Source organism: Megasphaera hominis (genome assembly GCF_014269395.1).
Classification (GTDB): domain Bacteria; phylum Bacillota; class Negativicutes; order Veillonellales; family Megasphaeraceae; genus Megasphaera; species Megasphaera hominis.
Genome location: NZ_JACOGK010000019.1, coordinates 1 through 56,732 on the forward strand (window position 1 = coordinate 1; position 56,732 = coordinate 56,732).

Consider the following 56,732-nt stretch of genomic DNA (forward strand, 5'->3'; position numbering starts at 1 on the left):
GTTCGATTAGAGATTTTCCTGGTTTCCATCGGACATAACCTCTATAAATATCACAATAAAAAACTACGCTTGCAGAAATCCGCATAAACTGTAAAAATACTGCTTTATGGGGAAAGGGGCTTTGCGCCCATTTTTCAAAGGTCATTCTCTAAAAAAGGAAAAAGAGCATGAAAAAAAGGAAGTGGACAAAATGCTTTCGCATTTTGTCACACTCCCTTTTCTTTATCCTATATATGTATATGGTACAATACAGACAGGAAAAGAAAATGAGGTGATTCCATGCAGATACATGAAGAAGAACAATTAACGATCCATTTGCAGCAGTTTATCCGCTGCAGCACGATTTCCAATGAAGATGTAGAACAATTCGACTGGCCTGAGTTTACGAAACTCCATGGCCTGTTTAAAGAGTTTTATCCTACGCTGTATAAGGAGTTTTCTGTAACCGATGTAGGCCGGGCAGGCCTTCTCTTTCACTATGCTTCAGGCCACAAGGAAAAGACACCCCTCGTCCTCAGTGCCCATCAGGACGTGGTAGAACCGGGTGTCCTGTCGTTATGGCACCAGGAACCCTTCAGCGGAGCCTATGCCGACGGCTGTGTGTGGGGCCGCGGCACGACAGACTGCAAGCATCTCTTCCTGGCCGAAATGGAAGCCGTAGAAACACTCTTTGCCCAGGGCTTCCGGCCTGACTATGACCTCTATATTGCCTTAGGGTACAGTGAAGAAATATACATGACCAGCGGGGAAGATGGCGGCCGCTTATTGAAGGAGGCCTTTGACGCGCAAGGCGTCAAGGAAATCGTTCTTTTTGACGAAGGCGGCAGTATTACGACTGACGCACAGGGCCATCGCGTAGCCCGCGTCGGCCTCGGGGATAAATCGCAAATCGTATATGAATTATACAAGGAAGGGACAGGCGGCCATTCCAGCGTGCCGGGGCTGCACACAGATATGGGCGCCCTGGCCCGCTCTATCGTAGCCTTGGAGGATCATCCCCGTCCGTATAAGCTGACCGACCTGGCACGGGGCCAGCTGCAGGGCCTGGCGAAGCTGGAAACGGGAGAAAGACAGCGCATCTTTGCCGACCCTGACCGCCACTGGGACGAAGTGTGTGCCCTGGCGGCGGAGGATCCGCAGCTCGACGCCCTGTTACATACGACGCTTTGTGTCACCATGGCCCAGGGAGCCCGGCAGGTAAACGTCATTCCTGCCCGGGTCAGTGCCATGATCAGTGCCCGCGTCCTGCCAGGCGAAACGGGAGACGAAATTCTCGCCTATATTCAGCAGTATCTGACCGGTGGCATTCAGGTGCGCCGCGTGTCCGGGATTGATCCGGTTCATGAAGATACGCCGCATAGTGAAGAGTTTGCCTGTGTCGCCAAGACGATTCAGGACGTGTACGGTACGGATGTCATGGTTATGCCGTCCCTCATGCTCTTTGCTACGGATTCCCGCTATTATGCCGACATTGCCAAGCACATCTTTCTCTTTAGCGGCTACGAACAGGATCAGCGCTGGGGACCCATGCATGGTGTAAACGAAAAGATTCCTGCCGATGCCCTGCCGGGCGGCCGTGCTTTCTTCATGCAGCTGTTGCAGAATTACTAAGTATCAAAAAAGATAGTATAGAACAATAAAGTGCGTTCTTCCTAAAAGGTACTATAAATGATAGGATACACTCAGAAGCAAGAAGGAGGCACTTAGCTATGCAAAAAGATGTAGGTTCTGTTATGGCGCTCTATCCGACGCCCGTTACGATTGTCGGTCTGGTCAAAGACGGCCAGGTCAATTTCCTGACTGTAGCCCATGTAGGGGTTGTTGAACATGGCCATTTGCTCATTAGCATCGACAAGGCTCATACCTTTTCTGATGCCGGCATTAAGGAGCACGGTGTCGTTTCCGTAAGCCTTGTCAACCGGGAGCTTTTGACCGCTGCCGATTACTGTGGTATGCATAAAGGCGCGCAGGAAGATAAGTCCGGCGTGTTCCGCTATCATTTTGGCGAGCTGGCCTATGCGCCTATCCTCGACGATGCGCCCGTATCCATGGAATGCCGCATTGTGGACTCTATGGAAGTGGGCAATTTTACCAACTATATCCTAAAACCGGTGCATACCTTCGTCCAGGAAGAATGCCTGAACGAACGGGGCCGCGTAGATTACGAGAAAGTGGCGCCTGTCCTCTTTGAATTCCAGAACGGCCAATACCTGAGTACAGGCAAGGTTATAGGGAAATGCTGGAGCGAAGGCAAAAACTATACACCAAATAAATAAGCAGAAAAAATGCCGGACCGTGAACGGGTCCGGCATTTTTATATCATAGACTGATATAATTTTTCCAGATTTTTCTGCATGGTTTCCAAATAGGTCTCTGTCCCATCCCCCTCTTCAAGGGTTTCAATGACTTCTACGCGGGCACCGATTTCCCGGGCCAGCGTATTGGGAATACGGGGGCTTTCCCCGGCTTCCATAAAGACCGTCGTCAGACCGTCACGGCGGCATTCATCAGCCAGATTCTTCAAATGGTGGATGCTGGGCTCACCGGCAGCGAAGACGTTGCTCAGGCTGAGCTGGGTTAAGTTAAAGTCGCTTGCCATATAAGAAAAGGCAGCGTGTCCTGTGACGAAGGTGTGCCGCTGAGCGGCAGCAAATTTCCGGGTGTATTCGGCTAAGAGACTGTCAGCTTTGCCGGTAAACCGGGCGTAGCGCTCGTTATAATAGGCGGCGTGGGCCGGATCGGCAGCGACGAAGGCATCGCGCATATTGCGGGCTTCCACTTTGGCGTTCTTTAAGCTTAACCAAACGTGAGGGTCGGCGGCCTTTTCTTCCTTTTGGCCGGGCAGTACCTGTTTCATTTCAATGTAGTGGATGTCGGCGCCATCTGAGGCCGTGACGACGCGAAGCTTCGGGTTATGTGCTGTAGCGATGGCTTTGGGTGCCCACTCTTCCAGATCACAGCCGTTGATGATAAACACATCGGCCTGGGAGAGGGCCGAAAGGTCCGACGCTTTTGGCTGGAAATCATGGGGTTCTTCGCCAGACGGGATAACCGTATGGATGGTAATTGCATCACCGCCAATTTCCCGGGCCAGTTCTTCCATGGCATAAAAGGAAACGACGACGGACAGTTTATCCTGTGTGGCCGGCTCCGGTGCTGCCTGGTGCTCACTGGCACAGCCTGAAAGAAAGACGAGAAGAAGAGCGAGAAAACAAAGAAGAAGGCGTTTCATACTAAGTCCTTTCAAAATTCATAATTGCGAATACCTTGCGTTTGCACTTAAAAAGAGGATATAATATAAAATATTACTTGTCAACGCCTGTACCTGTATTTCTTATGAATCTATTAGCCGGCGCGGACAGGGATTTACAGAAAGAGAGGATTTTCCATGATCCAGTTGTCACACGTCTATTATGCGTACGAGATCGGCACGCCGTATTTACTGCGCGACTTGAATCTGACGATCCATAATGGCGATTATATTTCTATTGTCGGTGAGAATGGATCCGGCAAGAGTACCTTTGTCAAATTGCTCCTGGGACTTTTAAAGCCCTCAGAAGGCAGCCTGGTCAATGATTTCAAGCGCACGAGCTACGTCTCCCAGCGCTTTGAAACGCTGAACCAGCAGTTTCCCATTACCGTCCGGGAAGTAATGAATACGTACTGCAAGGTCCTGCACATCAAAGACCGCAGTCTCGTCGACCACTATTTGGAGCTCATGAAAATGGGCGAGTACAGCGACTCCCTCATTGGCAACCTGTCTGGCGGCCAATGCCAAAAGGTCTTTATTGCCAGAGCCCTCTTAGGGCATCCGGATTTGCTGATCCTCGATGAACCGTCGACAGGGATCGACGTCAAATCCCAGGCCGAGCTCTACCCTTTTTTAAAGAAGCTCAACGAAGAGCACGGCCTGACCATCGTTACGGTCGAACATAATCTGCGGGCGGCCATGCGCAATTCGAAGTTCCTTTATCACGTCGCCAATGGCAGCGGTCATTTATGCTCGCCGGAAGAATATATCCGTGAATATGTAAAAGAAAATACAGGAAGTGAATCGTATGTTTGAATATTCCTTTATGCAGAACGCCTGCATTGTGGCCTTGCTCATCTCCCTGGTGTGCCCTATGATCGGCATGTTCCTCGTCCTGCGCCGCTATTCCATGATCGGCGATGCCTTGTCACACGCCTCGTTAGCAGGCGTAGCCGTAGGTCTCCTGATCGATGTAAACCCTATTATCAGCGCCTTTTGTCTGACCAGCTTTTTTGGCGTCCTCATCGAAGCCCTGCGTAATCAGTTCCGCCGCTACGCGGAATTGGTTCTGATCATCGTCTTGTCCTTGTCGGTAGGCATTGCCATTACGATTATCAGTGCCGGCCTGGTTCATACCAATGTAGAATCATTCCTCTTTGGCAGCATTCTGACGGTTTCCTCGACGGATGTCTGGTCCGTCGTTATCCTCAGCATTATTTCTCTGACGACCATCCTTTGGCTCTACCCCCAGCTGGTCATGATTACCTTTGACGAAGACGGGGCCCGCGTAGCCGGTGTACGGGTCAAACTGATCAATTATATTTTTTCTATTCTCGTAGCAGCTACGATTTCTGTATCAATCCGCATCGTGGGCATTCTGGTCATCAGTTCCCTCATTGCCCTGCCGGTGGCAACGGCCTTGCAATTGCAAAAGGGCTTTCGCCGAACTCTGCAATTTTCCGTGCTCTTTAGCTTTATCGATATTTTAACGGGCCTTTTTGTCTCCTATTGGATTGATGCGGCACCAGGCGGTGTTACGGCCATTACGTCCGTCGTTCTCCTGCTCTTCGTGCTGCTAGGCAAGCAGCTGCGCCTTTCCCTGGGCCAGCGCCAGAAACGAAAGGAGCTGAAAGCATGACAGACAGCAAAAATTATGAAGAGTTCCTGCACCAATATGGCCTCAAAAATACACGGCCCCGCAAACGGGTGCTGGAAATTCTCTTCGGCCAGGAAGAACTGTTGACGGCAGAAGAAATCTATCAGGAATTATTAGAAGCCGGTGAGACCGTCAACGTATCGACGGTCTACCGCGTCCTCGAGCTCTTTACGGAAAAGAAGCTCGTCGAAAAGACCTTTCTGCCGGAAACGAGAAAGTATGCGTTCTCCCTGCGTATGCCGGGACACGTCCATTATCTTATTTGCATCCGCTGTCATAAAAAGGTGGATCTGTCCGGCTGTCCCTTGTCGGAGTATGAAAGGAAGGTAGCCGCTAATACGGGCTTTGATATTATCGGTCACCGCCTGGAATTATATGGTCTCTGCAAGGAATGCCGGGACAAGGACGCGGCAGGAGGGACAGAACAGCATGAATAGTACCTGGCTGGCAGAACACGTACCTGCCTTTGTAACGGTGCCGACGCAGCTTTCCCTGTATTGCCGCCGTTTGTCTGATAGTGAACCCTGGTTATACCAGGACCGGATCATGCCGTCGGCCAGCTTGATTAAGTTACCGATTATGAGTGCCCTGTTCCGGCAGGAAAAGGAGGGCGCCCTGACACTCGAAGAACGCTGTACCGTAACGGAGAGTGTCGAAGGCGGTTCTTTTTATGGCCGCGACGGCGCTGTCGTAGCCTTGCAGGAGCTGGTCTTTCATATGATCGTCGAAAGTGACAATACCTGTGCCAACCTGCTTATAGAACGCCTGGGACTGGATACCATTCAGGCTGAAATCGACAGGCTGGGGCTGGTACATACGAAAATCTGCCGCAAAATGATGGATTTTGAAGCAGCTGCCGCTGGCCGGGAAAACCTGACCTGCGCTGCCGATATGGGCCGCTTTTTCAGCCTGCTTGCAAACGGCCAGTGTGTCGATCCCCGGCGTGACAAGGCTATGCGGGATATTCTCAGCCGGCAGGAGGATAACTGTATTCTTCCGGCCCAGCTGCCACATACGGTCCGCGTCGACCATAAGACAGGCGAACTGGATGGAATCTATCATGACTGCGGCCTCATCTATGCGCCAGGCGGAACCTTTATTCTCTGCCTCTTGGCCCGCCATGTGGCAAATGAGCCGAAATTATTTTATGAATTATCTTATTTTACGCGGGCACTGTACGATGAACTGCAAAAAAAGTAAAATTTTAGAATACTTTTCTAGAAACACATACAGAAATACATGCATGTATGTTATAATTAGATATTCAGGAAAGAGGGCAGCGAGGCTATCGGTCGTGATGGGGGATTTGCATGTTGGCTGACGAGGGGAAACAAACAGAAGCGCCAGTGCCGCAAGAGTATATTGTGCCACTGGCCGGTATCTTTAAAGTGTTGGGAGACCCGACACGGTTGCGCATTTTGCAAGTACTGATGCAGGGCGAATGCTGTGTAGGCGACGTAGCAGAACGCTTGTCCATGGAACAGTCTGCTGTATCCCATCAACTGCGTATTTTGCGGGACGCCGGCCTGATCCAGTACCGGCGCCAGGGAAAACTGGTCTGGTATTCGCTGGCTGACGACCATGTCTATACGCTGCTCGCCGTTGGCTTGCAGCACGTAGCCGAATAACGGGTGCCCTTAGGGGAAGAAGGATATAATTATATGTATATAGGTTTAATGCGTCATGGAAAAGCAGAACCCTTTGTCACCAGTCAGGATGACGCCTTGCGGCAGCTGACAGAGCGGGGACGGCGGGACGTGACGGCTATGGCAGCCTTAGTACGTCGCTGGTGGCCTGCCGGTACTACGCAGATCTGGACCAGTCCGGTACTGCGGGCACGGCAGACGGCAGAAATCATGGGACGGCAGGTCCGCCCCGAGGCGGTACAGCAGCAGGATGCCCTGGCGACAGGCAATCTGGATGGGTTATACAAGAGCCTGGCCAGGTACGACGACAAGGCTTCGTTGCTGCTCATTGGCCATTCACCGTATCTCGAAAGCTGGACAGAGATGCTGACGGGAATGAAATTAGACTATAAGACAGGCAGCCTGGCCTTTTTTTCGTACGATGCCTATGATGGGGCTTACGGCAAAGCCAAGCTACTGCTTTATATACACCCTGCAGCAGCCCAGATGCTGCTGCGTCAATAAGATGCATTACTATACCGGGAGGTTTTATATATGAAACATGTATTATCTATTGCAGGTACGGACCCGTCAGGTGGTGCCGGTGCAGCGGCGGACTGCAAGACCTTTTGTGCTCATGGCTGTTTTGCCCTTAATGTCATTACAGCCGTCGTATCCCAAAATACGCAGGGCGTGCGTGGGTACATGGATGTCACACCGGATTTAATTGCCGATCAGATCGATGCCGTCTTTGAAGATATCGACGTAGATGCCGTAAAAATCGGCATGGTCAGTGTACCGGAAACGATTCGCGTCATTGCCGATAAGCTCAAACAGTATACACCGCGCGTTGTCGTCATCGATCCCGTCATGGTAGCGACGAGCGGCCACCGCCTGCTCGTACCGGAAGCGGAACAAACTTTGCGGGATATTCTTTTGCCTTTGGCAGATGTATTGACGCCGAATATTCCTGAAGCAGAAGTGCTTACGGGCAAAGAAATTCACAGCCTGGCTGATATGGAAGCGGTGGGCCGGGAAATTGCAGCCATGGGAGCCAAGGCAGTACTCGTCAAGGGCGGTCACCGTGTAGAAGATGCGACGGATTTGCTCTTTGACGGTACGGACGTTCATTATTTTAAAGGCCAGCGCGTAGAAAGCACGAGTACCCACGGTACGGGCTGTTCCTTGTCGAGTGCCATTGCCTCTAACCTGGCTAACGGCATGAAGCTGAGCGACGCTGTAGCAGCGGCCAAGCACTATGTATTTACCGGCATTGCCCATGCCGAACCGATTGGCAAAGGGCACGGTCCGATCCATCATTTCTATGAATTATATAAAAAAGCAGGTCTCATATAAACGTGAAGTTGAGGTGATACTATGTTCAAGACGAAGATGAAAAACGCAATTTTGGCAGCCGCAGCGATCTGTATGGTCGGCGGCTCGGCTCTGGCTTATACACCGGCAGAACAGACGTATCAGGAGGCTCTGGCCTACGCGGCTGCCCATCCGGAAGGCAGCTATACCTTACAGGCCGATGCTGAGTTACCCTTCTTGGGCAACGCTGCTGCGACCAGCGTAAGCTATGTAAAACTGACGCCCTTCCAGGTCCGCTCTGACAGTCAGGTGACACTGGCAGGTAAAAGCAGTGAGTGGACGTCGTGTTACGTCGAACAGAATGGGGCCGATTTGATTGCCTATTATCCCGTCCAGTCTGCAGAAGGACAAAAGCCTGTGTGGCACAAAATGAGTGTACCCCTGCCGAGCGCCCAGCCCTTAGGGCAGACGTTAGCCAAGCAGAATGAAAAGCATAACGTCCTGAGCGGTGTCAAATCCGTTACGGCAGTGGGGAATAATACGTACCAGGTCGTTTATGACATGTCCCGTGTCTATAAAGAAGGGGACGAAGCCGAATGGAAAAAGGAAGGCCTGACGAAGAAAGAGGATATTGCCGCTGTGAAACAGTTCCTCGTGGCCTTACGTGATTCCGGTGACCTGACGGTAACCTTTACGGTCGATCCGGCAACGAAACGGATCTTGAGTGCGACGGCGCCGGTTACACCGCAACTGCAGGCCGTACTGGGCAGTGCCCTCGATGCAGCAGCACAAAAAGCTCCGGACAAAAAGGCGGAATTGTCCCTCATGAAGAGCTACCTGCAAAACAGCAAGGTGAATCTGCAATACCGCTGGGCCCAGCTGCCGCAGAATATAGAACTGCAGGTACCGCAGACCGTTAAAAAGGATGCTATAGCAGATAAGAATGTTCATTAAAGAAGTCATCTTATCATATAAAAACTTTTCGCGTTAATAAATACTTTTTATTGACATATAGCTCAAAATAAAAGACAATAGAAGCAGGGAGTATTAGCGGAAAAAATATGATAAGTGAAATCAGGAGGTAAGAAATTGGCTAAGAAGGAAAAGCTGCTCGTAATTCCTTTGGGAGGTCTGGGTGAAATCGGCAAAAACATGACGGTCATCCAATATGGTGATGACATTATCGTTGTCGATGCCGGTTTGGCATTTCCGGACGACGACATGTTCGGCATTGACCTGGTCATTCCCGATATGAGTTACCTGATAGAAAACAAAGATAAAGTACGCGGTGTTGTCATTACCCATGGTCACGAAGACCATATTGGCAGCCTTTCGTACTTGCTCAATGAAGTGAACGTCCCCGTATATGCCACTAAGCTCGTCTGTGGCCTGATTGAAGGGAAACTGAAAGAAAATCACATTACAAATTATTCGTTAAATGAAGTACATCATGGCGACGAAGTGCAGATCGGCTGTATTAAGGTAGGGTTCATTCATACGAACCATTCCATTCCCGATGCCAGCGCCTTGTATTTCCGTACACCTGTAGGAACGATTGTCCATACAGGCGACTTCAAGATGGATTTGACACCAGTAGACGGCATGCCCATGGATCTGCATAAGTTTGCCGATCTCGGACGGCGCGGCGTACTGTTGCTCATGTCCGATAGTACCAACGCCGAACGGCCGGGCTACACGGAATCGGAAACGACCGTCAGCTCTGCCTTCCGCAAGGCCTTTGCTGACGCCAAGGGCCGCATTATTCTGGCAACCTTTGCGTCTAATATCTCCCGTATTCAGCAGGCCATCAATACGGCCGTCCTGTTTAAGCGCAAAGTCACTGTCTTGGGCCGCAGTATGGTCAACAATGTCCAGATCGCCATTGAACTGGGCTATTTGGAAGTGCCTGAAGGCGTCCTCATTGAACCGGATGAATTGAACCGCTATCCGGCCGATCAGGTACTGATCCTGACGACGGGCAGCCAGGGTGAACCGATGGCCGGCCTGTCCCGCATGGCTTCGAACAATCACCGCAGCGTGAGCATTATGCCGGGCGATACGGTCATCATTTCCGCAACACCGATTCCGGGTAATGAAACAGGCGTAGGCCGGACTATCGACAATCTCATGAAGCTCGGCGCTAACGTCATTGCCGGCAGGGATAAAAAAATGCATGTATCCGGTCATGCCAGCCAGGAAGAGCTGAAAATAATGCTCAGCCTGATCAAACCGAAGTATTTCATTCCTGTCCACGGGGAATACCGGATGCTGCGCCGTCACGGCGAACTGGCCGTACAGATGGGTGTAGAAAAGGATCATATACTCATTGGCGACAATGGACAGATTTTCGAATTTTCCAATCGTGCCGGTCATAAGACGGGTCACGTCAATGCCGGCCGGGTCTTTGTCGACGGTCTCGGCGTCGGTGACGTCGGTAATATCGTCATCCGTGACCGCCAGCAGCTGGCCATGGAAGGCATGGTCATCGTCGTCATGACCTTGGCCAAGGGCACGAGCCACATCCTGGCCGGCCCGGATATCGTCTCCCGCGGCTTTGTCTACGTCCGCGATTCGGAAGAACTGATGCGGGAAGCCCACGAAAAGGTGGCTGCCGTTCTGGAACGCTGTGAAGCAGGCAATATCCGTGAATGGGCCGTAATCAAATCGCAGGTACGGGATACGCTTAGCCGTTACTTGTACGAAAAGACGCGGCGCCGTCCTATGATTTTACCGATTATTATGGAAGTGTAAGTACACAAAAAAATTGACAGCGGAGGTAGACACCTCCGCTGTCATGTTTCGTTTTTGCTGTTTCTATTACGGAAAGGAGTGAAGTTGCATGGATCAGAAGCATGCTACTTCTTTGACAGCAGCAGGCTTCTTTGTTGCATTGATGCTGGTGCTGGCGTTTTTTAGCTGGTCTGTGCCGATCTTTCCCTCTATCGGGGCTATGGCACTGGCCTTTGTATTGCCTGTCTTTGCCGTTCGTTACGGCTGGCAGCAGGCACTGGCAGCCGGTGTCTTACCTGTCCTTTTTTTGGCCACCCTGTTTGATCCGTACCTGGCCGTCATGCATTGGGGGCTGGCAGCCCTGCTGGGCTTTGCCGTCGGCGTAGGAATGCAGCGGAAATATGATCCGGTCTATATCCTGCTGGCCGTGGCGGGCACCTTGATCGCCTTGACCGTTCTCACGTGCGTGGCAGCGTATCTTTTCTGGCAGATCAATATCTTTACGGTACTGCAGCAGTGGTTTGGAGAAATCGTAGATATGGCCTTTGCCAGTTATCAGCAAAGTAACCCCGGGTCTGTGCAGCTCATGAGCCTCCACCAGCAGATGGAAATGCTGAAGGAAACCGTTCCGGCCCTGATCCCACTGGAATACTGCCTGGGCCTCGTGGTCATGGTCTATCTGAGCCTGCGCGTGGCTCAATACCTGCTCACGCGCCAGGGCATTTCCGTACGGCCGTTCATGCCTGTACGCCTTTGGGAAATTCCCCGCTGTATGGTATACTTATATGTACTGGCATTGGTTATGAAATACTGGGGTGTATCGCGTAGTATTGACTGGCTCAGTATGATTGCTGTCAATGTCGATCATTTTTCAGCCTTTTTTATTACCCTTCAAGGGGTAGCTTTTATTTTATATCTCTTGCATCGCCGTACGCCCTTGCGTTCAGCGACGCAGGCGATGCTGATTGTCATCACTCTTGTTATCCCCATATTCCAAATGGTGGCCTTCATTCTTGGCCTGGTTGATATGCTCTTCAACTACCGGAAGAAACGGGAGGCTGCATAACTGCAGGAGGCGGGAATATGTTTAAAAAATTACTGTACAATCGCAATGAGGAGACTTTCCTATGCGTGATTTTCCTCTTATTGCTGATCATCGCCGTGTACAACTGGATCATCGCCCTCTTGGTGGGCATTGTCATTGGCGGCGTATATGTACTGACACATAAAACCAACAACGAACGAAATAAGGAAATCAGTCAGCTTTTTGATGCCATTTCCCAGAGCGTCGATCAGGCTTCGACCTATGCCGTACAAAACCTGCCCATTGGCATTGCCATCGTCGATATGGAATCGAGCCTTTGCTGGGCCAACAGCGTCTTCCGCGATTGGGTAGGCGATATTGACGAAGATCAACGCTTGGATTATATTATGCCGAATCTCAATATTGATAAGTTTTGGGGCAAATTCGGTTATTTTTTCGAGCACATCGGTCAGCGGTATTACCGTGTCGTATATAAGTATTTACAAACAGAAGCATCGGATGACGAAAACTACTTGATCCTGTACTTTGAAGATATTACGGAAACCGAACGGCAGAAATTAAACTGCCTGGCAGCTATGCCCGTCTTTTGTGATATTGCCATCGATAATATGGAAGAAGTCGGCAAGGGCATGACCGCCGTCCAGCAGGCTACCCTCTGGACAAACGTCAACAACTGCCTCATCGACGAGCTGACAGCCCACAAGGCCTTCGTTCGCTCGTATGACAACGATAATTACATTGCCTGCCTGAGCCGGGAAGCCTTGAATGAACTGAAGGAAGATAATTTTTCCTTCCTCGAACGGATTCGTTCCATTCATACGGTAAACCGTATTCCCGTTACGGTCAGCATGGGGATCGCCGCTTTTCCAGAGGACGTAGTCCTGCAAGGGACGGCTAATTTCAATGAATTGGCTGATAAAGCCCGGGCCGGCTTAGACTTGGCCTTAGGCCGCGGTGGTGACCAGGTCGTGGTCTACGAAGAAGACGGCTCAGCTCATTTCTACGGCGGCAAAACCCGGTCTGTAGAAAAGAATACCCGTGTTCGTGCCCGCGTCGTTGCCCAGGCTATCCGCGAATTGATTGAAACGAGTGATTTCGTCCTCGTCATGGGGCACGAACGGGAAGACTATGACAGCATCGGTTCAGCTATTGGTGTAGCCCACATGGCACGGCTTCTGGGCAAGCCCGTACACGTCGTCATCAGCCATCAGACAGAAGCCATTGAACGCATCGAATCGGCTATCCGCGACGTGCCGGAATTTAAGGATCTCCTGATTACGGCAGAAATGGCAGAAGCGGCTTGCAACGAGCAGACCCTGCTGTTTATCGTCGATACACACCGGCCGGATATGACCGTGGCGCCAAAACTGCTGGAAAAGACAGAACGCCGCGTCGTCATCGATCATCATCGCCGCAGCAGTGATTTTATTCAAAAGCCGCTCCTTACGTATATGGAACCGTCCAGCTCCTCGACGAGTGAATTGGTGACGGAGCTCCTGCAGTATTTTGATGATGATATTGAATTACAAAAGATTGAAGCAACAGCCTTATATTCAGGTATTATTGTCGATACAAAGAATTTCTCTGTCCAGACTGGCGTGCGGACCTTTGACGCGGCTTCGTACCTGCGCCGCAGTGGCGCAGACCCGGACATCGTACGGTCCCTCTTTAGCTCTGACTTTGATTCTGTTAAACTAAAGGCACGGCTCCTTTCGGAAGCACGCATAAAAAACGGTATTGCCATGGCGAGCTGCCCGAAGGATGTGCCCAATGCCTCTATTATTGCTGCCCAGGTGGCAGATATGCTGGTCAACATTACAGACGTAGAAGCCAGCTTTACCTTTTTTGAATTACCCGATGCCGTTATTGGCGTCAGTGCCCGTTCTAAAGGCGATATAAACGTACAGCTGATCATGGAAGCCATCGGTGGCGGCGGTCATCGTACCGTTGCCGGCGTCCAGCTCAAAGGCCGTACGCTTGCCGAAGCACAGCGGGACGTCATGGATGCTATTCATGAAGTATTAGATAAAGGGAGAGATAAAGGATGAAAGTAATTTTATTACAGGATGTCAAAAAATTAGGCAAAAAAGGCGATATTGTAGAAGTTTCCGAAGGCTACGGCCGTAATTTCCTCCTGCCCCGTAAACTGGCAGCACCGGGAACGTCGGAAAATATTAATGATGCCAAACAGAAAAAGGCAGCTGCTGCCCATAAGGCTCAGGTAGCTTCTGACGAAGCCGTAATCCTGGCGAGCCAGCTTAAAAAGGTGGAACTTACTATCCCCGTTAAAGTAGGCGAAGGCGGTAAAATCTTTGGTACGGTTACCGGTAAAGATGTGAGCGAAGCAGCGCAGAGACAGTACCAGCTGGATCTGGACAAGAAGAAAGTAGAAATCAAGAACCCTATTAAAGCGCTGGGCACGTACGAAGTCATTATCCACGTACACCCGACGATTACGAGTAAAATTACCATTCACGTTGTGGAAGGCTAAGTTACATTTTTTGAGGATACGCGTATGAAAGAATTATTAGATAAACTGCTGCAGCGTCATAAGTACTTGGAACCGACGGCAGAAGAAGAACTGCGCCGTCAGGTCAATGTCTTATACGGTGCGTTTACGGGACTAATTGGCCCGGAAAAAATGGTTCTCCGGGCGAGCAAGTTTTCCGCCCTGGCTTATGTTCATTCTGAAGATCCACGCCATCGTTTGGTGGGCTTGCAGCGACTGATCTATGAAGATGCTTCTTACGATAAAATCCCAACGGACGATGAAGTAGTTGATGTCCTGAATGAAATGGAAGCGGTACTGGCTGAAATGTTGGCCCGTCAGGCTGTAGAAGAACGGCTGGAAAAGAAAATCACCCAGCGTATGGAAGAAAAGCAACAGGAGTACGTTCAGGAAATCAAAATGCAGCTCATTAAGGAAGAACTGCATGATGTAGAAACACCACAAACGAAAGAAAAACTGGAAGAACTGGAAAAACTCGATACGGTCCACTTGACCGAATCGGTTATGCAGCGCGTACGGCCGCAAACGCTGCGCGCTATTGTCGGCCAGGACCGGGCTGTGGAAGCTATGGAAAGCAAACTCGCTTCCGTCTATCCCCAGCATTTGCTCCTCTACGGCCCGCCGGGTGTAGGCAAGACGACGGCAGCCCGTATTGTGCTCAATGAAGCAAAAAAGCTGCCCTTTACGCCCTTTGGTCCCGATGCGCCCTTTGTAGAAACCGACGGGACTACGCTGCGCTGGGATTCCCGGGACATGACGAACCCTCTCATCGGCTCCGTGCACGACCCGATTTATCAGGGCGCCCGGCACGACCTGGCGGATACGGGGATTCCTGAACCCAAGCCGGGCCTGGTGACGGAAGCACATGGGGGCATTCTCTTTATCGATGAAATCGGCGAAATGGACCCGATGCTCCTCAACAAGCTCTTGAAAGTTTTGGAAGATAAGCGTGTAAAGTTTGAATCTGCCTATTACGACGAATCGGACCCCAATATTCCGGCGTATATCCGCAAGCTCTTTGCCGAAGGGGCGCCGGCTGACTTTGTCCTCATCGGGGCGACTACACGGGATCCGTCGGAAATTAATCCGGCTATCCGTTCGCGTTGTGCAGAAATTTATTTTGAACCTCTCGTACCGGCAGATATTCAGGAAATCGTCCGCAATGCGGCGAAAGAGCTGGGGGCTGTCATGGAAGACGGCGTAGCTGAGCTGATCAGTACCTTTACCATTGAAGGCCGAAAGGCCATCAACATCTTGGCCGATACGTATGGCCTGGCCGTTTTCCGCGCCGGAAGCAAGGATAATCTGGTTCTGACGAAGGATCTGGTAAACCGCGTTGCCCAAATCAGCCGTCTCGTGCCGTACGTAACGGAAAAGGCTTCGTCTGAACCGGCTGTAGGCAAGGTATTCGGCCTGGGCGTTGCCGGCTTTTTGGGCTCGGCCTTAGAAATAGAAGCCGTTGCATTTCCGGCCCGTACACAGGGAAAGGGCTATTTTCGTTTTAACGATACGGCCGGCTCCATGGCCAAGGACTCCATGTTTAATGCGGCCGCTGTGGTGCGCCGTGTAACCGGGCAGGAGCTTTCTGATTATGATATTAATATCAATTTCGTCGGTGGCGGCAATATAGACGGCCCTTCAGCGGGCTGCGCCATTACGACGGCATTGATTTCCGCCGTCACCGGCCAGGCCGTGCGGCAGGATATTGCCCTGACGGGAGAAATTTCCGTACAGGGCCTGGTAAAGCCTGTAGGCGGCGTTTTTGAAAAAGCCTATGGTGCCCGGCAGGCCGGTATGAAAGGGATTATTATACCGGAAGAAAACCGGCGGGATATTCCGGACAATCATTTGAATCTGACCATTCACTGTGCCCGGACCATTGAAGATGTCCTCGCCGTCATGTTAGTGAAGTAGGAGCGAAGTTATGGAACAACGTATTCCACCGCAAAACGTAGAAGCGGAACAGGCCGTTTTAGGCGCTATGATGCTGGAACATAATGCCGTCATTTCGGCTATGGAAATATTAGAGGCCCATGATTTTTACCGGGATGTGCACCGCATCATTTTTGAGGCCATGGAGCATTTGCACCGGGAAAACAAGGAAATTGATCTGATCACCCTTCCGGAAGAGTTGCGGCGTATGAAAAAACTCGATGCAGCCGGTGGCCTGGAATACGTCCTCAGCCTGCCCAATTTAGTGGCAACAGCAGCGAATGTAGAATACCATGCCAATATTGTCAAAGAAAAGGCCATGGTACGGGAACTCATCACGGCCTGTTCCGATTTGAGCGCTGAAGCGTATAACGGCAGCAAGGATGCAGAAGACCTCATTGATGAGGCCGAACGGAAGATATTCCATTTGGCAGAAAATAAGAAAAACAGTGATTTTGCTCCTGTAGCGTCCATCGTCGAAAAGACCATGGATAAGATAACCCTCCTTTCCCAGACGAAGATAGGCTTTACGGGTTTAAGATCGGGATTTACGGATCTGGACAAGCTTACGTCGGGCTTTCAACCGTCTGACTTGATTTTGGTCGCCGCCCGGCCTAGTATGGGCAAGACGGCGTTTACCTTGAATATTGCGAATAACGTAGGCGTTAAACAGCATAAGACAGTAGCCTTCTTCTCTCTCGAAATGAGCAAGGAACAGCTGGTTCAGCGTATGCTTTGCCAGCTATCCAAACTGGATTCCCAGAAGCTCCGTACAGGCCAGCTGCAGCAAGGACCGGAATGGAATGCCTTGACGGATGCCTGCAGCCTCCTTTACGAAGCGCCTATTTATATCGACGATACACCGGGCATTTCCGTTCAGGAAATGCGCTCTAAGGCCCGGCGCCTGAAATCGGAGCACGGCCTGGATTTGATCATCGTCGACTATCTGCAGCTCATGCAGGGGCGTAATCCGGAAAGCCGGCAACAGGAAATTTCAGAGATTTCCCGTTCCCTCAAGGCCTTAGCCCGGGAACTGAACGTGCCTCTCATCGCCTTGTCCCAGCTGAGCCGTAGTGTAGAAAGCCGTCAGGATAAGCGGCCTATGCTCAGTGACTTGCGTGAATCAGGGGCTCTCGAACAGGATGCGGATATCGTATCCTTCCTCTACCGGGAAGCCTATTACAACAAAGAAACAGAAAATCCGAATATTACAGAAGTCATTATTGCCAAGCACCGTAATGGTCCGACCGATACGGTCAAGCTCTTCTTCAAGAGTGAATGTACCCTCTTTGAAGATCTGACTCCTGTAGAAGGTCCATAAACGAATCCCCCTCCGGCCACTGCAGGAGGGGGATTGTTATTTGCCCTGTGTAATATCCAGGTTGCGTAAGAGAATTTTTTTGCCGCGCCAGGCAAAGGGATAGGTCCCATAGGCGCTGCGGAATTGCTTGTTTGTCAGGCCCTCTAGGTCTGCTTCTGTCAAAAAGGGCAGACGGCTTTGGTGAAACTCCGCGATAGGCGTCTCCGGAACCGCTGCATTATGGGGACACACGCGCTGGCATTCGTCGCAGCCGAAAATCAAGGGCGTCTGGCGGATAATGGCACATTCCTCCGGCGAGAGATCGCCTTTTTTTTGGGTCACATAGGATTTGCAGCGCTCGTATACATAGCCGTCTTTAGAAAGGCAGGCGCCGGGACAATGGCGGTAGCAGGCACCGCAATGGAGACATTCGCCCTGATTGGGTGCATCCGGGTCTAAGGGCAGGGTAGTCAGGACGGCGCCGATAAAGCAGTACGAGCCGTAGACCGGATGAATGAGGCACTGGTTGTCACCGACAAAGCCCAGGCCGGCCTGGACGGCTAACAGCCGTTCTGTCAGGGGCGATGTGTCAGCAATCGCACGCTGTGTACCGCCCAGGCCGGCCAGGCGGGCAGCAATCTTTTCTAAGTACGCCGGTACGATGAGGTGGTAATCGGGCAGCTGGCAGTAGAGAGATAAATTGGCCGGCTTTACTTCAGGCAGAGAATAGGGGAAGAGAACGACGACGGCAGCCTGGCAGCCAGGCAAAAGGCCTGTCAGATCGTAGCGTTCAGGGCCGTAGCCACTGGCCAGGGGGCAAACGGGCGCCGCTATGGCCGGTTCTGGCAAATGGGCCGGAGCAATACCCGTACAGGTAAGCCCCAGCTGGGCGGCATATTCTTTAATAAAGGTACTATTCATACGTATCTCCCCGGATTTCTTCCTGTTGCTGCAAGGCTGCGGCAGCGTCCTGGCGGCGAATGTAATCATAGGCTGTGATATAACAAATATCCAGATGTTTTTCCATAGCCTGGCCGGCGGCCTGGGCGTCGTGCCGTTCTAAGGCGGCGAGTATGTGGGCATGCTCTTCTGCCGCTTCTGCACAGCGGCTGCGCCGGCTGTACAGGGAGTTAATGCCGGTACGCTTGATTTTGTCACGCATTTCTTCAATGAGCGTGCGCAGCATGAGATTGCCACTCGATTCGATAATCGTGTTGTGAAATTCTGTATCGTAGCGGATAAATTCCTGATAATCCGGCGCTGCGTGACTGCGCTTGTATTTATACAGCTGTTGCTGTACTGTCTGGCGGAGCACGTCCAACTGGTCGGCTGTAATATGCTCACACGCCAGCTGGACGGCCAGCTTTTCCAAGGCTGTGCGGATTTGGAAGATGTTTTTCAGGTCCTTCATTCCCAGATCTTTGATCAGGATGCCGCGATGGGGCAGGTACTGGACCCAGCCTTCTTTTTGCAGCTCCAGAATGGCCCGCCGGACCGGTGTCCGGCTGATCTGCAACTCCGCAGCCAGCTTCCGTTCGCTCAGTACTTGGCCGCTGGCATATACCTGATCGAGGAGCCGCTTTTTAATCGTTTTGTATACTTGTATCTGCAAGGACTGATGTTTATACTCCATGGACATAAGGCCTCCTTCCGCGCCGCGTGTTTCTCTCTGTATTATACCATATGCCGTACCGGCCAGGGCAGGCTCCGTCAGGAGCACGCGAATATGGTATAATAGAACTGCACAGGTATGCGAAAAACGGATAAGGAGGCGTAAAGCATGAAAAAAGAAGAAATACGCCAGCGGTTTGGCTGTGGCAGCGTAGAAAAAACGTATGAAAATTCAAAGTGGTTTTCTGTCTTTATGCAACTCGTATTTACCGTTGTCGGCGCCTGGTTTTTCTGGCTCATGCTGGCAGAACCTACATTGATGGCCCGGTTGGATAATATTGCTGTCCTTATCTTTTGCCTTTGGCGCATTGACCGGCAGCGTGATATCATTTGCTATGTCACGGAAAAGGGGCTGATCGTCCGGCGTCAGTTCATGTCGTTACAGGAATTTACAGATGAACAAATACACAGTGACCGCAATCTGGTTTTTGTGCGCTATGGCGATATCTTTGAAATTGCCGATAACTGGAAAGAAATACAGCTTGGCGCTGCTGAAGATGGCGGCCTGGCCATTTTGCCCGTGCACTTACAATTCTTATCCCGTCAGAGCAAGCAGGAAATCATGGACCGCATTAAGGAAGAACAGGCTAAGGCTGATGACGGGGAGTAAACGTACAAAGGCAGATGTACTAAGATGAATAAGACGGCTTTTTCCTATGAGAATTCTGTATACCTTTAACACTTTATTATTTTAACGAAATAAAGTAAAATATAGGCATTGATTGATATATCCATAGCGTCGCAGACGCAGATAGAGGGGCGATCAAATGACAAATTGGAAGAAATATATAACGGCCGGTCTCGTAACCGTAGCAGCAGGTCTGCTGGCCGGTTGCGGCAGCACAGATAAAAAGGCAGATACATCTGCTACAGGGGATAGCCATAAGATTGTCATTGGCTTGGATGATAATTTTCCGCCTTTTGGCTTTCATGACGAAAACGGGGATCTCGTAGGCTTTGATATCGATATGGCTAAAGAAGCGGCAAAACGGCTCAATATGGACGTTGAATTTAAGCCCATCGACTGGGACAGCAAGGAAACAGAGCTGAACAGCAAGAAGATCGATGCCATTTGGAACGGCCTTTCCATTACACCGGAACGGGAAAAGAAAATCCTCTTCTCCCGGCCTTATGAAAACGGGCCGCAGATCCTTTTGGTCCGGGCCGATTCTCCTATTCAGGGCAAAGCCGATCTGGCTGGTAAAATCGTGGGTACCCAGCAGGGCAGCACAGGCCTGGAAGCTATCAATCAGGAACCGGAACTGCGTGATTCCTTCAAAGAACTCAAGCAGTATTCCGATAACGTGACGAGCTTTATGGATCTTGAAGTAGGCCGTATTGATGCCGTCGTCGTAGCGAAGACGACAGCTGCCTATTTCATGAATAAGAACAAAGCGAATTTCCGGATTATCGATGTGGGCTATCCGGATATTCCCAGCGGCGTAGGTATGCGTAAGGAAGATACGGCGCTGAAAGCGAAATTAGATAAGGTGTTGGAAGATATGCATAATGACGGAACCAGTAAGAAAATCTCTGAAAAATGGTTCGGTATGGATATTTCCATGTAACGTACAGGAGGAATACGCGCATGAATTGGAAAAAAGCAATACTCGCAGGTACTTTGGCAGTAACGACAGTGGCCTTGATCAGCGGCTGCGGCAGTGACGACAAATCAGCAGCACAAAAGATGCCTGATAAAATCGTCATCGGCTTGGACGATAATTTCCCGCCTATGGGGTTCCGGAATGAAGCAGGCGAGCTGGTAGGGTTTGATATTGACCTGGCCAAGGAAGCATCGAAGCGCCTGGGTGTACCTGTAGAATTCAAACCGATTGATTGGGACAGCAAGGAAGCAGCCCTGCAAAGCAAGCAGGTAGATATGCTTTGGAACGGCCTCACCATTACGGAAGACCGGGCCAAGAAAATTGCCTATTCCAAACCGTATATGAATAATGCACAGCTTCTCGTCGTGCGCGCTGATTCCCCCATCACGGACCGGGCAGGTCTGGCCGGGAAGGTCGTAGGCACGCAGGATGGCAGCAGCTCTATCGATGCCCTCGATAAAAATACAGAATTTAAAAATTCCCTTCAAGAAGTGAAGAAATACGGTGACTTCGTAGCAGCCTTCATGGATTTGGAATTGGGCCGTATTGATGGTGTCCTCGTCGATAGCGTTGTCGGCCGTTACTATATGGCCAAGAAACCGGGCCAGTTCAAGGTCATCGATGACAAGATGGGTGATGAACAGTTCGGCGTCGGTCTGCGCAAGGAAGATACGCTGCTTTTGGATAAACTCAATGGCGTACTGAAGGATATGAGTGATGATGGTACGCTGACCAAATTATCCCAGAAGTGGTTTAATGAAGACATTACAGTCAAAGTGAACTAATACAATGAGGGACTGCGGTCCCTCATTTTTTAGGGAAGAAAAGGAAGTGCACTATGGATTATCTGTTGAATATTATACCTGCCGTAGCCGTTGGCCTGCAGGTTACGTTAAAGATTTTTGTCATTACCATCGTCCTGAGCCTGCCCTTGGGTATTCTCATGTCGATCGCCCGTATTTCCAGTATTAAACCGTTGAGCCGTTTTATGTATATGTATATCTACATCATGCGTGGTACGCCGCTCATGCTGCAGATCCTCTTTATCTATTACGGCCTGCCGTTCATTATTGAAGGCCTGCGCCTGTCTGATTTCCCGGCTGCCATCATCGCCTTCGTCCTCAACTATGCGGCCTACTTTGCCGAAATTTTCCGCGGTGGCATTCAGTCTATCGATAAGGGGCAGTATGAAGGGGCCAAGGTTTTGGGTATGAATTATATCCAGACAATGCGCCGCATCGTCCTGCCGCAGGTCATCAAGCGCGTCTTGCCGCCAGTAGCCAACGAAACGATCAACCTCTTGAAGGATACGTCCTTGGTATACATCCTGGCCATGAACGACATTCTGCGTCTGACGCGGTCCATCGTACAGCGCGACTTCGATACGACAGCCTTTATCGTCGCTGCGGCGTTCTACCTCTTCTTCACGTTTATCCTGACCCGTTTCTTTGGCTATCTGGAAAAACGCTACGCTGTATACGATGAATAAGGAGGCATAGTCATGAGCTTTGTTGAAATGAACCATATACGTAAACAATTTGGCAGCTTAGAAGTCCTGAAGGACGTGACGCTGCACATGGATGCCGGCGAAGTGGTTTCCATCATCGGCCCGTCGGGCAGCGGTAAAAGTACCTTCCTGCGCTGCCTCTGTCAGCTGGAAACGATCAATAAAGGCGAAATCATCGTCGATGGACAGACCATGGTCAGCACCCCGGCGGGCAGCTCAAAGGCCGTCTATGCGCCGGCCTCTCAGGTACGGGCCATTTGCCGCCGCATGGGCATGGTGTTCCAGCACTTTAATCTCTTTCCGCACATGACGGTGCTGGAAAATATTTTGGAAGCGCCGCGTGTGGTAAAGGGTATGAAGACGGACGAAATTATGCCCATAGCCGAATCCCTCTTAAAACGCGTAGGCCTTTGGTCAAAGAAGGATGCCTATCCATCCCAGCTTTCGGGCGGGCAGAAACAGCGTGTAGCCATTGCCCGGGCCCTGGCCATGAATCCGGATATCATGCTCTTTGACGAACCGACATCGGCCTTGGATCCGGAACTGACCGGTGAAGTATTGCGGACTATTAAACAGCTGGCCGATGAAAATATGACCATGATCATCGTTACCCACGAAATGGCCTTTGCCAAAGAGGTCTCTGACCGGGTTCTCTTTATGGCTGAAGGCATCGTGCAGGAAGACGGCACGCCTGATCAGATTTTTGAACATCCCGAAAACGAACGGACCAAGAGCTTTCTCCAGTCGATGCTTCGTTTCTAAGAAAAAAAAAACGATTCCGTACAGGATTTTCCTGTACGGATTTTTTGATGTATACAGATCTTTTACAAGTAAGCATATCCCTATCTTATTCTATTTATGTTATAATAGGAAAGTAAGCAATAACCTCGAAAGGCAGTGAATAGTATGGCAGAGATTACGTTAAAATCCGGGCTGATTTTAGATTTCAGCAATTTATATGGTCCGGATCAATTAATAACGGAACAAGAAGTAGCAGAATTTGCGCCTGTATATGAAAAAGCACACGCTTCTATGCAGACCATGCGTAAGACCGGGACTGTTGCTGGCCATCTGTCTAAGGACGGCGAACCGGAAATGGTGCTTTTTCCACAGCTTCCGTATATTGTGGAAGGCAATATTAATAATCCGGAACGGATTATGGCCTTGGAAGAATTAGGCAGACAGGTTCGCAATCATGTCGATGCTGTCGTTTTCTTTGGCATTGGCGGCTCCTATTTGGGTGGTAAAGTCCTTTTTGATGTGCAGTGCGGCGAATTTTGGAATTTGAAGAGCCAGGCAGAACGGAACGGATACCCGCAGGTATTTTTTGCCGGCAATAACGTAGATTCCCATAAGCTGACGGGCCTGATCCAGACCCTGCGTGCTGCCGGCAGTGTGAAGCCCGGCTATACCGTCATGGCGGTCATCATCTCTAAGTCCGGTTCTACCATTGAACCGATGTCTAACTACATGGTCTTAAAACAGGCTCTCAGTGACGCCGGCATCAGCGTAGACACGGTAGCCGTTACGGATCCGCACGAAGGCGACAAGGAAACACTCCTGCACGGCATGGCCCGCAAAGCCGGCTGGCCCATTTTCTACGTACCCGATGGCGTCGGTGGCCGCTTCAGCGTCTTTTCTGAAGTAGGTCTCATTGTAGGCGCCCTCGTGGGCTTTGATATCCGGGCCTTCCTCGACGGAGCAAAGGAAGCCGACCAGGCCTGCAAGAGCGATAATATCCGTGAAAACCCGGCGCTCCTCAACAGTGTGCTGAAATATTTAGCCGGTGCCCGTCATGGCCGGGACCTGGAAGTCCTCATGCCTTATGCGGACAACCTGAAATCCCTGTCGGAATGGTATATCCAGCTTCTGGCAGAATCCCTGGGCAAACGGCTCGACAAACAAGGTCATATCGTCAATTACGGCCGTACGCCCATCGTGGCTGTCGGTACGACGGACATGCACGCCCAGACACAGGAACATCAGGAAGGGCCTAAGGACAAGATTGTCCAGTTCGTTTCTATCCGGAAATGGGCCGATGATCTCATCGTGCCCCATATGTACGATGATTATGAAAAACTGGCTTCCTTTAGCGGCCTGCCATTGAGCAGTATTTTGGAAGCAGCCCGTAGTGCTAATGCCGAAGCACTCCTCGGCGATGGCCGTCCCAGTGCAAATTACATCTTGCCCGAATTAAATGCGTTTTATCTGGGCGAGCTCATGTTTATGCTGTGCTGGTCTATTGCCTATGAAGGCGAATTCGCCAATGTCGATGCCTTTAATCAGCCCGGTGTTGAAGTATATAAGCGTTTCCTCAGTGGCCGGCTGAAGAAATTACAAGAAAGGTAGGATCTGATTTGAAGATACTGGTTACAGGTGGTGCCGGGTATATTGGCAGTCATACCGTACGGGCACTGCGAGAAAAAGGACACACGGTGATCGTTCTCGATAACCTTTCCCGCGGTCACAGGGGAGCTGTTCCCGGTGATGTCCGCCTGATTACAGAAGACATTCATCATGTGGACGCTGTACGCCAGCTCCTCATAGAAGAACACATCGAAGCAGTCATGCATTTTGCTGCCCATAGCCAGGTTGGCGAATCGATGGAAAATCCGACCATCTATTACGATAACAATGTGGTCGGTACGTATTACCTGTTAGAAGCAATCCGTCAGGCCCATGTGCCGTACGTCGTCTTTTCTTCGACGGCCGCCGTCTATGGGGAGCCGGAACAAACGCCGATTACAGAAGACATGCCTTATGCACCGACTAACGTCTACGGACAGACGAAGCTCATGATCGAGCACATGCTGGCCCAGTTTAGCCGGGCGTATGGCCTGCGCTATGTAGCCTTGCGCTACTTCAATGCTGCCGGAGCGGCTGCCGATGGGACCATCGGTGAAGATCATACGCCGGAAACCCATTTGATTCCGCTCATTTTACAAACGGCTCTGGGGCAGCGTAAGAGCATTAAAATTTTTGGTACGGACTATCCTACGCCGGATGGCACGTGTATCCGCGACTATATCCACGTTACGGATTTGGCAGCAGCCCACGTGCGGGTACTCGAGTACCTGGCCGGCGGCGGCGAGTCCCAATACTTCAACCTCGGTACGCAGCAGGGCATGAGCGTACGGCAAATGATCGACGCGGCAAAGAAGGTAACGGGCCGCGAGTTTGCTGTCGAAGAAGCGCCGCGGCGTGCCGGCGATCCGGCCATACTGATTGCCAGTTCGGCCAAAATCCAGGCCGTTACGGGCTGGAAACCAACGCACAGTAGTGTAGAGACGATTATGGCTGATGCCTGGCGCTGGCATCATACCCATGAGCACGGCTATGGGGATACGAAATAAAAGCGCTGCTTGTTTGGAATGGATACGGAACTATACAGTTCATCACACGAAAACGTGGCTCCCGTACGGGGCAATCCTGCTCTTTTTGGCAGGCGTCTGGTTTTTGTGGGATGGACCTACAGACCGGCAGGAAACCATACGGGAGAAAGAGATCGCAACGCGTTCTCTTTCTCCCGCTTTTTCGTCTTCTGACCAAACGAGCAGCGCTATAGAAAAGACCACCGCCGGCCGGCCGGTATACAGCCTGGCCGGGACGCTCCGCAGAAAACCCCTGGGAGACCTGTTTTCTGGCGCCACAGAAACAGGCACAAAGGCGGCCGCTCCGGAGCAGAAAGAAACCTCTCCCGGAGTAAAACCGCCGTGGAAAGACGGGCGTACAGACCCTGCCCGCCAGGCCAAAGCAGAACCGCTGCCCGAGGTGTGCGGTTTCATCCGCCAGGGCAGCCTGGGCCTGGTCATTTTAAAAAGCTCTGCGACGACCAAGGCCTGCGGCCCGGGCGATACGATCGGCGGCTATTACGTGACCTACGTGCGCCACGATGCCGTAGGTCTCACGCGGCAGGGGGAAACATATGAAATCTATCTATAGGAGTGGCAAGCGTATGTACAAGTATGTGACAACAGGCATTTTGGCGGGCTTTTTGGCCCTGTCTGCAGGGCCGGCAGAGGCGCTGGATGTACGCGTTCATGATGTACCCGTGCGTACCGTATTGGCCGGCCTGGCACGCAGTGAAAATATGAATCTGATCATCAATGACACCGTAGAAGGGCTGCTGACCATGGAACTGGCCGACGTAACGGCTGAAGAAGCCATTGAGGTCATTGCGTCCAGTCAGAATTTGCTCTACAGCCGGCAGGGCAATATGGCGGTCATTACGGCAGGCCGGGAAAACACGCATGCCCACAGGAGTTATACGTGGCAGCTCCAGTATGCAGACCCGGAAACGGTGCGCAAGGCAGCGGCAGCTCTCGTAGCAGAAGATGCAATCCGCAGCCATGGCGATACGAATTCCCTGGTTTTTGGCGGCACTACGCAGGAAGCGGCGGCCCTTGACAAGCTCGTAAAAGAATTGGATGTGCCCATCCGGCAGGTCGATGTAGAAGTGGAAATCCTCTCTTTAAACAAGGACGCTATGAAGGAGCTAGGTGTGGCCTGGAACTGGTCTGCCTTATCGGCCGGCCCCGGCCATACGGAGCATTTCGTCTATGAAGCGCAGCTGCATGCTTTAGAGAGCCAGGGCAAGGCCAAAATCCTGGCACGGCCCCACTTGCTGACCGGCAATGGCAAAGAAGCACAAATTCTGATTGGTGACCGCATTCCTGTCCTTACAGAACATATTTCTGATGGGGAAGTAGCACTGAAGACGGAATACGAGGATGCCGGTATCAAGCTGAGCTATACGCCCCGTATCCATGCTGATGGCAGCGTGACGGCGCGGCTTAAAGCTGAAGTCAGCACGCCCGTGCTGGTGCCGGACCTAAAAGCTTACAGGATTACGACGCGGCGGGCCGATACAGAAGTGCGCATGCGTCCCGGCCAGGACCTGCTCATTGGCGGCCTCATCAACAGGGAACAGATCGAGAACCTGCGCAAGGTACCGCTGTTAGGCGATCTGCCTCTTTTGGGAGGCCTGTTCCGGCACCGGTACAAGTCGGAAAAAGAGACGGAGGTCGTCATCCTCGTACGGGCGAAGGTGGCAGGAAGCAGCCCCCTTCCGGGAGAGGCAAAAGCCGGGCGTTTGTCGTATTGACAGAAGAGAAACAATTTGCTACTATGGGCTTTAGCATAGAAAGGAGATAACCCTTTAGTATGGAAAAAGTATTGTTTGTGGCTTTGGGCGGCGGTATCGGCGCTGCCTGCCGTTATTTGCTGACCCAGTTCAGCAACGCCCATGGCGGGACGATTTTCCCTTACGGTACCGTACTGGCAAACGTCATCGGATCGTTTCTCATCGGCCTGCTATTCGTGTTTTTTGAAGCCCATAGTAATCTGTCACCAGTTTGCAAATTATTGCTTGTAACCGGTGTGCTAGGCGGTTTTACAACCTTTTCAACGTATAACATGGAACTTTTAACCTTTGCACGCAGTGGGGAATTTACATCGGCCCTCCTCTATCTGACCTTAAATGTCGTCGGCGGCTTTATCGCCTGCTGGCTGGGCGTCACTGTCGGCAACTCTGCTATGTAAGGAGTTTTCTTGATGAACCAATACCAATGCATTCTCGTGCCGGTCGACGCGTCGCCGGCGTCTATCCGGGCCGTCCGGCAAGGGGCTATGCTGGCCCAGGTCTTTCAGAGCAAGCTGATTATCCTGCAGGTAGCACCTCTCGTCTCTGTCGTGGCCCGTTTGGAACGGCAAGATCCGGAACAGGTTTCTCCAGCGGGAGAAAAACGGGAAAGCCAGCTGGCCAGTTACTATTCGTGCTACATTCCGTCCGGCGTGGAACCGGAGTATTTGTCCCTGGATGGGACGCCCGGGCCGGAAATCCTGCGTGTCGCAACGGACAGGGGCTGTGATTTGATCGTCATGGGCAACCATGGACTGAGCCGCTTAAAGGAAATTCTCATCGGCTCGGTCTGCCTGCATGTCGTACAGCATTCCCACTGTCCGGTCCTGGTCGTTAAATAAATACAGCGCGTTTTTGCCTGTACCTTACAGGTTTGAATGACGCACAAAAGCCTGCCTTGATAATATCAAGACAGGCTTTTGTGTGAAATACTGTAGCTCAGGCCTGGGCCGTAGCGTCAGAACGCTTGCCGGCAACGGCACCGATAAGGGCACCTGTGATGTAGCCGGCGATGAATGGGACTACCCAGCCGAAGCCATAGGCAGAAAGCGGTGTAGCCGCGACGATTGCCTTGGCAATGGCCAGATCAGAGAGGAACGGCAAGGCTTCTATGAGCGCATAGAGCGTAACCAGGTAGACCGCCCCTTTGCAGGCACCGTTGTTGGGTGTAACCTTGGCAAGGACACCCAGCACGAGGAGCGCCAGACAAGGCGGATAGGAAATACTGTACACCCAGCCGACGTAGGTTACGATACCATCGACGCCTAAGAGAGCTGTAAGAGCCGACAGGCACGAGCAAAGTATAGCCATTTTCTTGTAGCTCGCTTTGCGGGAAAACCCGCTCGTAAACTGGGCTACAGCAGCGACCTGGCCAATGGCCGTCGTGAGGCAGGCCAGGACGACGGCCACGCCCATGGGAATCATGACGGCGCTGCCGAAGCGGCTGATAATGGCGACTAGGAGCTCTGCCCGGCCGATGGTCTGGGGATAGTCGCCGCTGACGCAGGCCCCCATGTAGAGGAGAGAACCGTAAATGACGAAGAGCAGGACGAAGGCGACGATGCCGCAGTAGATGAGGCAGGTATTGCGCTGTTTAATCGTCTGGTAGCCTTTGCTACGGATAGACTGGATGAAGACGGCGGCCATGATGAAGCTGACCAGGACATCGCCTGTATTATAGCCGCCTAAGAAGGCATTGACGAAGGGATTGGGTACGGCCGGGTCTACAGGCGTACCTAACGGCGAGACGACGCCGGCAATGGCGATGACGACGAGAATGAGCGCTAAAAGCGGCGTCAGGTACTTGCCCATGCGATCCATGACGTTATTGGGGTCGGCAACGAAGAAATAGGAAATGACAAAATATAAAATGACCAAGGGAATAAAAGGCGCTGCCGGAATGTTTCCCTGTATACCTAATTGGATGGCTGTGGCAGCCGTACGGGGAATAGAAACGAAGGTACAGACGATCATGAGGGCGGCCAAGAGGACGTTGTACGTATATTTGCCGACCCGGTCCGTAATGGCATGAACATCACCGTTCAGGCCGATGACGATGAGCGTAAAGATAGGCAGGAAAATGCCGGAAAGGGTCAGGCCCGATAAGCCGGCGATGAATTCCGTGCCACTATTCAGGCCCAGCTGCGGCGGAAAGATAAGGTTGCCGGCACCAAAATACGTGGCAAAGAAGGCAAAGCCCAAAATAAAGATGTCCTGCAGGCGCGGCCTGTTTGTATGGGTAGTCGTGTTTTGCGTCATAGTGAAGCCTCCTAAAAGAAAACCGGCGATCTGCGTCAGTGCAAATCGCCGGTGGTAGAACTGGGTCTTATGCTTTTTCCAGAGCCTGTTCGATATCAGCGAGAAGATCATCGACATTTTCCAGACCAATGGAGATGCGGATGGTACCGGATGTGATGCCAGCTGCGACGAGAGCTTCCGGCGTCAGCTGCTGATGTGTTGTCGATGCCGGATGTACGAGCAGGGATTTGGAATCGCCTACGTTAGCCAGGTCAGAGAAGATTTCTGCCGAATCGATGAACTTACGGGCAGCTGCATAGCCATCTTTCAGTTCGAAGGAGAAGATGGAGCCTGTGCCCTTCGGGAAATACTTCTGAGCCAGTTTATAGTACGGCGAGCTCGGCAGGGACGGATAGTTTACTTTTGCGACCTTCGGATGGTTTTCCAGGAAAGCGGCAACCTTCTGGGCGTTGGCGACGTGACGTTCGACGCGCAGGGACAAGGTTTCCAGGCCCTGGATGAGGAGCCAGGCGTTGAACGGGCTCAGGGATGCGCCGAGGTCACGCAGGTATTTGGCGCGAACGCGGGTTACGAAGCCGGCACCCGGTACGTCTTTGGCAAAGCTGATGCCGCCGTAGGATTCGTCCGGATTGACGAAATCGGGGAAACGGCCCGAGCCTTCCCAGTCGAAGTCGCCTTTTTCTACGATGACACCGCCTAAGGTCGTGCCATGGCCGCCGATGAATTTCGTTGCCGAATGGAGGACGATATCGCAGCCGTGTTCAAAGGGACGGAAGAGATACGGTGTAGCGAAGGTATTATCTACGAGAACGGGGATACCGTTTTTATGAGCGATTTCGGCAATGGCTTCAAAATCCGGAATGTTGATGGCCGGGTTGCCCAGGCTTTCGAGGTACACGGCTTTCGTCTTGTCCGTAATGGCGGCAGCAAAGGACTGCGGGTCATCGGGATTGGCGAATTTTACGGAAATGCCCAGGTGTTTGAACGTATCGCTGAACAATTCAATCGTGCCACCGTAGAGCGTCGGAGCGGCAACGATTTCATCACCGGCACCAGCCAGGTTGATCAACGAAAGGGAAATAGCAGCGGCGCCTGTAGCTGTGGCCAACGCAGCTGTACCGCCTTCGAGAGCGGCAACGCGTTTTTCCAGGACATCCCACGTCGGGTTAGCCAGACGGGAATAGATGAAGCCCGGTTTTTTCAAGGCGAACTGGTCTTCGCCATCCTGCGTGTTGTCAAATACATAGCTCGTCGTCTGGTAAATAGGTACGGCACGTGCGCCTGTCGTAGGATCGGGTACCTGGCCTGCATGCTGCTGTAATGTTTCGAATTTGTAGTTTTTGCTCATAATATGATTCCCCCTGTGAATGATAAAATGTAGAAAGATAAAATTCACTTGAAAAGGTGTGTTGTAATAAAAAAAGCCTCCATCCCCTCTGTAAGGGACGGAAGCACCGTGATACCACCCAATTTCATCTGGCTTTCACAAGCCAGACCTCTTCAGGTACGCAGACCGAAGTCCTGAATACCGTAGCACTGTAACGGGTGCGCCCGGACGGTCTAAATTATTCGACCAATCTGCTCTGAGGCCATCTTCCATGAGTTGTTGCGGTCTCCCTTTCACCATTCAGGAGCTCTCTGTGCCGTTCCTCGTCATGTACTCTTCTCTTCATTGCAACACTATCAAGTTGTTGACGTAAGTCTACCATGTACGCTGTCATTTGTCAAATGGTTTTTTGTAAAAAACTTGAAAATACGTAGAATTTCGTTCTGCAACATATACTTGCTGGCAGGCCCATAGATGTATATATAATATAGAGAGGAACGTTGGTCAGAAAAAATAAAAAAATTTCATTCTAGAAAAAAGAAAAACTCCCCTGGTTAAGCAGGGGAGTAAAAAGAAAATGGATATTTATTCAAGTTCGTCGTCGTAATCATTGACGTAGAATTCAAGGATGTCCGGACGGGAATAATGGCCTGTTGCATCGAATTCCATACGGCTCATGGGTACCATATCGAGATCAAGGTCGGCATAGATAATGGCTTCCTTGTTCCATACGGGCTCCGTGACATAGTGGCCATAGGGATCGATGAGGCACGTACCACCCGAGCAGGTTTCTTCTTTCAGGCGGCTGATTTCGTCCTGTTCCAGGAGATCCTGCGGGTACTGGTCACGCGTGAAGTACTGATCGACGTTGAAGACGAAGCAATGGCCTTCAATGGCAATGTGTTTGATCGTGTCCTGCCATTCCGGGTTGTCGTTGGTATTGGGGGCCAAATAGAGGGAAACACCTTTTTCATAGAGCGCTACGCGGGCTAAGGGCATGTAGTTTTCCCAGCAAATGAGGCTGCCCATAGCGCCCCACGGCGTATCGACGACGGGGAAATACGTTTCCGGTACGTGGGAATCTGCCCAAATATAGCGTTCCGAACCGGTCGGCTTAATTTTCCGGTGTACCGATACGAGTTCGCCTTCCGGTGAGAAGATCAGATTGGTGCAATAGAGAGAGCACGTTTGATGATCCCGTTCTGTGACGCCAATGCTCACATAGGCCTGGGCCTTTTTGGCGGCAGCGGCAATGCCTGCCGTATCGTCAGGTACGAGGACGGCGTTGTCATAATATTTTTTCCAATCCTGCCGGCCCGTATTATTGCGGCTGCCTACAGTGAAGCCGAAGGTCAGTCCGTAGGGATAGCAAGGGATAATCGATTCCGGAAAGACAATCAGCTCAGCGCCGTTTTGTCCGGCTTCGTGAATTTGCCTGATGACCTTTTCTGTCGTCGCCCGTTTATCAAACATAATAGGCGACGCCTGTACGAGTGCAGCCCGTAAATTTTTCTTTAAATTTTTCATGCTCTATCCCCTCCTAAGCTAAGTGTAGGTTACAGGAGTATTATAACATAGGTATACGCCTGGGTAGCAAGGGAAATCTATGTTATACTATACGTTGAGGTGAATCTTAATCATGAAAAATCCGTTTTCAGATTTATTTATATTAGACTTTACGCATGTATATTCTGGCCCGTATTGTACGATGCTGCTGGCCGACCTGGGGGCCAGGGTAGTAAAAATAGAACGGCCCGGCAGTGGTGACGATACGCGTCATTATCTGCCCTTTAAAAACGGCGAAAGCGGTTACTTTGCCTATCTCAACCGCAATAAGGAAAGCCTGACCCTCGACCTTAAGAGTCCTGAAGGAAAACGTATCGCCCTGGAGCTCATGAAAAAAAGTGACGTAGTCATTGAAAATTTTTCTGCCGGCACGATGGACCGTCTCGGCCTGGGCTATGAAGCGGCTAAGGCCGTCAAGGACGATATTATTTATGCCTCCATTTCCGGCTTTGGCCAAAGCGGTCCCCTTTGCCACAAGGCAGCGTATGATATTATTGCCCAGGCCATGGGCGGCCTGCTCAGACTGACCGGCTTTCCAGACCAGCCGCCGGTCAAGGTAGGCGTTTCCATTGCCGATGCCAACGCAGGCATCCACATGGCCTTTTGTCTCATGGCAGCCCTGTACCAGCGTGATCATACCGGTGCAGGCCAGTACATCGACGTGTCCATGATGGATACGACCATGTCTGTATTGGAAAATTTTGTCATGCAATATACCTTAAACGGTGTCGTACCGGAACGGTCCGGCAATGAACACTCGGCATCGGCGCCCTTTGATATGTATGAAACCAAGGATGATTACGTGGCCGTAGCGACCGGTAATAATACACAGTTTTCACGAATGCAGGCGGCTATGGGCATGGACATCATGTCGGACCCGCGCTTTGCCGAAAATACGCTGCGCCGCAAAAACTATAAGGAACTGCGGCCTATCCTGGCGGCTTGGATGAAGGAGCACACGACGGCAGACATCGTGGCTCTCTTTGACCGGGCTGCAGTCCCGGTGGCACCGGTGCTGGGCATCGATGAATTAGTGAATCATCCGCAGATCCGGGCGCGGGGGATGATCGAAACACAGCATCATCCGGTCTTAGGGGATTTGGAAATGCCCGGTTTTCCGGCAAAATTTTCGACGATGCAAACACCGGTCCGCAAAGCGGCACCGCTCCTAGGCGAAGATACGGATGCCATTTTGTCCGGTGTCCTCGGGCTCGATGAAAAGACCATTGCAGCCCTGAAAGAAAAGCATATTGTAGAACAACACGAGAAAGGATAAAAAAACAATTGGGTAGCATAAAAGTACAAAAACTTTCAAAAGCATTTGGCGTTCACGTCGTCTTTCATGACGTGTCCTTTGAACTCAGGCGCGGTGAACGCTTAGGCCTTATCGGTGCCAACGGCGCCGGCAAATCGACGCTGCTCAAGTGTCTCATGGGGGAAGAAGAGTATGACAGTGGTGCCTTTGTCCTTTCTGAAGGAGAAAGCGTGGGCTACCTGCAGCAGGATATTACCTACGCCGATACTATTACCTTAGGGGACGTGATTACGGAAGCGTGGCAGGATGTGCGTCATTTGGAGCAGAATCTGAAGGCCGCAGAAAAGCAGATGCAGGCAGAACCGGATAACGAAGCCCTCATGGACCGCTACGCCCGCCTGCAGGAGCGTTTCGAATGGCTGGGCGGCTTTTCTTACGAATCGATGAGCCATAAGATCGTGCAGGGCCTGGGCTTTTCCGAAGCCGACTGGTCGCGGCCTGTCCAGAGCTTTTCCGGCGGCCAGAAAACGCGTATTAATCTGGCCCGGGCCCTCGTACGGCGGCCGGATTACCTCTTTTTGGACGAACCGACGAACCATCTGGACATGGATATGCTGGAGTGGCTTGAAGGCTATCTCCTTTCTTATGGCGGCGGTATCCTTATCGTGTCCCACGACCGGTATTTCCTAGACCGCGTAGCTACAGGGATTTTGGAAATGAGCCATGGTACGATTACCAAGTATAAAGGCAATTACACGCGCTATATCAAACAGAGCCGGGAACGGCGGGAAGCCTTAGAACGTGCCTACAATAAACAGCAGGAACACATTAAAGAAACGGAAGAATATATCCGCAAGTATAAGGCCGGTATCAAGTCCAAGCAGGCCCGGGGCCGCCAGTCCCAGCTGAACCGCCTGGAACGGATTGAACTGGCACCGGAAGATGCGACGCTCCACTTCCATTTTGCCCCGGCCGAAGGCTGTGGCGAAAAGGTTCTGGTCCTCGACGATATTTGTGGCGGCTATGGCGATAAAGAACTCTTTTCCCATTTGTCCCTGCTCCTGCGGCGCGGTGAAGCAGCATCCCTTATCGGGCCGAACGGTACGGGCAAGACGACGCTGCTGCGCATGATTATGGGCGAAAAAGAGCCGGACCACGGCCACATTACCCTGGGCAGCCGCGTCCACATCGGTTATTTCTCACAGGAGCATACGGAGCTTAAGGGAAACTGGACCCTCGTCGAAGAAATGATGAACGAATTCAGCTATAGCGAAGACGAAGCGCGCAACGTCCTCGGCCGTTTTCTCTTTCAAGGTGACGATGTCTTTAAGACCGTGAGCAACCTGAGCGGTGGTGAACAGGCCCGTCTGGCTCTCTTGAAGTTATTCCTGCAGGGGCCGAATTTTCTCATCCTGGACGAACCGACGAATCATCTCGATATTCCGACGCGGGAAATTCTGGAACAGGCGCTCCTCGATTTTGGCGGCACCTATCTCGTCGTATCCCATGACCGCTATTTCCTCGATAAGATTACGAGCCGGACGCTGGTCCTTGAAGCTAAGCAGCTGCACGAATATTTGGGCAACTACACGTATTACCGGGAAAAAGAACGGGAAGCAGAAGAACTGGCTGCCCAAAAAGCAGCAGAACAGGGAGAGACTGTGACGGCAGCTTCTAAGGCAGAGGCAGCGAAGAAAGAAGCGGAACCGCAGCGGCACACGCCGCCGGCGAAAAAGGCCCAGTCCTACGGCACGACGCGGCAATTGGAAAAGATAGAAATGAAGATTTCCGAGCTCGAAGCGACGGCCAAGATGTACGAATTCCAGCTTAATCAGCCGGAAAACCAGACCGACCCGGAAAGGGCCATGGAACTGACAGCACTTTACGAACGTACCCAGGCTGAACTGGAGGCTGCGTACGAAAAGTGGGAAGAACTTTCTGAAGCAGAGTAAAGTGATACAAAAAGAGCAGGCAGCATTGAGCTGCCTGCTCTTTTTGTATCTGTATTTATGGCGTATTTGCCCTTTTTAGACGTTAAAACGGAAGTAGGTGACATCGCCATCCTGCATGATGTAATCCTTGCCTTCCAGGCGTACGAGACCTTTTTCCTTAGCAGCCTGTTCACTGCCGCAGGCAATGAGGTCGTCATAGGATACGATTTCGGCGCGGATGAAGCCCCGTTCGATATCCGTATGAATCTTGCCGGCTGCTTTCTGCGCTTTCGTGCCGTTGACGATGGTCCAGGCGCGGACTTCATCGGCACCGGCCGTGAAGAAGTTGATCAGGCCCAGCATGGCGTAGCTGGCTTTGATCAATTTGGCCAGGCCGGCTTCGGGCAGGCCCAGTTCCTGCAGGAAAACCGTTGCTTCGTCAGCCGGCAGTTCGGCGATTTCCGCTTCGATCTTGGCCGAAACGGCAACGACCTGGGAGCCTTCCGCGACGGCGAATTCCTTCAGGGCCTGTACGTGCGGATTCGCGTCCGGTTCGGATGCTTCGTCTTCGGCTACGTTGGCAATGTAGAGGATGGGTTTTAAGGTCAACAGATTGAGATCGTGTACCCACGGCAGCTCGTCCTTGGTCAGGCCAACCTTGCGGGCCGGTTCGCCGTCTTCCAGCGCCTTGAGGATTTTCAGGAGAATGTCGAGCTCGGTCTTGGCTTCCTTGTTGCCGCACTGGGCCACCTTGCGGATGCGGTCTGCCCGTTTCTGTACCGTGTCCATATCGGCCAGGCACAGTTCCGTATTGATGACGTCTACGTCACGGACCGGGTCGATGGAGCCCGATACGTGCGTAATGTTGCCGTCTTCAAAGCAGCGGACGACTTCGGCAATGGCGTCGGTTTCACGGATGTGGCTGAGGAATTTATTGCCCAGGCCTTCGCCCTTGGAGGCACCGGCTACGAGGCCGGCAATATCGACGAAACGCGTTACCGCAGGAATGGTACGTTTCGGATGATACATATCTGTCAGGACCTGAATGCGTGCGTCCGGTACTTCGACGACGCCTACATTCGGTTCAATCGTGCAGAACGGATAGTTAGCCGCTTCTGCTCCGGCCTTGGTAATTGCATTAAAGAGCGTGCTCTTACCGACATTCGGCAGGCCGACAATACCGATTTCCAAATTGGTACTCATGAATGAGGTGTTCCTTTCTACGACTTCGATTATTTAATGATATGCAGATCGGCAATACGCTGTACGGCTTCTACCGTGTTTTCCCGTGTGCCGAAAGCTGTCAGGCGGAGATAGCCTTCACCGTGCGGGCCAAAGCCGGCACCCGGCGTGGTAACGACGTTGGCTTTTTCCAGGAGCAGATCGAAGAAGTCCCAGCTCTTCATGCCGTTCGGTGTCTGTACCCAGGCATAGGGGGAATTGGTAGCACCGTAAACCGTATAGCCCGCAGCTACGAGGCCGTCGCGGATAATGTGGGCGTTTTCCATATAATATTCGACGTAAGCCAGGCACTGTTTCTGGCCTTCTTCACTGTAGTACGCTTCGGCTGCGCGCTGAATGATATACGGCGTGCCATTGAAGAACGTGCACTGGCGGCGGTTCCACATGGGGTTCAGTTCGACAGCTGTGCCATCAGCCTTGTAGCCGACGCAGGCTTTCGGGACGATGACGTAGGAGCAGCGCGTACCCGTGAAGCCGGCGCATTTCGAGTAGGAACGCAGTTCGATGGCGACTTCCTTGGCCCCTTCTACTTCGTAGATCGAGTGGGGGACGTCCGGTTCTGTAATGTATGTTTCGTAAGCCGAGTCATAAATGAGGACGACTTTATTTTCCTTGGCATAGGCGACCCAGTTTTCCAGTTCGGCCTTGCTCATGGCTGTACCTGTCGGGTTGGACGGGTTGCAAAGGTAAACGATATCCACCTTTTCTGTCGGCGGCTGGGCTTTGAAGCCGTTTTCCGGCGTGCACGGGAGATATACGACACCGTCGTACATGCCTTTTTCTTCATTGTAGAGGCCTGTGTGGCCGAGCATGACGTTGGAATCGAGGTATACCGGGTAGACCGGATCGGCTACGGCAAATTTCATATCACTGCCGAAGATTTCCTGAATGCAGGCAACGTCCGTCTTGGCGCCGTCGCCGATGAATACTTCATCGGCGTCGAGGCTGATGCCGCGCGTTTCGTAATCGCCTTTGATGATGGCTTGGCGCAGGAAATCATAGCCCTGTTCCGGACCGTAGCCGCGGAATGTTTCGGCTTTTCCCATTTCGTCAACAGCCTTGTGCATGGCGTCGATGATGGCCGGAGCCAGGGGACGCGTTACGTCGCCAATACCGAGACGGATGATGTTGGCATCGGGATGGGCCTTGGAAAAGGCTTCTACTTTTTTGCCGATCGTAGCAAAGAGGTAGTTACCCGGGAGTTTTAAATAATTTTCATTTACATGAGCCATGAAATGACCTCCTTTATATTCGATAAGAATGTACATATATACTGAAATGTATACCTGAATGTCACTGTTTATTGTACTACAATCATAAACCCTTGAAAAGGTACGCAAACGCAAGGATTCATGATAAAATAGAATGGTAACCATTTGAAATATTGAAACACCTGCCAGAGAGAGAAAGGGGCGGAGGGTATGGATTATCGTGATAAGAAATGTCTCATTGCTTATTTTAGCCGGCCAGGCGAAAACTATTCGCGGGGACAGCTGGTACATTTGCCCATAGGCAACACGCAGATCGCCGCAGATATTTTGCGTGGCCATGTTCAGGGGGATATGTTCCTCATCGAGGCGGCAGAGCGCTATCCCGACTCGTATGCCGCTACGGTCGAGCGGGCGCGGCAGGAAAAACGGGATAATGCCCGTCCGGCCTTGCGCTATGATCTGTCTGAGGTAACGGCGTATGACGTTATTTTCCTGGGCTATCCGAATTGGTGTGGCACTATGCCCATGCCTGTGTGGACCTTCCTGGAAGCCCATGATTTTTCCGATAAAATTATTAAGCCCTTCTGCACGCATGAAGGCAGCGGCTTTGGCCATAGCCTGGAGGATATTCATGCCCTGGCGCCGCAGGCCAAACTCAGCCGTGGTATAACCCTCTTAGGTACAACCGTTGCCGATGCCGAAGGCGATATCCGCCGCTGGCTGCAGCTGGAAACAATCTGAACCGGCACATACGCGTAAAAAAGAGCCCCTTTGGCGAGGAGCTCTTTTTCTGTACGGTTTATTCGTAGCGCAGTGCTTCAATGGGATCGAGGCGGGCTGCTTTCTTGGCGGGATAGATGCCGAAGAAGAGGCCCGTGCCGACAGAGAAGGTAAAGGAGAGAATGATCGGCGCGGCTGTGATATACGTCGTAAAGGTCGAGAAATGCGAAATGAGCAGGGAAATGGAAACGCCGAAGAACACACCTAAGAGTCCGCCGGCGACGCCGATGACGACGGATTCAATGAGAAACTGCGTCATAATATCCTTAAAGGTAGCACCTAAGGCCTTGCGGATGCCGATTTCCCGTGTCCGTTCCGTAACGGATACCATCATGATGTTCATGATGCCAATGCCGCCGACCAAAAGGGAAATGGCGGCAATACTGCCGAGGAAGAGGGTCAGCATGGTCGTCGTGCTGCTCATGGTTTCCATAATGCTCGTCAGGTTGCGGACGTTAAAGTCGTCGTCTTCACCGGTGCGGATATGGTGGCGCTGGCGCAGAAGTGTTTCGACCTGTTCCTGGACGGCGTCCATATCGTTCGTATTGGTAACCTGAATATTGATGGAGCGGATGTACGTAATGCCCATGAGCCGTTCCTGGGCGGTCTTTAAGGGGACGAGGACTACGTCATCCTGGTCACTGCCCATAGAGGACTGGCCTTTGCTTTCGAGTACACCAATGACCTTGAAGGGCTGGTTGTGAATACGGATATTGCTGCCTACAGGGTTCTTTGTACCGAAGAGATTGGTGGCGACGGTAGAACCGATGACGGCTACACGGTTACGGCTGTTGTCGTCGGCGTTGGTAATAAAGGAACCGGAGGCGACAGTGAGGGAGCGGATTTTCATGTAATCCGGCGTGACGCCGTAAACGGACGTGTTCCAGTTCTGGTTGCCGTAAACGACCTGGTAGCTGCTGTTGACCGTCGGTGCCACATAATCGATGTCCTTAATGCGCTTTTGAATGGCTTCGGCGTCATCGAGCTTCAGGCTCTGGTTGGACCCGGCAGCAGAACGGACGCCGCCTTTATTGGCCGAGCCCGGCGTGACGATGAGCATGTTGCTGCCCAGACTGGCAATGGAGTTGGTGACGTTTTGCCGCACGCCCATGCCGATGGAAATCATGACGATGACGGCACCGACGCCGATGATGATGCCCAGCATAGTCAAAATGGAGCGGAGCTTATTGGACAGGAGGGCTGCAATGGCGATACTGACACTTTCTTTAAACAACATCCATGACCACCCCTTTCCCTGCATCACGCGTAATCATACCGTCACAGAGAAGCAGCTGCCGGCTGGCACAGGCGGCGATGTCCGGTTCGTGCGTGACCAGGATGATCGTCTTGCCTTCTTCGTGCAGGTCCTCGAAGAGGTGCATAATGTCCTTCGTCGATTTTGTATCCAAGTTGCCTGTCGGTTCATCAGCCATGATGATGTGCGGTTCATTAACCAGGGCCCGGGCAATGGCGACACGCTGACGCTGGCCGCCGGACAATTCGTTAGGCTTGTGATCGGCCCAGGTCTTGAGGCCTACATCGGTGAGCTTTTGCAGGGCCCGTTCGTGCCGTTCCTTGCGGCCCACGCCGGCGTAGACCAGAGGCAGGGCTACGTTATCTAAGGCAGAAATACGCGAGAGGAGGTTGAAGTTCTGGAAGACAAAGCCAATGTGGCGGTTGCGGACAACGGCCAGTTCGTCGTCAGAAAGATGGGCCACTTCTTCACCGTTCAGTTTATACGAGCCTTCCGTCGGCCGGTCGAGACAGCCCAGGATGTTCATGAGCGTCGACTTCCCGGAGCCCGATGGCCCCATGAGGGCGGCAAATTCTCCTTCACGGATGACGAGATTGATACCTGCCAGGGCGGCAAAATCCTGGCCGCCAATATGATATATTTTTTTAATGTTTGTCAGTTCAATCAGTTTCTCATTCATAGTGTTACACCTGATTTCTTGCCCTTATGGCAGTATTACATGGGTGGCGGTCCCTGGCGGCTGTTGCTCTTAGAGCTGCTGCTGGAGGTGGTCTTAGCAGCCGTATAGGAAATAGAAACCTTATCACCGGCGTTGAGGCCGCTCAGGATTTCGACGTAATCGTCGCTGTAAATGCCTGTCGTAACGGGTACTTCTTCGGATTTGCCGTCATCACCGACGCGCAGGACGTACGTGCCGCCGTTATTGGTCTTGAGAGCTGCAATGGGCACGACGAGGGCGTCGTCCTTTTCCGACGTGATAATGTCTACGCGGGCTGTCATGCCCAGGCGCAGTTCGTCGTCCGGATCATCTACGTCGAGAATGACGTAGTAGTAAATAACGCTGGCTGACGAAGAAGAGGAAGAGGTAGAACTCGTGCCGTTCGTATCCCACGTGTTGCTCGTATCGGTTTGGGAAATCTTCGTGACGTGAGCTGTAAAGGTCTTGTCCGAATACGTATCGACTGTAAAGGTGGCGTCCTGGCCGACCTTGATCTTGCCGATATCCGTTTCATCGATGTTGGCGAGAATCTGTTTTTTGCTCGTATCGGCGATGCGCATGATGACCGTCGGGTTGCTGTTGCCCTGGACGGCCATGGTACCGGCCGGTTTCGGTTCACCAACGATGACGCCGCTCATAGGCGCCGTAATGGATGTTTCAGCCAAATCCGATTCGGCGGCTGATAAGGTTGAAAGGGCCGTCTTATATTCGTATTCCGCATTGTCGAGGGCCTGCTTGGTACCGGCACCTTGATCATACAATGACTTATAGCGTTCGTAATCGAGACGCGTATTCGTTACTTTATATTGGGCCTGATCGTATTTGGCCTGATAATCCTTGCCGTCCAGTGTGGCTACGACCTGTCCGGCTGTGACGTGGTCATTTTCCTTGACCAGGACCTGGCTGATGCGGGCCGTAATCTTTGGCGAGACTTCGACGGAATCGACAGGACGGATGGTCCCCGTAGCGGATACGGTGGATTTCAGGTTCATGCGCTGTACCGTCGCCGTTTCTACGGCAGCTGCCTGTTTGGCACTCTGCTGTTGCTGATAATAATACCAGCCGCCACAGGCGCAAGCGGCAATAAGGACGATGGCAATGGCTGCTTTTGCTTTGAAATTTAGTTTCATAAGAATCACCCTGCAATTTGAAATGGAGTAGTTGTATAAAAAATAAAGGCTGTAAACCATACGGTACTTCCGTATGCACAGGTTAAGTATAACATAAGTGAGATGGACAAAAAAAGGAAGAACCGTGCCAGCAGGGAAGATTACAAGAAACTGTAACAAATGACTTTATGAATTTGTGTTATACTACATATGTAAAACTATATTGTAATAAATATAAATGCAATAAGGAGGAAATAATATGAAATGCAGGTGGAGTGCGGTTCTCTTGGCAGCCCTCTTTTGTACCAGTCCGGCCTGGGCGGCAGCCCCGGCAGGAACGCCGGCGGAAAGCGCTTCTGTAACGGCAGCGGCGGCCCCGCTGGCAGCCAGCCAGACGGCGGCGCAAAACACGGTCCAGGCAGCAGCAGAAAACACGGCACAGACGGCAGCAGAGAAGGATCAGAACACGTACAGCTTAGCACTCGATACGTCTGATTATACTGTTGATACGATGCAATACAGGGGACAAAAGGTAGTTTTTCGCTCCTACGAAAATCGCGTATACGTAGCCCATCCTGTCGATGCAGCCTATGAATCTATGAATATCTACGTGCCGGAAGATTATTTTGACGGCAAGACCATTCATGGCTATACGGCGGCGACTGCACCGATTTTCTTGCCGAACAGCGTCGGCGGCTATATGCCGGGGAAGGCCGGTACGCCTCTGGAAGAAGACCGCATGAGCGGTGGTCCCAACGCAATCCTGACGGCTCTGGCCTATGGCTATGTCGTGGCAGCACCGGGGGCCCGGGGCAGGACGAATGAAGCCGCCGATGGTACGTATACAGGCAAGGCTCCGGCTCTCCTCGTCGATATGAAAGCAGCTGTACGGTACTTGCGGTATAATAAAGGCCGCATTCCCGGTAATACAGATAAGATTATTTCGAACGGTACCAGTGCCGGCGGAGCCCTTTCGGCTCTTTTAGGGGCAACCGGGAACAGTCCCGATTATGAACCCTATCTGAAGGCATTGGGCGCAGCAGACGAACGGGATGACATTTTCGCTTCCAGCGATTATTGCCCCATTACGGACCTCGATCATGCAGACATGCCCTATGAATGGGTCTTTGGCGACGTGCATACGTACTATCAGCAGGCCATGCCGGCCGGTCTCATGAAAATGCTCGCCGGCGAGGGGGCTGCTGCGGCTCCGGACGGTACGGTCCAAAACCGCCCGGCCAATGCACCGGCAGAAAGTGCCAAAGCGCAGGAACTGACGAAAAAGCAAATCAAGGTGTCCGCGGTCTTAAAGAAAAAATTCCCTGCCTACCTGAACAGTCTTCATCTGCGGGCTGCCGATGGAACGAAGCTGACTTTAGATAAGAAGGGGAACGGTCCCTTTAAAGAATATATAAAACAACTATATATGGATTCAGCACAGCATGCTATAGATGGTGGCAAAGATCTCTCCCACGTCGGCTGGCTGACTATCGAAAACGGCAAGGTCACGGACATGGATCTGGCACAGTACGCCGTGCAGATTACGCGTCTCAAGGCAGCACCGGCTTTCGATGCCCTGGACCTTTCTACCGGTGAAAACAGTGAATTCGGCTCGGCGTCCATCAATGCCCGTCACTTTACGGCCGTAGGCAAGAAGTATAATACGGTTAAAAAGGCCAAGCTGGCGGATAAAAAAGTCATTGGCCTCTTGAATCCCCTGAACTATATTGGCCGTGAAGATGTTACCGTAGCTCCGCACTGGCGCATCCGTCACGGCAGTGCCGACAGGGATACGTCTCTGGCTGTGCCGGCTATTCTGGCACTGCGCCTGCAAAATGAAGGCTATGACGTGAACTTTGCCGTTCCCTGGGGTCAGGGACATGGCGGGGATTACGACCTGGATGAACTCTTTGCCTGGGCCGACTCGGTATGCCGCTAAAAGAATCCGGTGAAGAAAACTTAAACGGACAATTTATATCCGGATTACAAAAGCGCAAATCAAAAGAGAAAGTTATCTCAATTTAGCATTGAAAAATGAGAAGAAACCAATTTTTCCGTTGCCAAGGCAACAGAAGGATTGGTTTCTTTTTGGTAGCATATAAGCATCAATGATATTTGATGAAAAGCACAACAGAAAGTGAAAATTTTCTTTTAATCTATTTTATGTTGTTATAGTATCCAAAGAAAGAAGGTAGCAGAATGGGGTATCAATTAAGTGGACAGGCATTGACCTCTGCCTTTAAGAAATGGTCTGCAGAGTACGACATTTACGCACCCATGGTGTTTGAAGGAACAGGACGCTTTTCAGAAACCGACGTAATTCGCTATGGCAAGGTGACAGATCCTGCCCAGATCGTGTGGGATGAACGTTCCGAATACTCCTTTAAGGATGTACTGACACCGGTCTGTCAGGTCCTCTTCTACTTCACGGAAAACGAAGTAAAAGAAGCTGATTTCCCGCCGAAGGGCGCCATTATTTTCCTGCGCAGCTGCGATCTGCACGCTGTCAAACGCCTGGACTTCATGTTCCTCGAAAACGGTCCGGAAGATTACTACTACAAAACCCTGCGCGATCGCGTGAAGTTTGTTCTCATGGGCTGTGAACATCCCTTCGAAGACTGCTTCTGCGTTTCTATGGGTACCAACGTCAGCACCGATTACGACGCTGCCGTGAACGCAAAAGATGGCGAATATTTCCTGGACTGTCCTGATGCAACGCTGGCTGCAGCCCTGCAGGAATTTGCTGAACGGACCTGCGACGTCGTGCCGGATCACGTAGAAGAAGACGACGTAGAAGTTACGATTCCGGATAACCTGACCAACGCCATTGCCAAGACCTCTATTTGGGATGAATACGACAAACGCTGTATCAAATGCGGCCGCTGCACCTTGGCTTGCCCGACGTGCACGTGCTGGTCCATGCAGGATATCTTCTATACGGAAAACGGCAAAGCCGGTGAACGCCGCCGCGTACAGACGAGCTGCATGTTTGATGATTACACAACCGTTGCCGGTGGCGGCTGCTTCCGTCAGAAGGCTGGCGAACGCATGCGTTTCAAAGTACTGCACAAGGTCATGGACTTCAATACCCGTGCAGGCTTCCAGATGTGCGTAGGCTGCGGCCGTTGTGACGCTATCTGCCCGGAATATATTTCTCTTACAAACTGCATCAACACGAAGCTGCCCCAGGGCATGAAGGAGGTACTGGAAAATGGCCAATAAAAATGAATATTTACCGTTTCGTTCCGAAATTCTCGAAGTAATCAAACACGCTGAATTAGAATATACCTTCCGCATGTCCTACGATCGTGGCAAGGAACACCCTGTTAATCCGGGCCAGTTCTTTGAAATTTCCATTCCGAAGTATGGCGAAGCTCCGATTTCCGTCAGCGGTATTACAGACCATTCCCTGGATTTCACCATTCGCCGCGTCGGCTCCCTGACGGACGAAATCTTTGAAAATTATGTAGGTGACCACTTCTTCATGCGTGGACCCTATGGCAATGGCTTTAACGTCAACATGTTCAAGGGCAAGGAAGTCATCCTCGTAGCCGGCGGCTCGGGCTTATCGCCTGTACACGGCGTCATCGACTACTTCGCCGACCATTTGGACGAAATCAAGAAACTGACGGTCATCGTCGGTTTTAAATCGCCGGACGACATCCTCTTTAAGGAAGACCAGAAAGTCTGGCTGGAAAAAGGCATTCACCTGATTACGACGGTCGATCATGCGCCTGAAGGCTATGAAGGCCACGTCGGCATGGTAACGAAATATATTCCGGAACTCGAATTCGACAACATGGCCAAGGCCATTGCCGTCGTCGTAGGTCCGCCGCCGATGATCAAATTCTCCATCTTGGAACTGAAAAAAATCGGCTTCAACGAAAACAACATTTGGCTTTCCGAATCGCGTAAAATGTGCTGCGGCCTCGGCAAATGCGGTCACTGCCGTATTGGCGACGTATATATCTGCCAGGACGGCCCGGTCTTCAAATATACGCAGATTCAGACGATGATTGACTAGGAGGATACACGCTATGGCTATGATGGATATGAATTGTGGCAAGTTAAAGAAAAACGCGTTCCGCGTCACGAAAAAACGCGGTATTGCATCGGCTCGTGTACGTGTTCCCGGCGGCCTCCTGAATGCAAAGGTCCTGGGCCAGGTAAAAGATATTGCTGAACGCTTCGGCAATGGCGAAGTACATCTGACCATCCGTCAGGGCTTCGAAATATTCGGTATTCCTTATGAAAAAGTACAGGAAGTAAACGAAGCACTGCAGCCGATTATTGATGAACTCAATATCAACCAGTCCAAGAAGGGCATCGGCTACGAATCGTCCGGTACGCGTAATATCATGGCTTGTGTCGGCAACCATGTCTGCCCCTTCGGTAACTACAATACGACGGCACTGGCAAAACGCATTGAAAAAGCCATCTTCCCGAATGACCTGCACGTAAAGGTAGCTCTTACAGGCTGTCCGAACGACTGCTGTAAAGTCCGTATGCATGACTTTGGCATCATGGGTATGACGGAACCTCAGTTTGACCCGTCCCGCTGCGTCAGCTGTGGCGCCTGCGTCAAGAAATGCAAACAGCTTTCCGTAGAAGCCTTGCACATGGAAAAATTCCGTCCCGTACGGAACGTAGAAAAATGCATCGGCTGTGGCGTTTGTGTTCATGCCTGCCCGAACCGTGCCTGGACGCGCAGCAAAACGCAGTATTTCCGCCTGACACTCCTTGGCCGTTCCGGGAAGAAGAACCCCCGTATGGGCGTCGATTTCATCAAATGGTGTGATGCCGACAGCATCGTCAAGATCGTTTCCAACGTCTACGACTATGCCAAGAAATACATCGATCCCGATGCTCCGGGCGGTAAGGAACACATTGGCTACATCGTTGACCGTACGGGCGTCGATACATTCTTAGAATATATCATGAGAGACGTTCATTTGCCGGAAAAAGCAGAAGTGTACAAACCTCTCTACTGGAATGGTATTCGCTACTGGGGCCTGAAGTAAGGGCAACAGCGTGAGAGGAGATACACATGTTTAACGAAGAATATAAAGCAACGGGCAATGGGGCAAAGGCCAAAGTAGCGATGCTCAAAAATAACCCCTTAGGTTATTTCCTGCTTTCCGCTCTGGCCGGTGCATACATCGGCTTTGGGATTCTCCTGGCGTTCACCGTCAAAGGATCCCTGGGCCCCCTGCCTGTTACACCGATCGCTATGGGTGCGTCCTTTGGCATCGCCTTGAGCCTGGTCATCATTGCCGGCGCCGAGCTGTTTACGGGCAATGCCTTTGTCCTCTTCAACGGCTGGCGGCAAAAGACCGTTTCCGCAGCTGACGTCATCCGCCTCTGGGTCGTCTGCTACCTGGGCAACTGGTTTGGCGCCATTGTCCTTTCCCTGATCTTCATTGCCGCCCTCGGTCCTGTCGGGGCTGTCGGCAAGGCCTTGACCGGTGCAGCCGTGATGAAGACCGGCCTGCCGCCGCTCGCTCTCTTTGCCCGCGGTATCCTTTGTAACGTTCTCGTCTGCTTAGCCGTTTGGTGCGGCTTCCGGACCAAGAGCGATGCAGCTAAATTGATTATGGTCTTCTGGTGTCTCTATGCCTTCTTTACCTGCGGTTTTGAACATAGCATTGCCAACATGACCGTTCTCACCTTGGGCCTCTTGTCTCCTGTAGACGCTTCGATTACCCTCAGCGGTTACCTCTACAATCTCTTCTTTGTAACCTTGGGCAACATCGTCGGCGCCATCGTCTTCCTGTCCATCCCCTATGGTTTGGGCGCTTTGGAAAAGAAAGCAAAAGAATAAAAGCTGTATAGAGCGCGTGCTCTATATGAAAAATCCCCCGCATGGGCTGGCGTGATGTCGGCTCTGGCGGGGGATCTTTTTGCTTATCGCATACAGGCCCTCCCTGGGGAACGTCTGTATATTCGTCAGAGGATGGTAAAGGTATCCTTGTCAAAATCGATAGTACCTTCTTCTTTCATGCGTGCCAGTTCCCGCGATACGGCTGTGCGGTCGGCACAGAGATAGTCGGCCAGCTCGGTCCGGCTTAAGGGCAGGGTAATGGTCTTGCTGCCCTGTTCCTCAGCCTGAAAAGAAAGGTATGTCAGAATCTTGCGGCGCAGGGTCTTCTTGGAGACCACTTCCAGCTTTTCCATGAGCAGCGCGTTTTTATCGGCCAGCATGCGCAGCATGTTTTCGATGAGCCTGTAATGGAAGGGGCAGGAATTTTTGCACGTCTGCAGCACCTTGCGGAAGGGCAGGTAGAGGACGCGGCTTTCGCGTACTGCCTGGAAGGTAACGGACGACTTGAGGACTGTACCACAGGCAAAGGATTCGCCGAAGAGAGAACCCGGATGGAGTACAGAAAGAATCGTCTTATCGCCCCAGGAATCTTCGTGGACCATGTGGATACGGCCACTGAGAATGACGCCAATATATTTTACCTCTGCTTGTGCTAACAGGGGGAATTCTCCCTTATGTATTGTTTGAAAGCGGGCTCCCAGGCATTGCAGCATAGGACCCAGGTCCTGCTCGCGGATACCTGCAAAGAGATGCATAGAAGTCAAACTGGCGTAGTCAATACTCATACAATCACCTGCTTTTTGCCACAGCAGCAAAGGCGTTCTTCGCTGCGGACAGCGTTATTTCAATAGCCTGATCATCATGTTCGCCTGAGAGGAAACACGTTTCGAACTGAGACGGCGGCAGGTAGATGCCGGCTTCCAGCATGGCCTGGAAATACGTGGCAAAGGCTTCCTGATCGCAGGCATTGGCCATGGCAAAATCGCGGACCTCGCCGGGCGTGAAAAAGACGCTGAACATGGAGCCTGACTGGTGGATGCAGACCGGTACGCCGGCTGCGGCCGCAGCCGTGCGCAGGCCGTCGCAGAGCTTTTTCGTCTGGGCTGTGACGCGGACCGTATAGTCCGGATCTTCCGTAATGATGCGCAGCGTTTCCAGACCGGCCGTGACTGCCAGGGGATTACCGCTCAGTGTACCAGCCTGATAAATCGGGCCGGCCGGCGAGACGCAGTCCATGAGGTACGCCTTGCCGCCGTAGGCAGCTGCGGGCAGGCCGCCACCGATGATTTTACCCAGGCAGGTCAGATCCGGCGTGATGCCATAGTATGCCTGGGCGCCGTGCAGGTCCGTACGGAAGCCGCACATGACTTCGTCAAAAATGAGAATGGCACCGTGGGCAGCCGTCTGGCTGCGCAGCGCTTCGAGAAAACCCGGTACAGGTGGTACGCAGCCCATGTTGCCGGCGACGGGTTCGACGATGACGGCAGCGATGTCGTTGCCGAACCCATCCATCAGGCGGTTAAAGGCTTTTGTATCGTTGTAGGGCAGGGTAATCGTATCTTCTGCCGTAGCCCTGGTGACGCCCGGACTGTCGGGCTGGCCGAAGGTGGCTGCACCGGAGCCGGCACTGACGAGGAGACTGTCGGCATGGCCGTGATAGCAGCCCTGGAATTTTATAATCTTATCGCGGCCTGTAAAGCCACGGGCGACGCGTAAGGCACTCATGGTGGCTTCTGTGCCGGAGTTGACCATGCGCAGCCGTTCGATAGACGGGTAGATTTCTTTGACCAGGTTGGCCAGCTCTGATTCGAGGAGCGTCGGTGCACCGTAACTGGTACCGCGTGTAGCAGCCTCTTGCAGGGCCTTGACTACCCGGGGATGCGCATGGCCGGCAATCATGGGACCCCACGAGCCGACGTAGTCGATATACGTATTGCCGTCAATATCCGTGATGGTACAGCCTTTGGCTGAGGCGATAAAGGGCGGGTTGCAGTGCACGCGGCCGTATGAACGGACCGGGCTGTTGACGCCACCGGGCATGAGCGTTTGGGCTGCCGTAAAGGCCGCCTCTGATTTTGTATGTGCAAGCATAGGAAATTTCCTCCTTTACAGAATAGACATGATCAAAGCTTGAACAGGTCGGAAAGAGACTGCAGTGTCTTTTTTTCTTTTTCCGTGTGGGCTGCTTCTACCGTTTGCATCATAGGATCGCGCAGCAGCTTGCGCACGAGCATGCGCGACATGTTTTCAATAACCCTGTATTGTTCGTCCGTAAGGCCCGGCAGTTTATTGCGGGCCCGCCGCCATTCGCGCTGGCGCATGAGTTCAGCCTTTTTCGACAAGCGTAGCATGGCCGGCCGGACTGTGAGGTAGCGGAAACGCTCCGTCAGGGCTTCTGTATCTTCGTCGACAATGCGGGCGGCGACGGCTGCTTCCTGTTGGCGCGAGTATTCGTTGTTGCGGACGACCGTTGAGAGGTCGTCAATATTATACAACGTAATTCCCGGCAATTCGCCGGCGTCCGGCTCAATGTCCCGTGGTACGGCAATATCGATGAGCAGTAAAGGCCTATGACATCGTAAGCAGCACAGCCGCCGTACCCGTTCTGTCGTCAGTACATAATGCGGTGCCCCTGTAGAGGTGATGATAATATCTACGTCCTCCGTCACCGCGTCGGCAGCCTGGTAATGGACGGCTTTGCCTTGCAGTGTCGCAGCCAGTGCCTGGGCCCGTTCGATATGGCGGTTGACGATGTACAGGCGTCCTGTACCCTTGCCGCGGAAATTACGGGCTGTCAGCTCGGCCATCTGCCCGGCCCCGTAAATCATGAGACCCCGGCCGGACAAGTCGCCCAGAATCCGTTCGGCCAGCTGGACGGCTGCGTAGCTGACAGACACAGCGTTGTAGGCAATATGCGTATCTGTGCGTACGCGTTTGCCTGTGGCAATGGCCTGATGGAAGAGCAGGTTCAATACGGTGCCTGTGGCACCGCATTCGTGGGCTAAAATATAGGCCTGCTTGACTTGACTTAAGATCTGTCCTTCCCCTAAAATTTGAGAGTCCAGGCTGGCTGCAACGGTGAGTAAATGGTGGATACAGGCTGTGCCTTCGTAGACGTAAAAGTATTCCGGTTTTATGTCGGGCTGACAGGGCAGGAGGGAGAGGAAGAAGTCCTGCAGGACGTGGCTGTCTGTGTCGTCATCGCAGACGGCATATACTTCCGAGCGGTTGCACGTAGAAAGGACGACAGCTTCCTTTAATGCAGTATATTGATCCCATTGAGAGAGGGCTGAACGAATGCTATCCTGTGTGGCAGCAAACTGTTCCCGTATGGCTACAGGGACGGTCTTGAAATTCAGGCCCCATACAAGTAATTGCATGATGGCGTTAACTCCTTATATATAAATCACTACTAGTATAGTGTAGTAAATTCTCTGAGTCTTGACAAGAGGGGCAGGAAGAAGCGGCCGGGACCGTTTTCCTGATTTAGACCGGGTACGGCAAAAGCTGCCGGATTTTATTTCCGGCAGCTCTGGCTGTACAGTATGGGTCAAGGGTTACCAGGCTACGCCTTCCTGGAGCCAACGGGCGGCATCCAGGGCGTGATAGGTAATGATAATATCGGCGCCGGCCCGTTTCATGGAGGTCAGGGATTCCATGACAATGCGCTTTTCATCAATCCAGCCGTTCTGGGCGGCTGCCTTTACCATGGCGTATTCGCCACTGACATTGTATACGGCAATGGGCCGGTCAATCCGGTCCCGGGTCTGGCGGACGATGTCCAAATAGGTCATGGCCGGCTTGATCATGATAATATCAGCGCCTTCATCCATGTCGAGGTCAATTTCCTTCATGGCTTCGCGGGAGTTGGCCGGGTCCATCTGATATTGGCGGCGGTTGCCGAATTCAGGCGCCGAGTTGGCCGCATCGCGGAAGGGGCCATAAAAGGCTGACGCATACTTGGCCGCGTAAGACATGATAGTCACGTTCTGGAAGGAGTTTTCATCGAGGGCCTCACGCAATGCAGCGATGCGTCCATCCATCATATCCGATGGGGCGACGATATCGGCACCGCACTGGGCCTGGCTGACGGCAACCTTTTGCAGGAGCTTCAGGGTGGCGTCATTGTCGACGTAGTGGCCGCACAGCTGGCCGCAATGGCCGTGGCTCGTATACTGGCAGAGACAGACATCGCCGACAATGACCAAATCCGGCAGTGCCTGCTTGATGGCCCTAATGGCCCGCTGGACCGGGCTGGTCATGTCCCAGGCGGATGAGCCGATTTCGTCTTTGTATTCCGGCAGGCCGAAGACTTCGATGGCCGGTATGCCTGCGGCGGCCACGGTTTTGGCCAGCTCTACAGCATTTTCGACAGAAAGATGATAACAGCCGGGCATGCTGGGAATTTCTTCGCGCACGTTCGTGCCGGGAACGACAAAAATAGGATAAATCAGATCAGATACTTTCACTTCATTTTCCCGTACGAGAGCGCGCATAGCCGGGGAAATGCGCAGGCGGCGGGGCCGTAAACTATTGTACTTCATGATTAGCAAGTCTCCATTCTTGTATTTTTTTTGCCAGTCCCTGACTGGTATAGGTATCGGCGACGAGAGCCGGTGTGAGGCCTTCGTCATGGCAGGCCTGTGCTGTAATAGGGCCGATGCAGGCCAGTCCTACGTTTTTCAGGAGGTTCCGGTCAGGTCCTAAGAGCTGAATCAGGGCCAGGACCGTAGAGGAGCTGGTGCAGGTCAGGAGGTCAAGCTTCTTTTCTTTGAGCAGCTTGACGAGTGTTTCTTTATTTTCTAAGGCCGGTACGGTGCGGTAGGCTGCGGCAATGGTGACAGCGGCACCGGCCTCGGTGAGTCTGTCCGGCAAGACGGCCCGGGCTTTTTCGGCGCGTACGAGCAGAACCTTTGCCCCGGCCGGCAGCGTTTCTATGAGCGCGTCAGCCAGGCTTTCGCCACGGTAATCGCTCTTTGGCATAACATCGGCACGCAGGCCGTATGTTTCCAATGCGTTTGCCGTAGACGGGCCGATGACAGCAAGCTTCACCTGTCCTAAGGCACGGCTGTCGCAGCCGGCCTGGTGCAGGCGGGCAAAGAAATGATCGACGCCGTTAGCGCTCGTAAAGACGAGCCAGTTATAGTCAAAAAGCCGGGAAATGGCCGCATCCAGGCCGGCGTAGCCATCAGCCGGGGCTTCCAGCCGGATAGCCGGGATTTCCAGGCTGGCGGCGCCCTTTTCCTCCAGTATGCGTGTGAGGGAAAAGGCCTGGGGCGACGTACGGGTTACGCCGATGGTAAGGCCAAAAAGGGGCTGCGTATCGAACCAGCGCAGCTCTTGCCGCCGTTTTACGACGTCACCGATGATACAGACTGCCGGCGGCGTGAGCTTAGCCCGGGCTGCGTCGTCAGCCACCTTTGCCAAGGTGCTGACCAGGGTCGTCTGATCCCGGCGCGTACCCCAGCGGATGAGGGCCACCGGTGTTTCCGGCGCCCGGCCGTAGCGGAGCAGCTTTTCCGTAATATTGGGCAGGTTACGTACGCCCATGACGAAGACCAGCGTGTCTACAGCTGTGGCCAGGTGCTCCCAGTGAATAGACGAGTGGCCCTTTGCAGGATCCTCGTGGCCTGTAATGACGGCAAAGGACGAGGCAAAGGCCCGGTCCGTCACGGGAATGCCGGCATAGGCCGGTGCGGCAATGGTGGATGAGATACCCGGTACGATTTCAAAGGGGACGCCTGCGGCATGGAGCGCAGCCCCTTCCTCGCTGCCACGGCCAAACACGAGGGGATCGCCCCCTTTGAGGCGGACGACGGTCTTGCCGTCTTGCCCCAGCTTGACGAGGAGGGCGTTGATTTCTTCCTGCCGCAGCGTGTGGTGGTCAGTTGTTTTGCCGACGTAGATAATTTCTGCATCACGGCGGGCAAAGCGCAGGAGCTGGGGGTCTGCCAGATGATCGGTGACAACCGTATCGGCTTTTTCCAGGAGTTCTTTACCGCGCAGCGTTAAAAGACGCCAGTCACCAGGGCCGGCACCGACGAGATATACCATTCCTTCTGTCATAGGTTTTCTCCTTTCGCACTCAGGGCGAGGATGGCAGAGCCGCCCTCAGCCAGCATTTGCGTGGCCATGTGGCGCCCCAATTCTTCGGCGTCAGCAGGGGCACCGGCCAGGGAACGGCAGAGGCTTTGGCGCCCGTCCGGCGAGGCAATGACCGCACGCAGGATCAGCCGGTTCTGCTGTATCGTCCCGTAGGCACCGGCAGGAATTTGGCAGCTGCCGCCAATGTGGCGGGAAAAACTGCGTTCTGCTGTGACACAGGCAGCCGTTTCGCTGTCATGGAGTTTCTCTAGGAGTTGCAGCATGGCCGTATCAGCGGCCCGCGTTTCTAAGGCCAGTGCCCCCTGGCCGGCAGCGGGAATAAATTCGTCTGCCGGCAAATAGGCGGTAATCCTGTCTGCCAATTGTAAGCGTGTAAGTCCCGCTGCCGCCAGGATAATAGCAGCGTACTCGCCGGCATCGAGGCGGCGTAAGCGCGTGTCTACATTACCGCGCAGATCGCTTACGTCAAGGTCTGGCCGCACATGCAGGAGCTGGGCCTTGCGGCGCAGGCTGGACGTGCCGACACGGGCGCCCTGAGGCAGGTCGGCCAGGGACGCGTACTGACAGGAGACGAAGGCATCCTGAGCCGGCTCCCGCTTCGTAATCGCACCTAAGGTCAAATCTACAGGTAACTCAGCCGGGACATCTTTCAGGCTGTGCACGGCGAGATCAATCGTGCCGGCAAGGATTTCCCTTTCGATTTCTTCTGTAAAGAGCCCCTTGCCGCCAATGGCGCTGAGCGGTCTGTCTACAATTTTATCACCCCGCGTGTGAATATACTTCAGCGTGACGGGAATCTGGGGAAAAAGGAGGCGAAGCGATGCAGCTACCGATTCAGCCTGACGTACGGCCAGACGGCTGCAACGCGTGCCGATGGTAATCTGTTCAATGGTTCTCATGCTGAACCTCCTCACAAAAGTGTTGTAATTTTTGCCGCAGCAAGGCTTCGGCCGCAGCCTGGTCGCCCTCGGCGACGAGTGCCATAATGTCATCGGTCAGGGCCTGGCGCCAAAAGGCCTGCCGGGCCTGGCTGCTGGTAAGGCTGCTTTGGGCTTCGGCACGGATAGCGGCCAGCCGCTCGATCCATTCGCCATACGCCGGAGTCAGCTTTTCTTCCCAATGCAGGCGCAGCCAGCGGGAAAAAGCCGGTGCCTGGCCATTGGTGGAAATGGTGCACAGCAAAGGTCCACGGCGGATGACTGACGGCGTCGTCCAGTTGCTTTCTTCCGGTTTATCGCAAACGTTTACGAGCTGGCCCCGCGCCAGGGCGGCCTTTGCAGCAGCCGCGTTGGCTGTACTGTCGCCAGCACAGCAGAGAAGAAGCGTATAGCCTGCTTCAGCACCAGGCGTATACGGCCGTTGCTGCCATATGATTTGCCCTGCCTGTACCAGGTTCTGCAGCTGCGGGCATATTTCCGGTGCCAGAACTGTCACGACGGCGTTTGCTGCCAAAAGTCCCTTTGCTTTTTGGAATGCTACGTTGCCACCGCCGATGATCAGACACGGACAGTTGTCGAGTAGTAAGTTGATCGGATACATAATAGCCTTTCTATCACGATGCCTCAAAGACATGTGCCTATACATATAATAAAGTTATATATCACCATCGTTTATTATAGCATACTATGGGAAAAGAAAAACGTTGTAATTGCAAGCCTTTTTCTGGGCGTATCATTTTTTTTATTTGACATTCCGCTCATTTTGAATAATAATATTATTTTAGAGATTATAAAAAATATAAACTAATTATTTTATAACCACTGTGAAGTATGGTTTATTTTTTTTATAAAAACTACAATACAACCATTTATGTAAAGGAGAGGTTCTATGTTTGCAGGGATAAAACGGACGCTATTTTCTTTTCTTTGTTTCCTTTTACTGGCCTTTGGCAGCACGGCTGCTGTACAGGCCTATGTGCCGCCTACAGGTGCTGAAGCAGCCTGCCTGATTGATGCAGACACGGGAAAAATCCTGTATCGCGTAAACCCGGATAAATGGGTACACCCGGCGAGTACGACAAAGATCGTAACGCTTTTGACGGCCTTGGATCAGGGCAAGAATAAATTAGAACAGCCCTTACAGATTTCCTGGGCAGCTGCCAATACGGAACCTTCGAGCCTGGGCATTGCCCCGGGGGATCAGCTGACTGTGCACGAGGCCTTACGGGGCATGATGGTCGTTTCCGGAAATGATGCCGCCGTAGCTGTGGCAGAAACGATCGGCGGTTCGGTTGAAAATTTTGCCGGCATGATGAATGCCGAATCCGTTAAGATGGGGGCAGAACATTCTCATTTTGTCAATCCCAACGGCCTTACGGCAGCCGGTCATCATACGACAGCTGTCGACATGGCCCGCATGGCGGCCTACGGCTTGAAGCACTATCCGGAATTTGCCTATATTGTCAGCCTGCCGTCTTATAACATGAAATACATGGACGGCCATACGAAATACGTAACGACGACCAATCATTTTCTGACTAGTGGCTATAGCGGCGCGAATGGCGTCAAAACCGGCTATACGCAGGCTGCCGGCGATTGCCTTGTAGCCTCGGCTACACGCGATGGCCATACCTTGGTAGTCGCTTTATTTAATGATGATGACCGCTGGGTTGATGCGCCGGCTATTTTGGATTATGGCTTCCGCCGTATTCAAACAGGGGTATAACATATATTGTACATAGGGGGGTGAGCCGGAATGGCCCAGGTGTTGATTATTGAAGATGACGAATTGATCGCCGCCTTGGAACGCGATTTTTTTAAAAACAGCAACTTTGATGTGACTGTTGCCAGGGATGCCAAAAGCGGCATGAAAGCCTTATCCCAAACGGCCGTTGATGCGGTTATTCTGGACGTAGGCTTACCAGACGAAG

General features: G+C 52.3%; 55 protein-coding genes and 1 other annotated feature (1 of these 56 running past the window's edge). Of the genes, 37 read left to right on the top strand and 18 right to left on the bottom strand.

Annotated elements, in window-relative coordinates:
- Positions 1–279 precede the first annotated feature (279 nt).
- The gene (locus H8J70_RS07265; protein WP_186503202.1) at positions 280–1,611 is read left to right on the top strand and encodes a M20/M25/M40 family metallo-hydrolase; all 1,332 of its coding nucleotides are present in this window, start codon (positions 280–282) and stop codon (positions 1,609–1,611) included.
- A 98-nt stretch (positions 1,612–1,709) separates the two neighbouring features.
- Positions 1,710–2,276 carry a flavin reductase family protein gene (locus H8J70_RS07270; RefSeq protein WP_186503203.1) on the top strand — a complete coding sequence of 189 codons (567 nt, stop codon included), beginning with the start codon at positions 1,710–1,712 and terminating at the stop codon, positions 2,274–2,276.
- Between the two features lie 38 nt (positions 2,277–2,314).
- On the opposite strand, the gene H8J70_RS07275 is transcribed toward H8J70_RS07270, so the two are convergent.
- Positions 2,315–3,232, bottom strand: coding sequence for a metal ABC transporter solute-binding protein, Zn/Mn family (locus H8J70_RS07275; RefSeq protein ID WP_186503204.1), 918 nt, complete (start codon positions 3,230–3,232; stop codon positions 2,315–2,317).
- A gap of 156 nt (positions 3,233–3,388) precedes the next feature.
- Here H8J70_RS07275 and H8J70_RS07280 point away from each other — a divergent pair, with 156 nt between their 5' ends.
- From H8J70_RS07280 to dnaB, 14 genes are all read left to right on the top strand, one after another.
- A complete protein-coding gene (locus H8J70_RS07280) occupies positions 3,389–4,066 on the top strand; it encodes a metal ABC transporter ATP-binding protein (protein WP_186503205.1) in 678 nt (225 codons plus the stop codon).
- A complete protein-coding gene (locus H8J70_RS07285) occupies positions 4,059–4,889 on the top strand; it encodes a metal ABC transporter permease (protein WP_186503206.1) in 831 nt (276 codons plus the stop codon). The genes H8J70_RS07280 and H8J70_RS07285 overlap by 8 nt, the downstream gene beginning before the upstream one ends.
- On the top strand, positions 4,886–5,344 hold the full coding sequence (locus tag H8J70_RS07290) for a Fur family transcriptional regulator (protein ID WP_186503207.1): 459 nt from the start codon (positions 4,886–4,888) through the stop codon (positions 5,342–5,344). Before H8J70_RS07285 ends, H8J70_RS07290 begins: the two co-directional genes overlap by 4 nt.
- Positions 5,337–6,107 (top strand): serine hydrolase, encoded by a 771-nt coding sequence (locus H8J70_RS07295; protein ID WP_186503208.1) that lies wholly within the window; start codon positions 5,337–5,339, stop codon positions 6,105–6,107. Before H8J70_RS07290 ends, H8J70_RS07295 begins: the two co-directional genes overlap by 8 nt.
- 110 nt (positions 6,108–6,217) lie before the next feature.
- Positions 6,218–6,535 carry an ArsR/SmtB family transcription factor gene (locus tag H8J70_RS07300; RefSeq protein ID WP_186503209.1) on the top strand — a complete coding sequence of 106 codons (318 nt, stop codon included), beginning with the start codon at positions 6,218–6,220 and terminating at the stop codon, positions 6,533–6,535.
- 33 nt (positions 6,536–6,568) lie between these two features.
- Positions 6,569–7,057: a SixA phosphatase family protein gene (locus tag H8J70_RS07305; RefSeq protein ID WP_186503210.1), complete on the top strand. Its 489-nt coding sequence runs from the start codon at positions 6,569–6,571 to the stop codon at positions 7,055–7,057.
- Between the two features lie 30 nt (positions 7,058–7,087).
- Positions 7,088–7,888: a bifunctional hydroxymethylpyrimidine kinase/phosphomethylpyrimidine kinase gene (gene thiD, locus H8J70_RS07310; RefSeq protein WP_186503211.1), complete on the top strand. Its 801-nt coding sequence runs from the start codon at positions 7,088–7,090 to the stop codon at positions 7,886–7,888.
- A 21-nt stretch (positions 7,889–7,909) separates the two neighbouring features.
- Positions 7,910–8,800, top strand: coding sequence for a hypothetical protein (locus tag H8J70_RS07315; protein ID WP_222433625.1), 891 nt, complete (start codon positions 7,910–7,912; stop codon positions 8,798–8,800).
- 135 nt (positions 8,801–8,935) lie between these two features.
- Positions 8,936–10,597, top strand: a complete 1,662-nt coding sequence (locus H8J70_RS07320) for a ribonuclease J (RefSeq protein ID WP_186503213.1) — start codon at positions 8,936–8,938, stop codon at positions 10,595–10,597.
- An 88-nt stretch (positions 10,598–10,685) separates the two neighbouring features.
- Positions 10,686–11,642, top strand: coding sequence for a YybS family protein (locus tag H8J70_RS07325; RefSeq protein ID WP_186503214.1), 957 nt, complete (start codon positions 10,686–10,688; stop codon positions 11,640–11,642).
- Positions 11,643–11,659: 17 nt separating this feature from the next.
- A complete protein-coding gene (locus tag H8J70_RS07330) occupies positions 11,660–13,669 on the top strand; it encodes a DHH family phosphoesterase (RefSeq protein WP_186503215.1) in 2,010 nt (669 codons plus the stop codon).
- Positions 13,666–14,112 carry a 50S ribosomal protein L9 gene (gene rplI, locus H8J70_RS07335; protein ID WP_186503216.1) on the top strand — a complete coding sequence of 149 codons (447 nt, stop codon included), beginning with the start codon at positions 13,666–13,668 and terminating at the stop codon, positions 14,110–14,112. The genes H8J70_RS07330 and rplI overlap by 4 nt, the downstream gene beginning before the upstream one ends.
- A 24-nt stretch (positions 14,113–14,136) precedes the next feature.
- Complete coding sequence (lonC, locus tag H8J70_RS07340) at positions 14,137–16,044, top strand: Lon family ATP-dependent protease (protein WP_186503217.1); 1,908 nt, start codon at positions 14,137–14,139, stop codon at positions 16,042–16,044.
- A 10-nt stretch (positions 16,045–16,054) separates the two neighbouring features.
- Complete coding sequence (gene dnaB, locus H8J70_RS07345) at positions 16,055–17,383, top strand: replicative DNA helicase (RefSeq protein WP_186503218.1); 1,329 nt, start codon at positions 16,055–16,057, stop codon at positions 17,381–17,383.
- A 36-nt stretch (positions 17,384–17,419) separates the two neighbouring features.
- Here dnaB and H8J70_RS07350 read toward each other — a convergent pair whose 3' ends face one another.
- Positions 17,420–18,283 carry an epoxyqueuosine reductase gene (locus tag H8J70_RS07350; protein WP_186503219.1) on the bottom strand — a complete coding sequence of 288 codons (864 nt, stop codon included), beginning with the start codon at positions 18,281–18,283 and terminating at the stop codon, positions 17,420–17,422.
- Positions 18,276–18,995: a GntR family transcriptional regulator gene (locus H8J70_RS07355; protein ID WP_246415302.1), complete on the bottom strand. Its 720-nt coding sequence runs from the start codon at positions 18,993–18,995 to the stop codon at positions 18,276–18,278. Before H8J70_RS07355 ends, H8J70_RS07350 begins: the two co-directional genes overlap by 8 nt.
- 147 nt (positions 18,996–19,142) lie before the next feature.
- Between H8J70_RS07355 and H8J70_RS07360 the strand changes: the two genes are divergently transcribed.
- The 11 genes from H8J70_RS07360 to H8J70_RS07410 all read left to right on the top strand — a co-directional run bounded on the left by H8J70_RS07360 (position 19,143) and on the right by H8J70_RS07410 (position 28,126).
- Complete coding sequence (locus tag H8J70_RS07360) at positions 19,143–19,643, top strand: hypothetical protein (RefSeq protein ID WP_186503223.1); 501 nt, start codon at positions 19,143–19,145, stop codon at positions 19,641–19,643.
- 157 nt (positions 19,644–19,800) lie between these two features.
- A complete protein-coding gene (locus H8J70_RS07365; RefSeq protein WP_186503225.1) occupies positions 19,801–20,601 on the top strand; it encodes an amino acid ABC transporter substrate-binding protein in 801 nt (266 codons plus the stop codon).
- 20 nt (positions 20,602–20,621) lie between these two features.
- Complete coding sequence (locus tag H8J70_RS07370; RefSeq protein WP_186503227.1) at positions 20,622–21,422, top strand: amino acid ABC transporter substrate-binding protein; 801 nt, start codon at positions 20,622–20,624, stop codon at positions 21,420–21,422.
- Between the two features lie 53 nt (positions 21,423–21,475).
- Entirely contained in the window at positions 21,476–22,126 is a 651-nt protein-coding gene (locus H8J70_RS07375; RefSeq protein WP_186503229.1) for an amino acid ABC transporter permease, read from the top strand.
- A 12-nt stretch (positions 22,127–22,138) separates the two neighbouring features.
- Positions 22,139–22,906, top strand: coding sequence for an amino acid ABC transporter ATP-binding protein (locus H8J70_RS07380; protein WP_186503231.1), 768 nt, complete (start codon positions 22,139–22,141; stop codon positions 22,904–22,906).
- A 144-nt stretch (positions 22,907–23,050) separates the two neighbouring features.
- Positions 23,051–24,493 carry a glucose-6-phosphate isomerase gene (locus H8J70_RS07385; protein WP_186503233.1) on the top strand — a complete coding sequence of 481 codons (1,443 nt, stop codon included), beginning with the start codon at positions 23,051–23,053 and terminating at the stop codon, positions 24,491–24,493.
- 8 nt (positions 24,494–24,501) lie between these two features.
- Positions 24,502–25,497 carry a UDP-glucose 4-epimerase GalE gene (galE, locus tag H8J70_RS07390; RefSeq protein ID WP_186503235.1) on the top strand — a complete coding sequence of 332 codons (996 nt, stop codon included), beginning with the start codon at positions 24,502–24,504 and terminating at the stop codon, positions 25,495–25,497.
- Positions 25,481–26,086 (top strand): hypothetical protein, encoded by a 606-nt coding sequence (locus tag H8J70_RS07395; RefSeq protein WP_222433626.1) that lies wholly within the window; start codon positions 25,481–25,483, stop codon positions 26,084–26,086. The genes galE and H8J70_RS07395 overlap by 17 nt, the downstream gene beginning before the upstream one ends.
- Positions 26,070–27,248, top strand: coding sequence for a type II secretion system protein GspD (locus tag H8J70_RS07400; RefSeq protein WP_246415303.1), 1,179 nt, complete (start codon positions 26,070–26,072; stop codon positions 27,246–27,248). Before H8J70_RS07395 ends, H8J70_RS07400 begins: the two co-directional genes overlap by 17 nt.
- A gap of 59 nt (positions 27,249–27,307) precedes the next feature.
- Complete coding sequence (gene crcB / locus H8J70_RS07405) at positions 27,308–27,685, top strand: fluoride efflux transporter CrcB (protein WP_186503239.1); 378 nt, start codon at positions 27,308–27,310, stop codon at positions 27,683–27,685.
- Positions 27,686–27,697: 12 nt separating this feature from the next.
- On the top strand, positions 27,698–28,126 hold the full coding sequence (locus H8J70_RS07410; RefSeq protein ID WP_186503241.1) for a universal stress protein: 429 nt from the start codon (positions 27,698–27,700) through the stop codon (positions 28,124–28,126).
- 97 nt (positions 28,127–28,223) lie between these two features.
- Here H8J70_RS07410 and H8J70_RS07415 read toward each other — a convergent pair whose 3' ends face one another.
- The 3 genes from H8J70_RS07415 to H8J70_RS07425 form a co-directional block, all read right to left on the bottom strand.
- A complete protein-coding gene (locus H8J70_RS07415) occupies positions 28,224–29,543 on the bottom strand; it encodes a branched-chain amino acid transport system II carrier protein (RefSeq protein WP_186503243.1) in 1,320 nt (439 codons plus the stop codon).
- 67 nt (positions 29,544–29,610) lie between these two features.
- Entirely contained in the window at positions 29,611–30,891 is a 1,281-nt protein-coding gene (locus H8J70_RS07420; RefSeq protein WP_186503244.1) for an O-acetylhomoserine aminocarboxypropyltransferase/cysteine synthase family protein, read from the bottom strand.
- 90 nt (positions 30,892–30,981) lie between these two features.
- Positions 30,982–31,225: a binding site (T-box leader), on the bottom strand.
- 230 nt (positions 31,226–31,455) lie between these two features.
- The gene (locus H8J70_RS07425) at positions 31,456–32,397 is read right to left on the bottom strand and encodes a carbon-nitrogen hydrolase family protein (protein WP_186503245.1); all 942 of its coding nucleotides are present in this window, start codon (positions 32,395–32,397) and stop codon (positions 31,456–31,458) included.
- A gap of 112 nt (positions 32,398–32,509) precedes the next feature.
- Between H8J70_RS07425 and H8J70_RS07430 the strand changes: the two genes are divergently transcribed.
- Entirely contained in the window at positions 32,510–33,712 is a 1,203-nt protein-coding gene (locus H8J70_RS07430) for a CaiB/BaiF CoA transferase family protein (RefSeq protein ID WP_186503246.1), read from the top strand.
- An 8-nt stretch (positions 33,713–33,720) separates the two neighbouring features.
- A complete protein-coding gene (abc-f, locus tag H8J70_RS07435) occupies positions 33,721–35,643 on the top strand; it encodes a ribosomal protection-like ABC-F family protein (RefSeq protein ID WP_186503247.1) in 1,923 nt (640 codons plus the stop codon).
- A gap of 75 nt (positions 35,644–35,718) precedes the next feature.
- Here abc-f and ychF read toward each other — a convergent pair whose 3' ends face one another.
- Entirely contained in the window at positions 35,719–36,825 is a 1,107-nt protein-coding gene (gene ychF / locus H8J70_RS07440) for a redox-regulated ATPase YchF (RefSeq protein WP_186503248.1), read from the bottom strand.
- Positions 36,826–36,854: 29 nt separating this feature from the next.
- Positions 36,855–38,096 carry an LL-diaminopimelate aminotransferase gene (locus H8J70_RS07445; RefSeq protein ID WP_186503249.1) on the bottom strand — a complete coding sequence of 414 codons (1,242 nt, stop codon included), beginning with the start codon at positions 38,094–38,096 and terminating at the stop codon, positions 36,855–36,857.
- 189 nt (positions 38,097–38,285) lie between these two features.
- On the opposite strand from H8J70_RS07445, the gene H8J70_RS07450 reads away from it, so the two are divergent.
- Positions 38,286–38,816, top strand: a complete 531-nt coding sequence (locus H8J70_RS07450) for a flavodoxin (protein WP_186503250.1) — start codon at positions 38,286–38,288, stop codon at positions 38,814–38,816.
- A gap of 58 nt (positions 38,817–38,874) precedes the next feature.
- Here the strand turns inward: H8J70_RS07450 and H8J70_RS07455 are convergent, their stop codons facing one another.
- Genes H8J70_RS07455 through H8J70_RS07465 form a run of 3 tightly spaced genes read right to left on the bottom strand, consistent with a single transcriptional unit; the run spans position 38,875 to position 41,958 of the window.
- Positions 38,875–40,092 carry an ABC transporter permease gene (locus tag H8J70_RS07455; RefSeq protein ID WP_186503252.1) on the bottom strand — a complete coding sequence of 406 codons (1,218 nt, stop codon included), beginning with the start codon at positions 40,090–40,092 and terminating at the stop codon, positions 38,875–38,877.
- Positions 40,082–40,789, bottom strand: a complete 708-nt coding sequence (locus H8J70_RS07460) for an ABC transporter ATP-binding protein (RefSeq protein WP_222433627.1) — start codon at positions 40,787–40,789, stop codon at positions 40,082–40,084. The genes H8J70_RS07455 and H8J70_RS07460 overlap by 11 nt, the downstream gene beginning before the upstream one ends.
- Positions 40,790–40,824: 35 nt before the next feature.
- Positions 40,825–41,958 (bottom strand): efflux RND transporter periplasmic adaptor subunit, encoded by a 1,134-nt coding sequence (locus tag H8J70_RS07465; protein ID WP_186503255.1) that lies wholly within the window; start codon positions 41,956–41,958, stop codon positions 40,825–40,827.
- 238 nt (positions 41,959–42,196) lie between these two features.
- Here H8J70_RS07465 and H8J70_RS07470 point away from each other — a divergent pair, with 238 nt between their 5' ends.
- The 5 genes from H8J70_RS07470 to H8J70_RS07490 all read left to right on the top strand — a co-directional run bounded on the left by H8J70_RS07470 (position 42,197) and on the right by H8J70_RS07490 (position 47,758).
- Positions 42,197–43,876: a subtype B tannase gene (locus tag H8J70_RS07470; protein WP_222433628.1), complete on the top strand. Its 1,680-nt coding sequence runs from the start codon at positions 42,197–42,199 to the stop codon at positions 43,874–43,876.
- Between the two features lie 260 nt (positions 43,877–44,136).
- Entirely contained in the window at positions 44,137–45,159 is a 1,023-nt protein-coding gene (asrA, locus tag H8J70_RS07475) for an anaerobic sulfite reductase subunit AsrA (protein WP_186503257.1), read from the top strand.
- Positions 45,149–45,961, top strand: coding sequence for an anaerobic sulfite reductase subunit AsrB (gene asrB, locus H8J70_RS07480; protein ID WP_186503259.1), 813 nt, complete (start codon positions 45,149–45,151; stop codon positions 45,959–45,961). Before asrA ends, asrB begins: the two co-directional genes overlap by 11 nt.
- A gap of 13 nt (positions 45,962–45,974) precedes the next feature.
- A complete protein-coding gene (asrC, locus tag H8J70_RS07485) occupies positions 45,975–46,958 on the top strand; it encodes a sulfite reductase subunit C (protein ID WP_246415304.1) in 984 nt (327 codons plus the stop codon).
- A gap of 26 nt (positions 46,959–46,984) precedes the next feature.
- Entirely contained in the window at positions 46,985–47,758 is a 774-nt protein-coding gene (locus H8J70_RS07490) for a formate/nitrite transporter family protein (protein WP_186503261.1), read from the top strand.
- 125 nt (positions 47,759–47,883) lie between these two features.
- On the opposite strand, the gene H8J70_RS07495 is transcribed toward H8J70_RS07490, so the two are convergent.
- The 7 genes from H8J70_RS07495 to H8J70_RS07525 form a co-directional block, all read right to left on the bottom strand.
- Positions 47,884–48,543: a Crp/Fnr family transcriptional regulator gene (locus tag H8J70_RS07495; protein WP_186503263.1), complete on the bottom strand. Its 660-nt coding sequence runs from the start codon at positions 48,541–48,543 to the stop codon at positions 47,884–47,886.
- A 4-nt stretch (positions 48,544–48,547) separates the two neighbouring features.
- Positions 48,548–49,849 (bottom strand): glutamate-1-semialdehyde 2,1-aminomutase, encoded by a 1,302-nt coding sequence (hemL, locus tag H8J70_RS07500; protein WP_186503265.1) that lies wholly within the window; start codon positions 49,847–49,849, stop codon positions 48,548–48,550.
- 32 nt (positions 49,850–49,881) lie between these two features.
- Entirely contained in the window at positions 49,882–51,138 is a 1,257-nt protein-coding gene (hemA, locus tag H8J70_RS07505; RefSeq protein ID WP_186503267.1) for a glutamyl-tRNA reductase, read from the bottom strand.
- A gap of 177 nt (positions 51,139–51,315) precedes the next feature.
- A complete protein-coding gene (gene hemB, locus H8J70_RS07510) occupies positions 51,316–52,302 on the bottom strand; it encodes a porphobilinogen synthase (protein WP_186503269.1) in 987 nt (328 codons plus the stop codon).
- Complete coding sequence (gene cobA, locus H8J70_RS07515; protein WP_186503271.1) at positions 52,289–53,824, bottom strand: uroporphyrinogen-III C-methyltransferase; 1,536 nt, start codon at positions 53,822–53,824, stop codon at positions 52,289–52,291. Before cobA ends, hemB begins: the two co-directional genes overlap by 14 nt.
- Complete coding sequence (gene hemC / locus H8J70_RS07520; protein WP_186503273.1) at positions 53,821–54,762, bottom strand: hydroxymethylbilane synthase; 942 nt, start codon at positions 54,760–54,762, stop codon at positions 53,821–53,823. The genes cobA and hemC overlap by 4 nt, the downstream gene beginning before the upstream one ends.
- Positions 54,749–55,402 (bottom strand): precorrin-2 dehydrogenase/sirohydrochlorin ferrochelatase family protein, encoded by a 654-nt coding sequence (locus tag H8J70_RS07525; protein ID WP_186503275.1) that lies wholly within the window; start codon positions 55,400–55,402, stop codon positions 54,749–54,751. Before H8J70_RS07525 ends, hemC begins: the two co-directional genes overlap by 14 nt.
- Before the next feature lie 288 nt (positions 55,403–55,690).
- Here H8J70_RS07525 and H8J70_RS07530 point away from each other — a divergent pair, with 288 nt between their 5' ends.
- Both H8J70_RS07530 and H8J70_RS07535 read left to right on the top strand, forming a co-directional pair.
- A complete protein-coding gene (locus tag H8J70_RS07530) occupies positions 55,691–56,527 on the top strand; it encodes a D-alanyl-D-alanine carboxypeptidase family protein (protein ID WP_186503277.1) in 837 nt (278 codons plus the stop codon).
- Between the two features lie 30 nt (positions 56,528–56,557).
- Positions 56,558–56,732, top strand: partial view of a response regulator transcription factor gene (locus H8J70_RS07535; RefSeq protein WP_186503279.1) — the start only. The gene runs 530 nt beyond the window's last position; only the first 175 of its 705 coding nucleotides appear in the window; the start codon lies at positions 56,558–56,560; the stop codon falls past the right edge of the window.

Coding starts and splice junctions, on each gene's coding strand:
- H8J70_RS07265 (WP_186503202.1), top strand. CDS start 280: ATGCAGATACATGAAGAAGAACAATTAACGATCCATTTGCAGCAGTTT.
- H8J70_RS07270 (WP_186503203.1), top strand. CDS start 1,710: ATGCAAAAAGATGTAGGTTCTGTTATGGCGCTCTATCCGACGCCCGTT.
- H8J70_RS07275 (WP_186503204.1), bottom strand. CDS start 3,232: ATGAAACGCCTTCTTCTTTGTTTTCTCGCTCTTCTTCTCGTCTTTCTT.
- H8J70_RS07280 (WP_186503205.1), top strand. CDS start 3,389: ATGATCCAGTTGTCACACGTCTATTATGCGTACGAGATCGGCACGCCG.
- H8J70_RS07285 (WP_186503206.1), top strand. CDS start 4,059: ATGTTTGAATATTCCTTTATGCAGAACGCCTGCATTGTGGCCTTGCTC.
- H8J70_RS07290 (WP_186503207.1), top strand. CDS start 4,886: ATGACAGACAGCAAAAATTATGAAGAGTTCCTGCACCAATATGGCCTC.
- H8J70_RS07295 (WP_186503208.1), top strand. CDS start 5,337: ATGAATAGTACCTGGCTGGCAGAACACGTACCTGCCTTTGTAACGGTG.
- H8J70_RS07300 (WP_186503209.1), top strand. CDS start 6,218: ATGTTGGCTGACGAGGGGAAACAAACAGAAGCGCCAGTGCCGCAAGAG.
- H8J70_RS07305 (WP_186503210.1), top strand. CDS start 6,569: ATGTATATAGGTTTAATGCGTCATGGAAAAGCAGAACCCTTTGTCACC.
- thiD (WP_186503211.1), top strand. CDS start 7,088: ATGAAACATGTATTATCTATTGCAGGTACGGACCCGTCAGGTGGTGCC.
- H8J70_RS07315 (WP_222433625.1), top strand. CDS start 7,910: ATGTTCAAGACGAAGATGAAAAACGCAATTTTGGCAGCCGCAGCGATC.
- H8J70_RS07325 (WP_186503214.1), top strand. CDS start 10,686: ATGGATCAGAAGCATGCTACTTCTTTGACAGCAGCAGGCTTCTTTGTT.
- H8J70_RS07330 (WP_186503215.1), top strand. CDS start 11,660: ATGTTTAAAAAATTACTGTACAATCGCAATGAGGAGACTTTCCTATGC.
- rplI (WP_186503216.1), top strand. CDS start 13,666: ATGAAAGTAATTTTATTACAGGATGTCAAAAAATTAGGCAAAAAAGGC.
- lonC (WP_186503217.1), top strand. CDS start 14,137: ATGAAAGAATTATTAGATAAACTGCTGCAGCGTCATAAGTACTTGGAA.
- dnaB (WP_186503218.1), top strand. CDS start 16,055: ATGGAACAACGTATTCCACCGCAAAACGTAGAAGCGGAACAGGCCGTT.
- H8J70_RS07350 (WP_186503219.1), bottom strand. CDS start 18,283: ATGAATAGTACCTTTATTAAAGAATATGCCGCCCAGCTGGGGCTTACC.
- H8J70_RS07355 (WP_246415302.1), bottom strand. CDS start 18,995: ATGGAGTATAAACATCAGTCCTTGCAGATACAAGTATACAAAACGATT.
- H8J70_RS07360 (WP_186503223.1), top strand. CDS start 19,143: ATGAAAAAAGAAGAAATACGCCAGCGGTTTGGCTGTGGCAGCGTAGAA.
- H8J70_RS07365 (WP_186503225.1), top strand. CDS start 19,801: ATGACAAATTGGAAGAAATATATAACGGCCGGTCTCGTAACCGTAGCA.
- H8J70_RS07370 (WP_186503227.1), top strand. CDS start 20,622: ATGAATTGGAAAAAAGCAATACTCGCAGGTACTTTGGCAGTAACGACA.
- H8J70_RS07375 (WP_186503229.1), top strand. CDS start 21,476: ATGGATTATCTGTTGAATATTATACCTGCCGTAGCCGTTGGCCTGCAG.
- H8J70_RS07380 (WP_186503231.1), top strand. CDS start 22,139: ATGAGCTTTGTTGAAATGAACCATATACGTAAACAATTTGGCAGCTTA.
- H8J70_RS07385 (WP_186503233.1), top strand. CDS start 23,051: ATGGCAGAGATTACGTTAAAATCCGGGCTGATTTTAGATTTCAGCAAT.
- H8J70_RS07395 (WP_222433626.1), top strand. CDS start 25,481: ATGGGGATACGAAATAAAAGCGCTGCTTGTTTGGAATGGATACGGAAC.
- H8J70_RS07400 (WP_246415303.1), top strand. CDS start 26,070: ATGAAATCTATCTATAGGAGTGGCAAGCGTATGTACAAGTATGTGACA.
- crcB (WP_186503239.1), top strand. CDS start 27,308: ATGGAAAAAGTATTGTTTGTGGCTTTGGGCGGCGGTATCGGCGCTGCC.
- H8J70_RS07410 (WP_186503241.1), top strand. CDS start 27,698: ATGAACCAATACCAATGCATTCTCGTGCCGGTCGACGCGTCGCCGGCG.
- H8J70_RS07415 (WP_186503243.1), bottom strand. CDS start 29,543: ATGACGCAAAACACGACTACCCATACAAACAGGCCGCGCCTGCAGGAC.
- H8J70_RS07420 (WP_186503244.1), bottom strand. CDS start 30,891: ATGAGCAAAAACTACAAATTCGAAACATTACAGCAGCATGCAGGCCAG.
- H8J70_RS07425 (WP_186503245.1), bottom strand. CDS start 32,397: ATGAAAAATTTAAAGAAAAATTTACGGGCTGCACTCGTACAGGCGTCG.
- H8J70_RS07430 (WP_186503246.1), top strand. CDS start 32,510: ATGAAAAATCCGTTTTCAGATTTATTTATATTAGACTTTACGCATGTA.
- ychF (WP_186503248.1), bottom strand. CDS start 36,825: ATGAGTACCAATTTGGAAATCGGTATTGTCGGCCTGCCGAATGTCGGT.
- H8J70_RS07445 (WP_186503249.1), bottom strand. CDS start 38,096: ATGGCTCATGTAAATGAAAATTATTTAAAACTCCCGGGTAACTACCTC.
- H8J70_RS07450 (WP_186503250.1), top strand. CDS start 38,286: ATGGATTATCGTGATAAGAAATGTCTCATTGCTTATTTTAGCCGGCCA.
- H8J70_RS07455 (WP_186503252.1), bottom strand. CDS start 40,092: ATGTTGTTTAAAGAAAGTGTCAGTATCGCCATTGCAGCCCTCCTGTCC.
- H8J70_RS07460 (WP_222433627.1), bottom strand. CDS start 40,789: ATGAATGAGAAACTGATTGAACTGACAAACATTAAAAAAATATATCAT.
- H8J70_RS07465 (WP_186503255.1), bottom strand. CDS start 41,958: ATGAAACTAAATTTCAAAGCAAAAGCAGCCATTGCCATCGTCCTTATT.
- H8J70_RS07470 (WP_222433628.1), top strand. CDS start 42,197: ATGAAATGCAGGTGGAGTGCGGTTCTCTTGGCAGCCCTCTTTTGTACC.
- asrA (WP_186503257.1), top strand. CDS start 44,137: ATGGGGTATCAATTAAGTGGACAGGCATTGACCTCTGCCTTTAAGAAA.
- asrB (WP_186503259.1), top strand. CDS start 45,149: ATGGCCAATAAAAATGAATATTTACCGTTTCGTTCCGAAATTCTCGAA.
- asrC (WP_246415304.1), top strand. CDS start 45,975: ATGGCTATGATGGATATGAATTGTGGCAAGTTAAAGAAAAACGCGTTC.
- H8J70_RS07490 (WP_186503261.1), top strand. CDS start 46,985: ATGTTTAACGAAGAATATAAAGCAACGGGCAATGGGGCAAAGGCCAAA.
- H8J70_RS07495 (WP_186503263.1), bottom strand. CDS start 48,543: ATGAGTATTGACTACGCCAGTTTGACTTCTATGCATCTCTTTGCAGGT.
- hemL (WP_186503265.1), bottom strand. CDS start 49,849: ATGCTTGCACATACAAAATCAGAGGCGGCCTTTACGGCAGCCCAAACG.
- hemA (WP_186503267.1), bottom strand. CDS start 51,138: ATGCAATTACTTGTATGGGGCCTGAATTTCAAGACCGTCCCTGTAGCC.
- hemB (WP_186503269.1), bottom strand. CDS start 52,302: ATGAAGTACAATAGTTTACGGCCCCGCCGCCTGCGCATTTCCCCGGCT.
- cobA (WP_186503271.1), bottom strand. CDS start 53,824: ATGACAGAAGGAATGGTATATCTCGTCGGTGCCGGCCCTGGTGACTGG.
- hemC (WP_186503273.1), bottom strand. CDS start 54,762: ATGAGAACCATTGAACAGATTACCATCGGCACGCGTTGCAGCCGTCTG.
- H8J70_RS07525 (WP_186503275.1), bottom strand. CDS start 55,402: ATGTATCCGATCAACTTACTACTCGACAACTGTCCGTGTCTGATCATC.
- H8J70_RS07530 (WP_186503277.1), top strand. CDS start 55,691: ATGTTTGCAGGGATAAAACGGACGCTATTTTCTTTTCTTTGTTTCCTT.